This is a genomic window from Ruegeria atlantica (assembly GCF_013032505.1).
In the GTDB taxonomy this organism is placed as follows: Bacteria; Pseudomonadota; Alphaproteobacteria; order Rhodobacterales; family Rhodobacteraceae; genus Ruegeria; species Ruegeria atlantica_F.
Genome location: NZ_WQCG01000009.1, coordinates 56,059 through 111,081, shown reverse-complemented (window position 1 = coordinate 111,081; position 55,023 = coordinate 56,059). Strand labels below are relative to the sequence as shown.

At 57.3% G+C, this 55,023-nt stretch carries 63 protein-coding genes (2 of these 63 cut by a window edge); 34 read left to right on the top strand and 29 right to left on the bottom strand.

The genetic code is table 11. The annotated features are described in order from the left end of the window. The 6 genes from GOW92_RS22225 to GOW92_RS22200 all read right to left on the bottom strand — a co-directional run. Positions 1-501, bottom strand: the start of a protein-coding gene (locus tag GOW92_RS22225; protein ID WP_170565146.1) for a flagellar basal body P-ring protein FlgI. The gene continues 594 nt to the left of window position 1, outside the view; only the first 501 of its 1,095 coding nucleotides appear in the window; it begins with the start codon at positions 499-501; the stop codon falls past the left edge of the window. Beyond that, complete coding sequence (locus GOW92_RS22220; RefSeq protein ID WP_170565143.1) at positions 498-1,505, bottom strand: flagellin; 1,008 nt, start codon at positions 1,503-1,505, stop codon at positions 498-500. The genes GOW92_RS22225 and GOW92_RS22220 overlap by 4 nt, the downstream gene beginning before the upstream one ends. A gap of 2 nt (positions 1,506-1,507) precedes the next feature. Beyond that, positions 1,508-2,959 carry a flagellar hook-associated protein FlgK gene (gene flgK / locus GOW92_RS22215; protein ID WP_170565140.1) on the bottom strand — a complete coding sequence of 484 codons (1,452 nt, stop codon included), beginning with the start codon at positions 2,957-2,959 and terminating at the stop codon, positions 1,508-1,510. 34 nt (positions 2,960-2,993) lie between these two features. Continuing rightward, a complete protein-coding gene (locus tag GOW92_RS22210) occupies positions 2,994-4,289 on the bottom strand; it encodes a flagellar hook protein FlgE (protein ID WP_170565136.1) in 1,296 nt (431 codons plus the stop codon). A gap of 98 nt (positions 4,290-4,387) precedes the next feature. Beyond that, positions 4,388-5,224, bottom strand: a complete 837-nt coding sequence (locus tag GOW92_RS22205; RefSeq protein ID WP_170565133.1) for a flagellar motor protein MotB — start codon at positions 5,222-5,224, stop codon at positions 4,388-4,390. Between the two features lie 87 nt (positions 5,225-5,311). Continuing rightward, entirely contained in the window at positions 5,312-6,646 is a 1,335-nt protein-coding gene (locus GOW92_RS22200; RefSeq protein ID WP_170565130.1) for a FliI/YscN family ATPase, read from the bottom strand. An 86-nt stretch (positions 6,647-6,732) separates the two neighbouring features. Here GOW92_RS22200 and GOW92_RS22195 point away from each other — a divergent pair, with 86 nt between their 5' ends. From GOW92_RS22195 to GOW92_RS22155, 9 genes are read left to right on the top strand one after another with little or no spacing between them, the layout of a single operon-like run. Then, positions 6,733-7,119 carry a FlgB family protein gene (locus GOW92_RS22195; protein WP_170565127.1) on the top strand — a complete coding sequence of 129 codons (387 nt, stop codon included), beginning with the start codon at positions 6,733-6,735 and terminating at the stop codon, positions 7,117-7,119. 12 nt (positions 7,120-7,131) lie between these two features. Continuing rightward, positions 7,132-7,518: a flagellar basal body rod protein FlgC gene (gene flgC, locus GOW92_RS22190; RefSeq protein WP_170565124.1), complete on the top strand. Its 387-nt coding sequence runs from the start codon at positions 7,132-7,134 to the stop codon at positions 7,516-7,518. Between the two features lie 11 nt (positions 7,519-7,529). Continuing rightward, positions 7,530-7,820, top strand: coding sequence for a flagellar hook-basal body complex protein FliE (gene fliE, locus GOW92_RS22185; RefSeq protein WP_170565121.1), 291 nt, complete (start codon positions 7,530-7,532; stop codon positions 7,818-7,820). A 4-nt stretch (positions 7,821-7,824) separates the two neighbouring features. After that, entirely contained in the window at positions 7,825-8,097 is a 273-nt protein-coding gene (locus GOW92_RS22180) for a flagellar biosynthetic protein FliQ (RefSeq protein WP_170565118.1), read from the top strand. Beyond that, positions 8,097-8,807: a flagellar hook-basal body complex protein gene (locus GOW92_RS22175; RefSeq protein ID WP_170565115.1), complete on the top strand. Its 711-nt coding sequence runs from the start codon at positions 8,097-8,099 to the stop codon at positions 8,805-8,807. Before GOW92_RS22180 ends, GOW92_RS22175 begins: the two co-directional genes overlap by 1 nt. Positions 8,808-8,827: 20 nt before the next feature. After that, positions 8,828-9,613: a flagellar basal-body rod protein FlgG gene (gene flgG / locus GOW92_RS22170; RefSeq protein WP_170565113.1), complete on the top strand. Its 786-nt coding sequence runs from the start codon at positions 8,828-8,830 to the stop codon at positions 9,611-9,613. Beyond that, positions 9,613-10,029 (top strand): flagellar basal body P-ring formation chaperone FlgA, encoded by a 417-nt coding sequence (flgA, locus tag GOW92_RS22165; RefSeq protein WP_170565111.1) that lies wholly within the window; start codon positions 9,613-9,615, stop codon positions 10,027-10,029. The genes flgG and flgA overlap by 1 nt, the downstream gene beginning before the upstream one ends. Continuing rightward, positions 10,029-10,760 (top strand): flagellar basal body L-ring protein FlgH, encoded by a 732-nt coding sequence (flgH, locus tag GOW92_RS22160; RefSeq protein ID WP_170565110.1) that lies wholly within the window; start codon positions 10,029-10,031, stop codon positions 10,758-10,760. Before flgA ends, flgH begins: the two co-directional genes overlap by 1 nt. 12 nt (positions 10,761-10,772) lie before the next feature. After that, a complete protein-coding gene (locus GOW92_RS22155; protein WP_170565109.1) occupies positions 10,773-11,300 on the top strand; it encodes a flagellar basal body-associated FliL family protein in 528 nt (175 codons plus the stop codon). A 36-nt stretch (positions 11,301-11,336) separates the two neighbouring features. On the opposite strand, the gene GOW92_RS22150 is transcribed toward GOW92_RS22155, so the two are convergent. The 8 genes from GOW92_RS22150 to GOW92_RS22115 form a co-directional block, all read right to left on the bottom strand. Beyond that, positions 11,337-11,681: a hypothetical protein gene (locus GOW92_RS22150; RefSeq protein ID WP_170565107.1), complete on the bottom strand. Its 345-nt coding sequence runs from the start codon at positions 11,679-11,681 to the stop codon at positions 11,337-11,339. Continuing rightward, complete coding sequence (gene flhB / locus GOW92_RS22145) at positions 11,681-12,766, bottom strand: flagellar type III secretion system protein FlhB (RefSeq protein WP_170565105.1); 1,086 nt, start codon at positions 12,764-12,766, stop codon at positions 11,681-11,683. The genes GOW92_RS22150 and flhB overlap by 1 nt, the downstream gene beginning before the upstream one ends. After that, the gene (locus GOW92_RS22140; protein WP_170565102.1) at positions 12,763-13,536 is read right to left on the bottom strand and encodes a flagellar biosynthetic protein FliR; all 774 of its coding nucleotides are present in this window, start codon (positions 13,534-13,536) and stop codon (positions 12,763-12,765) included. Before GOW92_RS22140 ends, flhB begins: the two co-directional genes overlap by 4 nt. Next, on the bottom strand, positions 13,533-15,620 hold the full coding sequence (gene flhA, locus GOW92_RS22135) for a flagellar biosynthesis protein FlhA (protein ID WP_170565099.1): 2,088 nt from the start codon (positions 15,618-15,620) through the stop codon (positions 13,533-13,535). The genes GOW92_RS22140 and flhA overlap by 4 nt, the downstream gene beginning before the upstream one ends. A 9-nt stretch (positions 15,621-15,629) precedes the next feature. Then, positions 15,630-16,319, bottom strand: coding sequence for a transglycosylase SLT domain-containing protein (locus GOW92_RS22130; RefSeq protein ID WP_368040316.1), 690 nt, complete (start codon positions 16,317-16,319; stop codon positions 15,630-15,632). A gap of 73 nt (positions 16,320-16,392) precedes the next feature. After that, entirely contained in the window at positions 16,393-16,821 is a 429-nt protein-coding gene (locus tag GOW92_RS22125) for an Lrp/AsnC family transcriptional regulator (RefSeq protein ID WP_170565096.1), read from the bottom strand. A 34-nt stretch (positions 16,822-16,855) separates the two neighbouring features. After that, positions 16,856-18,088: an MFS transporter gene (locus tag GOW92_RS22120; protein ID WP_170565093.1), complete on the bottom strand. Its 1,233-nt coding sequence runs from the start codon at positions 18,086-18,088 to the stop codon at positions 16,856-16,858. Between the two features lie 3 nt (positions 18,089-18,091). Continuing rightward, positions 18,092-18,355 (bottom strand): metal-sensing transcriptional repressor, encoded by a 264-nt coding sequence (locus GOW92_RS22115; RefSeq protein WP_170565090.1) that lies wholly within the window; start codon positions 18,353-18,355, stop codon positions 18,092-18,094. Between the two features lie 134 nt (positions 18,356-18,489). Between GOW92_RS22115 and GOW92_RS22110 the strand changes: the two genes are divergently transcribed. The 7 genes from GOW92_RS22110 (at position 18,490) to GOW92_RS22080 (ending at position 23,273) form a co-directional block, all read left to right on the top strand. Then, complete coding sequence (locus GOW92_RS22110) at positions 18,490-19,104, top strand: ribonuclease D (RefSeq protein ID WP_170565087.1); 615 nt, start codon at positions 18,490-18,492, stop codon at positions 19,102-19,104. After that, complete coding sequence (locus GOW92_RS22105; protein ID WP_170565083.1) at positions 19,101-20,063, top strand: KpsF/GutQ family sugar-phosphate isomerase; 963 nt, start codon at positions 19,101-19,103, stop codon at positions 20,061-20,063. The genes GOW92_RS22110 and GOW92_RS22105 overlap by 4 nt, the downstream gene beginning before the upstream one ends. A gap of 15 nt (positions 20,064-20,078) precedes the next feature. Further along, the gene (gene lptC / locus GOW92_RS22100) at positions 20,079-20,678 is read left to right on the top strand and encodes an LPS export ABC transporter periplasmic protein LptC (RefSeq protein ID WP_170565080.1); all 600 of its coding nucleotides are present in this window, start codon (positions 20,079-20,081) and stop codon (positions 20,676-20,678) included. A gap of 3 nt (positions 20,679-20,681) precedes the next feature. After that, positions 20,682-21,173 carry an LptA/OstA family protein gene (locus GOW92_RS22095; RefSeq protein WP_170565077.1) on the top strand — a complete coding sequence of 164 codons (492 nt, stop codon included), beginning with the start codon at positions 20,682-20,684 and terminating at the stop codon, positions 21,171-21,173. Beyond that, positions 21,173-21,931, top strand: coding sequence for an LPS export ABC transporter ATP-binding protein (gene lptB, locus GOW92_RS22090; protein ID WP_170565074.1), 759 nt, complete (start codon positions 21,173-21,175; stop codon positions 21,929-21,931). The genes GOW92_RS22095 and lptB overlap by 1 nt, the downstream gene beginning before the upstream one ends. 253 nt (positions 21,932-22,184) lie before the next feature. Then, complete coding sequence (gene hpf / locus GOW92_RS22085; protein WP_058273067.1) at positions 22,185-22,748, top strand: ribosome hibernation-promoting factor, HPF/YfiA family; 564 nt, start codon at positions 22,185-22,187, stop codon at positions 22,746-22,748. Positions 22,749-22,808: 60 nt separating this feature from the next. After that, entirely contained in the window at positions 22,809-23,273 is a 465-nt protein-coding gene (locus GOW92_RS22080) for a PTS sugar transporter subunit IIA (protein ID WP_170565071.1), read from the top strand. A 66-nt stretch (positions 23,274-23,339) separates the two neighbouring features. Here the strand turns inward: GOW92_RS22080 and GOW92_RS22075 are convergent, their stop codons facing one another. Then, a complete protein-coding gene (locus GOW92_RS22075) occupies positions 23,340-23,855 on the bottom strand; it encodes a CAP domain-containing protein (RefSeq protein WP_170565068.1) in 516 nt (171 codons plus the stop codon). A 169-nt stretch (positions 23,856-24,024) separates the two neighbouring features. On the opposite strand from GOW92_RS22075, the gene GOW92_RS22070 reads away from it, so the two are divergent. Then, positions 24,025-24,624, top strand: a complete 600-nt coding sequence (locus GOW92_RS22070; protein WP_170565065.1) for a L,D-transpeptidase — start codon at positions 24,025-24,027, stop codon at positions 24,622-24,624. Positions 24,625-24,763: 139 nt separating this feature from the next. Then, the gene (locus GOW92_RS22065; protein WP_010442520.1) at positions 24,764-24,946 is read left to right on the top strand and encodes a hypothetical protein; all 183 of its coding nucleotides are present in this window, start codon (positions 24,764-24,766) and stop codon (positions 24,944-24,946) included. A gap of 76 nt (positions 24,947-25,022) precedes the next feature. Here the strand turns inward: GOW92_RS22065 and hemH are convergent, their stop codons facing one another. Together hemH and GOW92_RS22055 are read right to left on the bottom strand one after the other, a co-directional pair. After that, positions 25,023-26,072, bottom strand: coding sequence for a ferrochelatase (gene hemH, locus GOW92_RS22060; protein WP_170565062.1), 1,050 nt, complete (start codon positions 26,070-26,072; stop codon positions 25,023-25,025). 57 nt (positions 26,073-26,129) lie between these two features. Next, positions 26,130-26,960 (bottom strand): methyltransferase domain-containing protein, encoded by an 831-nt coding sequence (locus GOW92_RS22055; RefSeq protein ID WP_170565057.1) that lies wholly within the window; start codon positions 26,958-26,960, stop codon positions 26,130-26,132. Positions 26,961-26,976: 16 nt separating this feature from the next. Between GOW92_RS22055 and GOW92_RS22050 the strand changes: the two genes are divergently transcribed. From GOW92_RS22050 to GOW92_RS22035, 4 genes are read left to right on the top strand one after another with little or no spacing between them, the layout of a single operon-like run. Next, a complete protein-coding gene (locus GOW92_RS22050) occupies positions 26,977-27,705 on the top strand; it encodes a ComF family protein (RefSeq protein ID WP_170565289.1) in 729 nt (242 codons plus the stop codon). Positions 27,706-27,742: 37 nt separating this feature from the next. Further along, positions 27,743-28,000 carry a glutaredoxin 3 gene (gene grxC / locus GOW92_RS22045; protein ID WP_170565054.1) on the top strand — a complete coding sequence of 86 codons (258 nt, stop codon included), beginning with the start codon at positions 27,743-27,745 and terminating at the stop codon, positions 27,998-28,000. Then, positions 28,000-28,830: a carbon-nitrogen hydrolase family protein gene (locus GOW92_RS22040; RefSeq protein WP_170565051.1), complete on the top strand. Its 831-nt coding sequence runs from the start codon at positions 28,000-28,002 to the stop codon at positions 28,828-28,830. The genes grxC and GOW92_RS22040 overlap by 1 nt, the downstream gene beginning before the upstream one ends. A 14-nt stretch (positions 28,831-28,844) precedes the next feature. Continuing rightward, the gene (locus tag GOW92_RS22035) at positions 28,845-29,285 is read left to right on the top strand and encodes a MarR family winged helix-turn-helix transcriptional regulator (RefSeq protein ID WP_170418232.1); all 441 of its coding nucleotides are present in this window, start codon (positions 28,845-28,847) and stop codon (positions 29,283-29,285) included. Between the two features lie 100 nt (positions 29,286-29,385). On the opposite strand, the gene GOW92_RS22030 is transcribed toward GOW92_RS22035, so the two are convergent. Both GOW92_RS22030 and ubiG read right to left on the bottom strand, forming a co-directional pair. After that, positions 29,386-29,850, bottom strand: a complete 465-nt coding sequence (locus tag GOW92_RS22030; RefSeq protein ID WP_170565048.1) for a hypothetical protein — start codon at positions 29,848-29,850, stop codon at positions 29,386-29,388. A gap of 125 nt (positions 29,851-29,975) precedes the next feature. Continuing rightward, the gene (gene ubiG / locus GOW92_RS22025; RefSeq protein ID WP_170565045.1) at positions 29,976-30,722 is read right to left on the bottom strand and encodes a bifunctional 2-polyprenyl-6-hydroxyphenol methylase/3-demethylubiquinol 3-O-methyltransferase UbiG; all 747 of its coding nucleotides are present in this window, start codon (positions 30,720-30,722) and stop codon (positions 29,976-29,978) included. Between the two features lie 48 nt (positions 30,723-30,770). Between ubiG and pip the strand changes: the two genes are divergently transcribed. From pip to aspT (GOW92_RS21980), 9 genes are all read left to right on the top strand, one after another. Next, the gene (pip, locus tag GOW92_RS22020) at positions 30,771-31,748 is read left to right on the top strand and encodes a prolyl aminopeptidase (protein WP_170565041.1); all 978 of its coding nucleotides are present in this window, start codon (positions 30,771-30,773) and stop codon (positions 31,746-31,748) included. Beyond that, positions 31,745-32,566: an ABC transporter substrate-binding protein gene (locus GOW92_RS22015; protein ID WP_170565038.1), complete on the top strand. Its 822-nt coding sequence runs from the start codon at positions 31,745-31,747 to the stop codon at positions 32,564-32,566. Before pip ends, GOW92_RS22015 begins: the two co-directional genes overlap by 4 nt. 93 nt (positions 32,567-32,659) lie before the next feature. Beyond that, positions 32,660-33,487 (top strand): hypothetical protein, encoded by an 828-nt coding sequence (locus GOW92_RS22010; RefSeq protein WP_170565035.1) that lies wholly within the window; start codon positions 32,660-32,662, stop codon positions 33,485-33,487. Between the two features lie 18 nt (positions 33,488-33,505). After that, complete coding sequence (locus tag GOW92_RS22005; protein ID WP_170565032.1) at positions 33,506-33,676, top strand: hypothetical protein; 171 nt, start codon at positions 33,506-33,508, stop codon at positions 33,674-33,676. 164 nt (positions 33,677-33,840) lie between these two features. Then, the gene (gene rimP, locus GOW92_RS22000; RefSeq protein ID WP_170565030.1) at positions 33,841-34,431 is read left to right on the top strand and encodes a ribosome maturation factor RimP; all 591 of its coding nucleotides are present in this window, start codon (positions 33,841-33,843) and stop codon (positions 34,429-34,431) included. Next, positions 34,431-36,044 carry a transcription termination factor NusA gene (gene nusA / locus GOW92_RS21995; protein ID WP_170565028.1) on the top strand — a complete coding sequence of 538 codons (1,614 nt, stop codon included), beginning with the start codon at positions 34,431-34,433 and terminating at the stop codon, positions 36,042-36,044. The genes rimP and nusA overlap by 1 nt, the downstream gene beginning before the upstream one ends. Positions 36,045-36,066: 22 nt before the next feature. Beyond that, positions 36,067-36,690: an RNA-binding protein gene (locus tag GOW92_RS21990; protein ID WP_170565024.1), complete on the top strand. Its 624-nt coding sequence runs from the start codon at positions 36,067-36,069 to the stop codon at positions 36,688-36,690. 8 nt (positions 36,691-36,698) lie between these two features. Further along, entirely contained in the window at positions 36,699-39,176 is a 2,478-nt protein-coding gene (gene infB / locus GOW92_RS21985) for a translation initiation factor IF-2 (RefSeq protein ID WP_170565022.1), read from the top strand. Between the two features lie 486 nt (positions 39,177-39,662). Then, positions 39,663-41,363 (top strand): aspartate-alanine antiporter, encoded by a 1,701-nt coding sequence (aspT, locus tag GOW92_RS21980; RefSeq protein WP_170565019.1) that lies wholly within the window; start codon positions 39,663-39,665, stop codon positions 41,361-41,363. 3 nt (positions 41,364-41,366) lie between these two features. Here aspT (GOW92_RS21980) and aspT (GOW92_RS21975) read toward each other — a convergent pair whose 3' ends face one another. The 8 genes from aspT (GOW92_RS21975) to GOW92_RS21940 form a co-directional block, all read right to left on the bottom strand. Further along, positions 41,367-43,040: an aspartate-alanine antiporter gene (aspT, locus tag GOW92_RS21975; RefSeq protein ID WP_170565016.1), complete on the bottom strand. Its 1,674-nt coding sequence runs from the start codon at positions 43,038-43,040 to the stop codon at positions 41,367-41,369. Between the two features lie 29 nt (positions 43,041-43,069). Further along, a complete protein-coding gene (locus GOW92_RS21970) occupies positions 43,070-44,701 on the bottom strand; it encodes a bifunctional aspartate transaminase/aspartate 4-decarboxylase (protein ID WP_170565014.1) in 1,632 nt (543 codons plus the stop codon). A 309-nt stretch (positions 44,702-45,010) separates the two neighbouring features. Further along, positions 45,011-45,838 carry an alpha/beta hydrolase gene (locus tag GOW92_RS21965; RefSeq protein WP_170565011.1) on the bottom strand — a complete coding sequence of 276 codons (828 nt, stop codon included), beginning with the start codon at positions 45,836-45,838 and terminating at the stop codon, positions 45,011-45,013. A gap of 23 nt (positions 45,839-45,861) precedes the next feature. Next, positions 45,862-46,098 (bottom strand): tryptophan 2,3-dioxygenase family protein, encoded by a 237-nt coding sequence (locus GOW92_RS21960; protein ID WP_302477320.1) that lies wholly within the window; start codon positions 46,096-46,098, stop codon positions 45,862-45,864. A 63-nt stretch (positions 46,099-46,161) separates the two neighbouring features. Next, positions 46,162-47,190 (bottom strand): L-threonine 3-dehydrogenase, encoded by a 1,029-nt coding sequence (gene tdh / locus GOW92_RS21955; protein WP_170565286.1) that lies wholly within the window; start codon positions 47,188-47,190, stop codon positions 46,162-46,164. A gap of 19 nt (positions 47,191-47,209) precedes the next feature. Beyond that, positions 47,210-48,160 carry a PLP-dependent cysteine synthase family protein gene (locus tag GOW92_RS21950; RefSeq protein WP_170565005.1) on the bottom strand — a complete coding sequence of 317 codons (951 nt, stop codon included), beginning with the start codon at positions 48,158-48,160 and terminating at the stop codon, positions 47,210-47,212. Further along, positions 48,160-49,344, bottom strand: coding sequence for a glycine C-acetyltransferase (locus GOW92_RS21945; RefSeq protein WP_170565002.1), 1,185 nt, complete (start codon positions 49,342-49,344; stop codon positions 48,160-48,162). The genes GOW92_RS21950 and GOW92_RS21945 overlap by 1 nt, the downstream gene beginning before the upstream one ends. 110 nt (positions 49,345-49,454) lie before the next feature. Further along, positions 49,455-50,018, bottom strand: a complete 564-nt coding sequence (locus tag GOW92_RS21940) for a helix-turn-helix domain-containing protein (RefSeq protein WP_170564999.1) — start codon at positions 50,016-50,018, stop codon at positions 49,455-49,457. Between the two features lie 118 nt (positions 50,019-50,136). Here GOW92_RS21940 and GOW92_RS21935 point away from each other — a divergent pair, with 118 nt between their 5' ends. Beyond that, positions 50,137-51,312 (top strand): acetyl-CoA C-acyltransferase family protein, encoded by a 1,176-nt coding sequence (locus GOW92_RS21935; protein WP_170564996.1) that lies wholly within the window; start codon positions 50,137-50,139, stop codon positions 51,310-51,312. 96 nt (positions 51,313-51,408) lie between these two features. On the opposite strand, the gene ubiB is transcribed toward GOW92_RS21935, so the two are convergent. Beyond that, positions 51,409-52,938: a 2-polyprenylphenol 6-hydroxylase gene (ubiB, locus tag GOW92_RS21930; RefSeq protein WP_170564993.1), complete on the bottom strand. Its 1,530-nt coding sequence runs from the start codon at positions 52,936-52,938 to the stop codon at positions 51,409-51,411. Continuing rightward, on the bottom strand, positions 52,938-53,690 hold the full coding sequence (ubiE, locus tag GOW92_RS21925; protein WP_170565284.1) for a bifunctional demethylmenaquinone methyltransferase/2-methoxy-6-polyprenyl-1,4-benzoquinol methylase UbiE: 753 nt from the start codon (positions 53,688-53,690) through the stop codon (positions 52,938-52,940). The genes ubiB and ubiE overlap by 1 nt, the downstream gene beginning before the upstream one ends. Positions 53,691-53,855: 165 nt before the next feature. Between ubiE and GOW92_RS21920 the strand changes: the two genes are divergently transcribed. Beyond that, on the top strand, positions 53,856-54,536 hold the full coding sequence (locus tag GOW92_RS21920; protein WP_170564990.1) for a hypothetical protein: 681 nt from the start codon (positions 53,856-53,858) through the stop codon (positions 54,534-54,536). Next, positions 54,494-55,023, top strand: the 5' portion of a protein-coding gene (gene mutM, locus GOW92_RS21915; RefSeq protein WP_170564987.1) for a bifunctional DNA-formamidopyrimidine glycosylase/DNA-(apurinic or apyrimidinic site) lyase. Its footprint extends 322 nt past the window's final position; only the first 530 of its 852 coding nucleotides appear in the window; the start codon lies at positions 54,494-54,496; the stop codon falls past the right edge of the window. The genes GOW92_RS21920 and mutM overlap by 43 nt, the downstream gene beginning before the upstream one ends.

Below are 55,023 nucleotides of genomic sequence, written 5' to 3'. Positions count from 1 at the left end.
CCCGGACGGGATCACCCCAGATGTTGGAACGCCCTGCACAACCGAGGCGGCCTCGCCCTCAGCCGCGACGCCGCCTGCCAAAACGGTGCCCTGCGCCACCGCGTAAATCTGCCCGTCGGCGGCGTTCAATGGGGTCATTATCAACGTTCCGCCCAACAGGCTTTTGGAATCTCCAATGGCAGAGACCGTCACGTCGATTTGCCCGCCAACACGTGAGAAAGGCGGCAGGCTTGCTGTCACCAGAACGGCGGCCACGTTTTTGGGACGAAAGTCCTCACCGTTGACGTTGACGCCCAACCTTTCAAGAATGTTGGACATGATCTCTTCGGTGAAGGGTGAATTTCTGAGCCCGTCACCAGTTCCATTCAGCCCCACGACCAGGCCGTAACCAACCAGATCGTTGCCGCGGACCCCGTCGAAATCCACCAGATCTTTCAGGCGGATCGCGCCGGCGGAGGCCAGGCCAGGAAGCAGCATCAAAAGAAAAACAAGAACTCTCATCTCAGAAAATTCACCAGCGACAGGTTCGCGTTGCGAACGGTGACGGAATACAGGCTTTCCAACTGAAACTGCACGGTTTGCAATTGCGTGGCAGTTTCGTAAGGATCCGCTGAGATCAAGGTGCTTCGGCTGCTTTGCAAGCTTGTCCGTGCAGCGTTGTTTCGCGTTTGCGCCTGATCAATCCGAGCTTCGGTTGAGCCGACATCGGCGCGCAGCCGTACCAGCTGATCCTTGGTGTTGACCAGATCGACACCCAATTGTTTGAACAGGGCAGTTCTTTGTTGCGTCGGGACATTCAGACCGCTGTCCGCGACTACTGCCGCGACTGCGATATCGCGAAGTGCAGCTTTGATGGCCGGATCCGTCGCTGTCACGGGAATTGAAACGCTTTCATTCTCGGATATCTGCATAGGGGCCAGTTCTGAATCGGATCCTTGATAGATTACCGCATCAAATCCGGTAGGGTCGTTGAACCAGTCTTCCGCTCTCTGCCTGATGTCCGCAACAGTGGCTGCACCTGAAAGCTCTGCCGTAAGTGCGGTGATCAGCGTGTCCGCGGATAGCAGCGGAGAGACATCCGTTGCCGTACCCGAATAAAGGCTGCGCCCACCGGCGCGAGTGTTCAATGCAGAAACGATTGCATTCAGTTCGTTTTCGGCCTGAGTCGATGCGTTTTCGTGGGTCACTGCCTGATTTGACGTGCCGAAAGACAAAAGCGAGGCGGTAATCCCCTCAACAGCGCCGGCAACTGTGTTCAGGCTCAGTTGCATCGCATCAGTGAACAGTCCGGCTTCGGCTGTCGATACCTTAAACGCATCCAGTCTGGACAGGCTGCGATCCAGGTCCAACAGGTGGGAATAATCGCCGTCCAGATGTCCAGTCAAATCTTGAACCCGCCCGGAAGACAATTCGTAGGACAGTGTTTCGATCTGATTTTTGATTTCGGTGGACCGAGATCTCAGCGTCAACCCACGCGCCAGATCACCAATGGATGTCAAATTCATCGTCACAACCTCAGCAGAGTGTCCATCATCTCATCCACGGTCGAGATGAGCCGCGCATTCGCGGCGTATGTCTTTTCGATCTGCATCAGGTTTTGCAGTTCGGTGTCGGTATCCACGCCACTTTCAGCTTCGATCTTGGCCATTTCCAGTTGCGAGTTCTTGGCGAATGTCATGCGCCCTTCGGCGGCATGGGCATCTGCCCCGGCCTTTGACAAAAGCGCCTCGGCAATTTCCGCAGCACGCAGGTTCCCGCTGCCATAAAGCCCCCCGGCAACGGGACGAGCATCACTTAGGATCGCCCCAAATGCCCTAAGTTGCGTTGCATCTCCCGGGTCACCTGGGGTGGCGGCACCTAGGCCTGTTCGCAATTTCCAACTGTTTCCCCCAGCATCTGGATCTACGGCGGTATTCAAGCTGAGGCGCGATGCCAAACCGGCCAGTCCGGCCGCATTGAAACGATTGCCATCATCGGTGAACAGGCCAGGATCAGTTACTGCGACAGTCGGATCCAGACCGGCGGTTTCGAACCGTTCGATCAGGTCTTGCGCCGCAGTATCCAAATGGACCTGTGCCTCAAGCGAAAGCTCATCGCGAATCTCGAACTGAGCCGCCAGAGCTCCACCGCGAAGCTGCGCATTGTTGCCGCTGGTGCGCACAGGTTGCCCGTTCATTTCAAGCCCTGATAGCAAGCTGTTGGCAACTGTCATGTGCGGTTTGGTTTCGCCAGTTGTCGTAAAACTGAATTCGGCCGCTTGCCCTTCTAGAAGAATTAAACCGCCGTCCGAGTAGAGGGAAACGCGGTCGTTTTCCCGCGCCACAACGTTGACTGGGATCAGCTCGTTCACTTGGTCAATCAACACCTGACGCTGATCCAGCAGGGCGTTGATTTCGCCGCCAGAGGTCTTGATGCTGGGGATCTTGTTGTTCAGCTTTTCGATATCCTGCAACGATTGGTTCAGGCGATCGACCTGCTTGCCGATAGACCTGTCTGCGTCCGACCGCGCCTGACGCAGGCCTTCGGATGCCGCATTAAGGCTGTCCGCCAATTCCCGTGCAGCGCGGGCCGCCTGATCCAGCCGTACCTTTGAATCCGGCAGGCTTGCGGCCGTGGTCATGCTGTTTTCAAAATTGGTCAACCGGGAAGCGAAGGATTTGGGATCGTCAACTGAGCCCACGGCCTTTTCAAAACGCGTGTAGAACTCTGATATTGCGCTGGCACCGGCAAGATTAGCGTCCGAATCTCTCCGGTTAGCGATCAGGACCGGATCCTGATGGCGCGTCACTCCGACGGTACGCACGCCATTGCCAGAGATCGGACTTGTCGCCAACTCAAGCGAACGGCGTCCGTAGCCCGGCGTTAGGGCGTTGGCGATATTGCCCGACACAACCGCGGCCCCGCGGCTTGCGGCGGTCAGACCGCCCAACGCGTTGTTCAATGCTGTCGTCATGTTCATTGGACAAGTCCTTTCCCTAGTTCAATGCCCCGGATCAACGTTTGATATTCGTCGTTTCCTGCAGCATCTCGTCGACTGTCTGGATCACTTTGGCGCTTGAGGAAAATGCCCGCTGCGTCTGGATCATTGATGTCAGTTCAGTTGCAACATCTGTCGTCGATTCTTCGCGCGCGAAGGACACCAGATCGCCCGTTGGCCCATCGCCCGCGTTCCACAGGAAGAACGTTCCGCTATCGCGGGATGGGGCATAGGTTTGATTATCCAGCGCCGTTAGCCCATTTGGGTTGGGAACATCGACAAGTGGAATCTGGTACACACGCCGGCTGACACCGCTGTCGTATTGTGCGTAGACATACCCGTTTTCATCCACCTTCACGCCTGTCATTGTTGCAACGGGGGCACCGTCGCGCGTGATCGATACAGGGGCAAATGTATCCGACAGCTGGGTAATCCCATCCTTGTCGCCAATCTGACCGATATTAATCTCCATCGGCCCACCATCTACGTTTACCACAAAACTGCCATTTGCCGGATCGTAAGCACCACCCGATATGGTGGTCACGCTGGCCAGCGTGCCGCCTGCGGTTCGGCTGTCGGTAAAGGTCAGGCGATACTCTCCGATCACGGCGCCGCCCGACGCGGTATCGCGCAGTGTCATCGTCCATTCATTGCTGGAGCCCGTACCAGGCACGGTCGGGACCAGTTCAATATTCATAGATTCCGATTTTCCGAGGTTGTCAAAATACTCAACCGACAAAGGCTGTGCGTCTCCCGGTGCGCCGGCATCCGTCGCCGTGGCCGGAAGGTTCATGCGAAGGTTCATGCTAGTGGTCGGCGAACCGGTTAGTTGGTTTACGCTGAGTTTGACGGGTTCCAGTGCAGCTGGCGTATCCCTTGGCACATTAGGGATCGATCCGTCGGGGCCAGCGGGCCAACCCAACAAAACAAGCCCCGATTGCGTCACCAGATGACCCTGCTCATTGGTGCGGAACGAGCCAGTTGTGGTCAGCAGCATCTCATTCGAGTTTGACGCCACCTGAGAACTGGGCCGCACGGGCAGCAGGCCACGGCCGCGCACTGCGAGGTCGGTTGAATTGTTCGTTGTGACCAGCGATCCACGCTGGTCGATCATGCGCTGACTCGTGGTTCTGACGCCGCCCGCCGAATAGCTTCCGCCCTGACCGGAGGTGACCATCGAGTGAAAGTCGGTCTCGACCCGTTTGTAGCCAAAGGTGGACGAGTTGGCGATATTGTCAGAGATGGTCGCCAGCCGGTTCGCGTTGGCCTTCAAAGCGGCCACACCGGCATTCAGCGAAGAGGAAATTGTCATTGGCACGCCCTTCTGTTGCGTCAAAACGTGATGCAACAGCTAACGTGCTGGCCCTTAACAGCACGCTAACAGGTAAAATGCGTTCTATCCTTTTGGGTTTAGGGCGTGCGCAGAAAGATGATCTCGATCCGGTTGTTACGAACGGCCATCGGGTTCTTGGTCGTCAGTTCGCGGTCCGCGTGGCCCGTGACCCGATCCAGCCTTTCGGCGGCCAAACCCTTGCCCTGCAACATCTGGCGCACGGTTTGAGCGCGGGTCGTCGAAAGGTCCCAGACCGGGTTGTTTACCAGGACAACTGGGGAAGCGCGAACATGACCCTCGACGGCGACGGCATTCTGTACCAGATCCGAAGACCGCGCCACCAGCAGCGCCAGTGCGCGCATCATGGCGGTGGGCTTGTCGGTTTCCGATTCGAACAGCGGTTGATCCTCTGTATCGAACAGTTCGACAACCAAGCCTTCGTCGGTGACCCGCGTTACGATGTGTTTCAGGACCTTGTCCGAGGCCAGGCTCTCGCCGGTGCGCCCCAGAAGCTTGGCTTCAAGCGTCGAGAAATCCTCAAGGCTTTCCTTGACGCCGTCAGCGTTCACACCGACCGAACCGCGCGCCTGCCGGGCAACCGTCGGGCTTTTCTGGCTGGCGCCCGAACCATCCATCACCATGGTCTTTTCCGAGAACATATTGTTGCCGCCGAAGGCGCCGTCACCGCCGCCTGACACCGGATTCACCGGTATTGTTGGCGAAAAGTAATCTGCAAGTCCTTTGCGTTGTTTTTCCGTCGTTGCATTTAACAGCCACATCAACATGAAGAACGCCATCATGGCCGTGACAAAGTCGGCATAAGCGACTTTCCACGCGCCACCGTGGTGGCCATCGCCACCTGACACACGTTTCTTCTTGATGATGATTGGCGCCGCATTGGATTGCGCACCCATCTCCACCACCTTTTTATCACCCGCTTCTGGGGTAGCAGGGCAGGTCTTAAGGTGGGCTTAACGTTTAAAACTGTCGCGATATCGATGCTATGCCAAAGCGGTTCCTGACCGGCGAAGGATCAGTTGCAGGCGGTCAAAACTATTCTTGATTCCGTCCGTTTCGGATCGGGCAAAAAAGGCGTCCAACTCATCATGGACGCGCACGGCCTGGTCCAGCAAAGGGTCCGCGCCCTCGGAATAGAGCCCGGCCTTTATCATGACTTCGGATTGTTCATAGCTGCCGACCAGTCGGCGGGTTTGCGATATCAACAGGTTCTCCTCCTCAGTGGCCGCATTGGGCAGGCTGCGCGAGACTGAGCGGCTGAGGTCGATGGCCGGAAACCGGCCGCGTTCGGCGATCTCACGGCTCAGGACAATGTGGCCGTCCAGAACGCCGCGCAGGATATCGGCGATCGGCTCATCCATATCCGATCCGGCAACCAAAACGCTAAATACGGCGGTGATGTCGCCCTGTTCGCCCTTGCCCGGACCTGCGCGCTCGCAAAGGCCTGCAATCAATGGAGTCACCGAAGGTGGAAACCCGCGCAGCGATGGCTGTTCTCCCGTTGCCACTGCAATCTCACGATGCGCTTCGGCAAAACGGGTGACGGAATCGGCCAAAAACAGAATGTTCATTCCCTGATCGCGCAGATACTCTGCCACCGACATCGCGGACCAGGCACATCGGCGGCGCGCCAGGGCGGACTGATCAGACGTTGCGGCCACGACGACTGACCGCCTCATTCCCTCGGAACCCAGTGCATATTCGACAAACTCGTTGACCTCGCGCCCACGCTCGCCCACCAGCGCGACAACAACTGCATCCGCCTGCATCGACCGCGCCAAAGTCGCCAGCAAAGTGGACTTTCCCACGCCCGAACCTGCGAACAAACCAACACGCTGCCCCTGAACCAATGGCAGCATGGTGTTTAGCATCGCAAGCCCGGTTTCCATTCGGGCACCCAGAGGTTTGCGATCGACTGCCGCTGGTGGGGCTTGCATGATGTCCTGCGTTTGGACTCCCTGCAGCAGCGGTTTTCCGTCCAGCGGCTGACCGAACGGGTCAATCACTCGTCCCAACCAGTGCATACCGGGCGCAAAGGCGGGTGTTTGCTGCAGAATCACCCTGTCGCCAAGGCAGACCCCGTCTGGTGCCGTGGCGGGTAACATGTGGATCAGATCCGCTTCGACATGCAGAACTTCGCCGGCCAGAGCCGGTCCATTGCGTCGGCGTAAAGTTACATGATCCCCGATCCGCGCATGGGATTCTAGACCTGCTACCTCAATGACACCACGCGCGACGCAGGCTACGTGCCCCATATGGCGCGTAGCAGACAGGCGGTCGAATTCACATTTCAAAAGCATCGGGTCGAGATCGGACATCGTGGGTTCTCCAACGGTTTCTGAAAACGGTTTTTAAAGGAATCGGGGTTAAGCCTTGATTGAAATTGATCGAGGGAGAAGCCCCGATGTTCTATGACCTGAACGTCTTTAAATCTGCGTACGCAATGGCAACCCATGCCGGGCAACGGCAGGCAGTGATTGCGCGCAACATGGCCAATGCGGATACGCCGGGCTATCAGCCCCGCGATATCGAAGCTTTTCAAAAAGCGTTCGAAAACTCAGGCCGTGAGGTCGCCATGACCGCCACGCGGGCAGGACATCTCAACGGCTTCAGCAGCCCAAAGCCCTGGGCTGAGTTTGAGACGACCCCGTCAGGTGACCCAAACGGCAATGGCGTTTCGGTTGAGGAAGAGATGCTGAAAGGTGTTGAGGCCAAGCGACAGCATGATCGTGCTCTGGCGATCTACAAATCTTCAATGAACATTCTACGCAGCAGTCTGGGCCGGGCATAAGGGGGCAGCTGAATGAGCGATTTTTCCCATTCCCTGAGCGTCTCTGCCAGCGCTTTACGCGCGCAGGCGGCGCGTTTGCGCCATGTGTCAGAAAACATCTCGAACGCGGATACGCCGGGGTATCGGCGCAAAACGGTTCCGTTTGAAGCCGTAAACAAAGACGGCAAGGAAACGGTGCAGACGGGGCGGATCACGCTAGATCGTCGCGCGCTGTCGCGCATTTATGACCCAAGCCACCCGATGGCCGATGACACCGGTCACTATCGCGGCTCGAACGTCGATCTGATGATCGAGATAGCGGATGCCCGCGAGGCGCAGCGTAGCTACGAAGCCAACCTCAAAATGTTCGATCAGACGCGCCAAATGTCGTCGAGCCTGATGGATCTTCTCAGAAAATAAAGGACACCAGAATGGATATCCGAGCTCTTAACGCGGTCCAGAGTTACGCGGGCGCGCGCCCGGCGACGCAGGCTGATCCAGACCATGCGGGAATGGCCCAGAGGCTGCGATCCGGGTTTCAGGACTTTGCCGAGACCTTGAAACAGTCCGAACAAATGTCGCAAGCCGCGATGACCGGACAAGCGGATCCGCATGCTTTGGTGCAAGCATTGGCCCAGACCGAACTGGCCGTCGAAACCGCTGTAATCGTGCGCAATAAGGTGGTCGAGGCCTATCAGGAAATCCTGCGGATGCCGGTCTGACGACATGCTCAGCGAGGGTTTCTTTTATGACATCGTGCGTCAGGCGCTTTGGGTCGCGGTGATCACCTCCGTCCCGATCCTCGCCGTGGCGCTGGTTTCGGGCTTGATCGTTGGACTGTTCCAGGCGCTGACCTCGGTGCAAGAGATGACGCTGACCTTCGTACCCAAACTGATCGCCATCGTTATCGTGTTCTGGATTTCGATGGGCTTCATGACCCAAACGCTTGTCACGTTTTTCACAGGAACACTCATCCCTTTGATCGCAGGAGGTCGCTGATGGATACCGCCTATGTCACCCTGTCCCGGCAATCGGGACTGATGAACGAAATGCGGTTGGTGGCGAACAACATCGCCAACGCCAATACCACGGGCTATCGCGCGCAAGGCCTGGTATTTTCGGAATTCGTGCGTGATATGCCCGGTAACCCGTCCCTGTCGATGAGCCGCGCGGAAGTACGTAACACGTCATTGCAACAAGGCGTGCTTACGGAAACTGGAGGGCAGTTCGATTTTGCCATCGAAGGCGACGGATTCTTCATGGTCGAATCCCCCGCGGGCAACCGTCTGACCCGTGCTGGTGCGTTCTCATCCAACGCGGACGGAGATCTGGTGACAATGGACGGGCACCGTGTGCTGGATAGCAATGGCGCACCGGTTTTTATCCCCCCGGACGCGGTTGCCATTGATGTTGGCAGTGACGGCACGCTGAGCGTCAACGGGCAATTGCTGGGACAGATCGGTGTTTACCGCGTTGCCGATCCCAAAACGCTGGTGCGCGAAGGCAGCACGCAGTTTCGGGCCGAGGGCGATATTGAACCAGTTGAAGAGCCTGTGGTCGTTCACCGCTTTCTCGAAGGTTCGAATGTGAATGCAGTCGCCCAGGTCTCGCGAATGGTCGAGATTCAGCGCGCTTATGAATTGGGTCAAAGCTTTCTGGAGTCCGAAGACGAACGGGTGCGTGGCGCGCTCAAGGCGCTGATGCGCTGACTTGAATAAGGAGGATTTTAATGCGGGCATTGAAAATCGCAGCGACGGGTATGACGGCGCAACAGATGCGGGTCGAGACGATCTCGAACAACCTCGCGAACATGAACACCACGGGTTACAATGCGCGGCGGGCCGAGTTTGCCGATCTGCACTATCAGCAGGTGGCACGCGCAGGCGCGGTCAACGCCAATGATGGTACGGTTTTGCCAACAGGTATCCAGTTAGGTCTGGGTGTACGCCCGGCTGCGGTGACCGTGCAACTGTCGCAGGGCGCGTTGTCTGCCACCGGAAGCGATCTGGACATCGCCATCGAAGGGCGCGGTTATCTGGAAGTGACGCTGCCCAACGGCCAGTCCGGTTTTACCCGCGATGGCAGCCTGAAACGATCAGCTGAGGGGCTGATCGTAACATCGGACGGGTTTGCCGTAGCGCCCGAGATCACCATTCCAGACGATGCGCGGTCGATCTCGATTAACCCCGCGGGTGAAGTTTACGTCTATTTCGATGACGCGCCAGAAGGCCAATTGCTGGGAGAGTTCACTTTGGCCAGCTTCTCAAATGCCAAGGGACTCGAGGCGATTGGCAGCAACCTGTTCAAGGAAACCGAAGCTTCGGGCGCGCCGGTGGCAGGCGCACCCGGAGAGGACGGGATGGGTACGCTACGGCAGGGTTATCTCGAGGACAGCTCGGTTGATGCGGTGCGGGAAGTTACCGAACTGATCGAAGCTCAGCGGGGGTATGAAATGAATGCCAAGGTCATATCGGCCGTCGATCAGATGATGGGCGCAACGACGCAGGTGCGGTGATGCGGTTTCTGGGCTTTGTTCTGGCTTTGATGGTGCCGATTCCGGCGATGGCTGAAATCGTGGTGTCGAAACGCACCATTCGTGCCAAAGAAATCATTTCCGCTGCTGACCTGGAAACCAAGGATCAAATGGTTCCTAACGCTGTGAGCAATGCGGACTTTCTGATCGGACAAGAGGCGCGTGTCGCCTTGTACCCGGGGCGCCCCATCCGCGAGGGCGATGTTGGTCCGCCGGCAATTGTGGATCGTAACGATCTTGTCGTTCTCGTCTTTGACCGCCGACCTTTGTCCATCACTGCCGAAGGTCGCGCCCTGGGGCGTGGGGCAGTCGGGGATCGCATCCGGGTTATGAACCTGTCGTCACGTACAACCGTCACCGGACGTATCCGGTCGAACGGCCAGATCGAGGTAAAATAATGTCTGCACTATCAAAAACCGTTTTAGTTGTCGCGCTGGCCTTGACCGCGTGTGGTCGTGTGGATCATCTCGGCAAACCGCCAAGTTTTACGCCGAATGAGGAGTCGCCGGAACATGTGGCAATGCTCTGGCCGGGTTTGCCCTTGCACACGCAGCCGCAGCGCAATGTCGACAAATCGTCGCTTTGGAGCGGTGGCCAGCAGTCCCTACTGGGAGATCAGCGCGCGATCAAAAAGGGGGACATCCTTACGGTCGTGATCGAATTGGACGAAAAGGCCGAGATATCGAACGACACGAACCGTTCGCGCAGCGGATCAGAAAGCCTTGAGGTGCCGGGTTTGTTTGGCTTGCCGCAACGCGCGGCCGAGCACCTGCCAGACGGTGCCTCGCTGGACGAAGCCGTGTCGATCGACTCTGCCTCGACCAGCAAAGGTAAAGGATCGGTGAAGCGAAAGGAAAAGCTGACCCTGCGGGTGGCTGCGACCGTGATTGATGTATTGCCGAATGGAGTTCTGTCGATCTCGGGTTCGCAGGAGTTGCGCGTCAACTTTGAATTGCGCGAACTCTTGGTTGCCGGCTACGTGCGTCCTCAGGATATCTCGCGCCAGAATGAGATTACCTATGACAAGATCGCGTCGGCGCGTGTGTCATATGGTGGCCGCGGTCAGATCACCGACGTTCAACAGCCTCGCTACGGGCAGCAAATCCTGGATTCAATTCTGCCATTCTGAGGGACGAGAGTGATGAAAAAACTGATCCCCATCGTTTTTCTTATTGCGGGTTTGGGTAGCGGTATAGCAGCGGGCGTGTTTCTGGCCCCTTCGGAAAACAAGGCAGAAACTGCCAAGGATATGAGTGCAGACTCAAAGACAGAAAAGCCCAATAAGAAAGACACAAAAGCCACAGGCAAAAAACCGGGCGAGCGAAACAAAGCGGACGGCGAGGGCACCTATGAGTATTTGAAATTGACCAAGCAATTCGTTGTCCCGATCGTGGAATCGGATCGGATCGCGGCGCTTGTCACCATGTCTCTTAGCCTTGAGGTCACTCCCGGCATGGCCGAGCCTTTCTACGCCTCGGAACCCAAGCTGCGCGACCGCTTTTTGCAGGTGTTGTTCGACCATGCCAATACCGGTGGGTTTGACGGGAACTTCACCCATTCAGACAATCTGGACGTCTTACGCGAGGCACTGTTAGATGAGGCGCGAAAGGATTTGGGTGACGATGTCTCAAAGATCCTGATCATGAGTGTGAATCGTCAAGACACGTGACGGATCGGCTGGCATTGATTGGACTATGCTCAATCTTTACCGGCGTTTCTTGCGTAATTTGGAAACCGCCTGTTTGCGCCCGAACGCGACGCGCAGGTTCGCAAGGGCTGTCAACTTTTGCGCTCGTAACCGGGCAAGCTGTGTGTTGAGTTGCCTGCGTGTCGCCGATTCCCACCCGTTCCAAAGCACATCTGTGCCGGTAACACGGTAACCTTCTGAACACTCCAAATCATGCCGGGTTTGTTGAACTTGCGCATCAAGCCGAACCAATTGGTGTTGTACCCGTGCCTCGGCTTCGAGCACCGGGCGCAGGGATTGGTATTCTCGCTGAAACGCGGCTTCGGTAACTATTGCCAGATCCTGCAGCTGCTTGCGTTTCATCAGATCCGCTCCTTCGCCCGTTTGCGCATCGCCTCGGCGAACCGGATAGCGGCGGCAACAGGTCGGTAATGTTCCTCAGATATCTGCTGTCCGATCTCGACCGTGGCATACAGAGCACGCGCCGTCGGTGGATCCGGGCGGATTGGGACGCCGGCCTGTCCGGCGGCCCCGCGGATAGCAGCTGCGACGGAATCCACACCCTTGGCCACACATACTGGTGCCGATCCGGCGGTGCGAGACCATTTCAGCGCGACAGCGAAGTGGGTCGGGTTGACGATCACAACATCGGCTTTTGGCACCTCGGCCATCATTTGATTGGTTGCGATATCCTGGGCGCGCTGACGACGTTGCTGTTTTATATGCGGGTCGCCTTCGGCATCTTTGGTCTCATCCTGGATTTCCTTGCGCGACATCCGGTTTTTGCGCATGTGCTCGGCGTATTGCCAGATGTAGTCGACCACACCGATGGCCAGGGCGACCGTAATCACGATGAACATGAACCGGAACAGAAGGTTCGTCATCAGCATCACGGACGACCGCGCCGGAGCGGTACTTGCCGACAGAATCTCGTTGAGGTTGGCCCGCAGGAAAAGCGCCAAGCATGTGCAGTAGATCACCAATTTCGCAAAGCTTTTACCAAATTCGAACAACCCGCCGCGCCCAAATTTGTTTTTGGCATTGGACGGTATCGATATGCGCGACGGCTTGGGTTTCAGTTTGGTGGGCGCAAACACCAGCGCGCGCTGTGAAATTAGGCTGAGCAGAACAGCGGCAGCGGGAAGGCCAAAGAGGATCAAAACAGACAGTAAAGCCGTCTGCAGTATTCCCCCGACCGGGCCGGTGGCCGAGCCGGTGGTCAGCAATTGCCCAAAATCATCTGCCTGATCAATCAAAACGGCGAACAATGTACCCAATCTTTGCACCGCAAGTTGCCCTGCGGCCAGCATGGCAATCAGCAAACCAACATAGGAGGCCACGACGGACAGGTCGTTGGACTTGGCGACTTCACCTTTTTCCCGCGCTTTCTGCAGCTTTTGCGGCGTCGCCTCAAAGGACTTGTCACTGTCGTCGTCCTGACCATTCATCTTATGAACTCAAGCGGGTTGGTCATGAATGCGAACAGGGCGTCGGACCACACCGACAAGATCAAAGGGGCGCCTGCAAAAAGCAGAAACAAGCCCGCGAAAGTGATCGCGGGCGCGCCAACAAATGCCACCATCAACTGCGGCATCGCCCGGTTGATGACCCCAAGCGCAAGGTTATAAATCAGCGATGCGATGACAAAGGGCATGGCCAAGCTGAACGCCAGACTAAAACTGCGCGCAATTTGTTGCACGCCCCATTGCGACATATCCGGTGCCAGTGGGGCAATGCCAATCGGAAACAGCGCGTAGCTGTGTATCAGAAATTGCGCGACACGGATATGCAGGCCCAGTAGTACAGCCAGCGCCAGACCTGCAAGGGTCAACAAATACCCCATTGCCGGAACAGGATCGACAGCGGCCCCACCTAGAATTTGAGACAGCGATGTCGATTGCGCCGCAATGGATCCAGCTGTTTGCAAGGCCAGAACGAACAGACGTAATCCAATGCCCAGTGCCAGCCCGACAAGTGTTTCTGTGCCAATCAACTGCACCAGCGGCAACAATCCTTGCCCGTGGTCGGTCGCAGGAACGGCAGGCGTGACAATCAGCGTAAAAGCTGTGGCGATCCCCAGCTTGACGCGGGTTGGAATGCTGCGTTCCCCAAATGCGGGCAAGAGGGACACCAAGGCCGACACCCGCAGGAAGACGGCACAGAAGTGCCACAGACCATCGGCCAATTCCGGCAATAAAGCTGGTGGCAAGGTGATCATGCGGGGACTGTTCCGACCAAAGCGGGTCGCGCCTCAAGCCCGATTTCCTCGAAGGATAGAACTGGATTCGACACGCCCCGCGCTTGCATGATCGTACGCAGCAACCGCCGTCGGCGCGTCGAAGTCACGAGTGCCGGGAACACCCCGTGATCGGCGGATTGTGTGACAGTGTCGACGACACCATCTGCCAGTCTGTTGAACAGGTTCGGCGGCAAGGCCACATCCAATCCGGCGTTGGGCGCGTCGATCTGGTACGAGGCAAACGTGTCCTCCCACTCGGGCGCAAGCTGGATCAACGGAATGGATCCGTCGCCCCGTTTCATGTCGGCAACCAACTGGAACCCCAATCTTTGCCGGACCAGCTCGCAAATCCCCTCTGGCTGGGTTGTGGTCAGGCGCGCCTCGGCAACGCTTTCCAGAATCAGGGCCATGTTGCGGATCGAGACCTTCTCTTCCAGCAGCAGACGTAGAACCGAATGTAGCGTGTCGATTGGCACCTTGTCCGGGATCAGTTCGTCCAGCAGTTTGCGGTTGGCTTCAGCCCGAACCGGGTCGCTGAGCCGTGTCATCTCGGACAGCAGGCGGCGCAGGGATTTCAGGGTCAGCAGACGTGTGAAGTTTTGTTTGATGATTTCTAGCAGGTGTGTCGCCAATATTTCGGGCGGTGAGACGATGGTTGCGCCGCTCAGCGCTGCGGCCTCTTGATCCTTGGGCAGAATCCAGCGGGCAGGGGCACCGTAAACGGGTTCGGTTACATCATTGCCTTCGGGCAGCATATCATGGCCGTCTTGCACGAGCGCCAACACCAGATCGGGGTTGAGGACACCGCGGGCCTGCTCGACCCCCTGCACCTTGATCACATAGGTTCCCAGCGGCAGTTCCGCCTGGTCGGTCAGGCGGATGTCGGGCAGGATCAGCCCAAAGCTGGAGGCGACATAGGTGCGCATGTTGGCAATCCGGGCTTCCAACCCGGTGCCGGGGTTCAGAACCATACTGACAAGATCAGGGGCGAATTCCAGATGAACGTCGTCCAGATCCAGAATGTCCCCGATGGCCTGCGAGACCGGGGTTTCATCCTTTGGAGAGGGCGCATGGTCCGCGTCGGCCTCGGCCTTTTGTTTTCGGTTCACCGAATAGGCCGCATAGCCCAGAACGCCTGCGCCTAGGATGAAGGGCAAAAAGGGCAGGCCAGGTACCAATGCAAATAACACCATCAGCATCGCCACTGTGCCCAGCGCCGCAGGGTGACGACCCAGTTGAGAGAAGATCGCGCTGTCCGTCGCGCCTTGGGTCCCGCCTCGGGCCAGCAACAGAGCCGATGCGATTGAGATGATAACGGCAGGGATTTGCGACACCAACCCGTCGCCGACGGTCAGGATGGCATAGGTCTCGAAAGCGGATGAAATGGGCATGCCGTGCACGATCACACCCATGATCAGACCCATCACGAGGTTCAGCAGGGTGATCAACAGCCCCGCAACTGCGTCTCCCTTGACGAATTTCGAGGCCCCGTCGAGGGATCCGAAGAACGTCGTTTCCTGCTGTTCCCGCTCTCGCCGTTCTTTAGCCTGCTGATGGTCGATGGCGCCGGCGGACATATCGCTGTCGATGGCCAACTGTTTGCCGGGCATTCCGTCCAGCGCAAATCGTGCACCGACCTCGGCCATACGGGCCGCGCCTTTGGTTATGACCATGAAATTTACGATCAGCAGAACACCAAACACGACAAGGCCCAGAAAGATGCTGCCGCCCATGACGAAATTCGCAAACCCCTCGATCACATCTCCGGCCGCATTTGGGCCGGTATGTCCCTGGCCGATGATCAGTTTGGTCGAGGATACGTTCAGCGATAGCCGCAGCATTAGCGAGGCGAGAAGGATCGTCGGAAAGGATGAAAAATCCAGCGGGCGTCCTATGAACAGCGTCAGGGTAAAGATCAGGATCGCCAGTGCAAATGAGGCGGCCAGTCCGACGTCCAGAACCCAAGCGGGCATCGGCAGGATCATCATCACGATGACCGTCATCAACGCCAGCGCCAGCAGCACGGTCGGAGAAAATAGCGAACGGGCGTCGATCTTGGGCACGAGAGGCTCCTAGTTGAACTGGATAAAGGCTGTTGCTGCGCTGGTCACCGGCACCAAAGACCCCATCGCGCCAGTGTCGGCAGGCTCTGCCCGGGGCGGAAACAGCGGGCTTGCGGCCCCGGTAAAGGGATCGCGCGACGCAAATGCGGTCGGGGCTTGTTCATCCAACTGGGCCAGAATGGTTTGAAAACGCTCCGTGTAAGCGTTCGCCAAAGCCGGTGTGCGCGAGTGATAGGCGCCGGCGGCGGCGTTCCATGAACCCAGCTCGGCATACAACTCTTTCAGAAACTGCGCTGCATATGTTGCATTTTCATCGGGGTCGAACATGGCGTCTATCGACCTGAAAGCCTTGCCGTGCCAGCGGTAATTGATCTGGAAACACCCAACGTCAAAGCTGCGTTTGCCTGCTTTGAAGATACCGAAAACATATGATTTTGCTTCTAATTCTGAGGTGAACCAAATGCCCTTCCCTTCGACATTGATCGTCCAGGGCCAGGGTTGCAGCGCCCCGTCCACCGTGCGGCCCGTTTCAACCCGGGCAATGGCGTGCATGATATCCAGCGGTACGCCTTCGGCCCGGGCGGCGCGCTGGGCGGCGTGATCGCATACGCGGGCTGTTCGGGTGCTGGGCATGGCAAAACCGTGCGGCGCAGCCAACAGCGCCACAAAGGTCAGTGCTGAGATCGTTCGATTTGGCATTCTGCCGGTCCGGGATTCTGATCAGTCCCGGCCAAGCTAGCGGTTTCAGGGTTTACAGAGAGTTATCGACTACTCAGTTTCGGTCGATCCGCCGCCCAAATACGACACTGGTATTGGTCCGCAGGATGCCGGGTATCCTGGCCAGATCGTCGACCAAAATGTCCAGATCCTCGATCCTCGGGGCTTCTGCGGACAAGAGCAGGTCGAATTCTCCGTTGATCGACAGGCAGAGTTTGACCTCGGGATAGGTTTCAAGACGCTTGATGATCCGTGTGGTCTCTTTTTGTTGAACCTCAAGCAGGACAACGACCTGAACGCGCGGTGCGTCTTCCGGGGCGTTCAGACGCACCGAGTATCCGGCAATAACGCCGCGCTCTTCCATCCGTTGAATGCGTTCATGCACGGTGGTGCGGGCCACGCCAAGTTTCGCTGCGATCTTGGTCGTGGATTCGCGGGCGTTGTGCTGAAGGGCCGAAATGATGCGACGGTCAAGCTGATCCATAGGACCAAGGTTTAGTGCAAAGCCCGCGGAATACTCAAGGTTTGTCAATATCTTTGCCCGGCGCGGTTTCCGGGTTGGACCGCGGCCAGATCAGAGGCGCAACACTAAGCCCCAAAAGGGCTGCAATCGTCATCCAGATCAATGCGTGCTCGGTCCCTTTTGAGGTCATCAGCCATCCGGCCAGCGGATAAAGCGCCAGCCAGCAGGCATGGGACAGAGTGAACTGGGCCGCAAAAACTGCGGGGCGGTCTTCGGGTCTTGCCGTGCGCGTCAACAGTCGACCAGAAGGGGTCATGATGGCCGAATAGCCCAGGCCAGCACCCGCCCATAGCGCCGCAAGACCCCACAAGGTCATCGGAATTAATGCGAACAACCCGGCTGCAAATGCCATTGTGAACGTCCCGAGCGCCGCGCCGGTAAGCATGACGCTGCGGTCTTCGTATCTGTTTAGAAGTGAGGGCAATATGAAGGCAGCCAGCATCGAGCCGCCCCCATACCCAGCCAAGGCGACGGCCACGGCACTCTCGGACAGTCCAAGATCGGCGCGCACGATGACGACCGTGTTAACGATGACCATCGCGCTGAGCGCGGCGGCTGTCCACGTCAAAGCGAGTAATCCGCGCAACCGTGTCGCGCCAAGATAAATGCGAATGCCCCGCGTCGTCCGGTCGTAAATCCCCCGGCGTTCAGTTGGTTTGGGTGAGGGCAGGGTAACCGACACAACAAGGATCGCGGAGGCAACGAATCCAAGGCTTGTGCCCCAGAAAAGGCTATCAAAGCTCAAGATCAACAAAAGCGCTGCAGCCAAAGCCGGGCTGAGCAGGCTTTCAAGGTCATATGCCAGCCGGGACAGCGACAAAGCTTTGGTATAGTCCTGTTCATCCGTCAGAACATCCGGAATTGTTGCCTGGAAAGCTGGGGTAAACCCGGCAGAGGCTGATTGCAGAAGGAATATCAGCACATAGATCTGCCAAATCTCGGTCACAAACGGCAGGCACACCGCAACAGCGGCCCGCACAAGATCCAGAACCACCAGCATTTTGCGCCGGTCCAGCCGCTCCGCAAATGCAGCGGCGAGCGGGGCGATAACTACATAGGCCACCATCTTGATGGTTAGTGCGGTTCCCAGAACCATACCTGCTGCGTCACCGGCCAGATCAAAGGCAAGCAATCCCAAGGCAACGGTTGCCAGCCCGGTTCCCGCTAGAGCGACAACCTGAGCGGCCAGTAAATGGCGGTAAACGCGGTTTTTAAGGACGCTCAACATCGCTCACAGATACTTTGTGATGGCTTTGAAGTCGTCCACGTCCGGGTGTTTAGCATCGGTCGTCGGTGCCAGGCAGTGATCAATATGATCATGGATCAATGCCCGCTTGGCGTTAGTAATAGCCTTTTCTACTGCAAAAAGCTGTTGTGCGATGTCGGTGCAGGGCGCCTGATCTTCGAGCATGGATATTACTCTGGCCAGATGCCCGTGCGCCCGTTTCAGGCGCGCGTGGATTTGCGGGTGCGAAGTGTGTTTGTGCTGCGTCATTCAATAACCCTATCCTCCCCATGGGGATAAGATCAACACAACCTGCGGGTCCCTGCCGCAGAAGTGTGGATGGCGTTGAGTTTACGAGTCAAACCTCCTATCTCGGGGGCGATACCGGACAAAGGACAAGCCCCGTGGCAAACCATCTGTACAAAAACGACCTGCCGGACGGGTTGGATATGGGCCCTGTTGTGGCCATCGACTGCGAAACCATGGGTCTGAACCCGCATCGCGATCGTCTGTGCGTGATCCAGATGTCGGGCGGCGACGGAGACAGCCATATTGTTCAGGTCGAAATAGGCCAGACCAAGGCCCCGAACCTGTGTGCGATGCTGGAAAACCCTGACGTGCTAAAGCTTTTCCACTTTGGCCGTTTCGATATTGCCGCGATGTATCACGCATTTGGTGCGCTAGCGGCCCCGGTCTATTGTACCAAGATCGCCAGTCGGCTGGTTCGCACCTACACCGACCGGCACGGGCTGAAGAACCTGTGCCAAGAACTGATAGGCGTCGATATCTCAAAGCAGCAGCAGATGAGCGATTGGGGCGCCGAAACCCTGACGAACGCGCAGTTGGAATATGCGGCCTCGGACGTTCTTTACCTGCACCAGTTACGCGAGGCGCTGGATGGACGCTTGGCCCGCGAAGGCCGAACTGAGATGGCGCAGGCCTGTTTTGAATTCTTGCCGATGCGTGCGAAACTGGATCTCGCCGGTTGGCCCGAAACGGATATTTTTGCGCACTCATGACCGATACCGAAGCATTCCTGAGAACCGCCCGACAAGTCATCACCGACGAGGCCCGTGCCTTGGACGTGCTGGCCGAAAGCCTGGATGACCAATTTGCCGAAGCCGTGCAGATGATCCTGCAGGCTCCGGGCCGCATCATAATCAGTGGTATCGGAAAGTCGGGCCATATCGGCCACAAGATCGCCGCGACACTCGCCAGCACCGGCACACCCGCCTATTTTGTGCACCCGGCCGAGGCCAGCCATGGCGATCTGGGGATGGTGTCCAAGGGCGATGTGGTTTTGGCCATTTCGAACTCGGGTGAGGCGCCGGAGCTGGTCAATCTTCTGGCCTTTACCCGCCGTTTCAGCATTCCGCTGATTGGCCTGTCCAGCAAGCCGGAAAGCACGCTGATGAAACAGGCCGATGTGCATTTGCTGATCCCCTCATTGGGCGAAGCCTGCGGTTTCGGCATGGTGCCTTCGATTTCGACCACATTGACGCTGGCGATGGGCGATGCCTTGGCCATTGCTTTGATGAAGTACCGCGATTTCAAGCCCGAGGATTTCCGTGCCTTTCATCCCGGCGGCAAGCTGGGCGCGCAGCTGTCTACTGTGCGCGATCTGATGCATGTTGATCTTCCCGTGGTGTCCATTGGGACACCGATGAGCGAAGCATTGCTGGTCATGAGCCAGAAAAGCTTTGGCGTCGTGGGCGTGACCGACGAGGCCGGCCGCCTGATGGGTATTGTCACAGATGGCGACTTACGCCGGAACATGGACGGTCTGCTGAACAAGACCACTGAAGAGGTGATGACCCGCGATCCTCTGACCATTTCGCCCAATGCCATGGCGGAAGAAGCGGTTGCGATCATGAATGACCGCAAAATCACTTCGTTGTTCGTGGTTGATCCCGAAGCACATGGGCAGGCAGAAGGGCTGCTGCACATCCACGACTGTCTGCGCGTCGGGCTGGGCTAAGCGGAGGGTTGAGAGGTGGACGGACATTCACGCAGGGTTCAGTTCTTCAAGGTGGTGCTGCCGTTGGTGGCCATCGCGATGCTGTCGACTGTGTTCCTGCTGTCACGCAGTATCGAAACAAATGTGTCCGTGCCCTTCAGTCAGAAGGATATTGATGAACGTTTGGCTGATCAGGTGGTAACGCAGCCCAACTATCAGGGAACCACCCGCAAAGGCGAAGATATTCAGATCGAGGCTAGCCGGGCAACGCAAGGAACAGAAGGCGAAGCGCCCACGGCAGCCGAGTTTCGGGGGCGTATGGGCCTGTTGAGCGGTGGCGTGATTACTTTGGATTCCAACTCCGGCATGATCCGTCCGGACAAGAATACGGCTACCTTTATTGGCGATGTGGTTATAACAACTACGGACGGCATCGTCGTTAGGACCGATTTGTTGAACACTGCGCTGGATGAAATACAGGGCGATACGCCAGGTCAGGTCGACGGAACTGGTATTATCGGTGATTTTACTGCGGGCAGAATGACATTCGGGACTGAAAAAAAAGATGGACCGGTCCATATTATTTTTACAGATGGCGTGAAGTTGGTGTATGAGCCAGAAAAAGCAGAAAGATAACCTGTGTTCTATTTTCGTTTAGCCCTTGTAAGCTGTGCTCTGGTAACCGGTGCGATCTCTGCGTCCGCGCAGGAAACTCAGGTCGCGTTTGGCTCAGCGAATGCTGACCCCAGCCTGCCGGTTGAGGTGACCTCGGAAAAGCTGAACGTAAATCAGGAAGATGGCTCGGCCGAATTTCTGGGCAACGTGATCGTGATTCAGGGCGAAATGCGTCTGACCGCAGAACGCGTGCTTGTCATCTATAACGAAGAACGTTCGGGCATCGAGCGCATGGAAGCGACCGAGGATGTGGTTCTGGTCAGCCCGCCAGACGCGGCTGAAGGCGATTGGGCGGAATACACCATCGACTCAGGCGAGATCGTCATGAAGGGCAACGTTTTGTTGTTGCAAGGACCCAGCACGATCAGTGGCGACCAGATGAACGCCAATCTGACCACCGGTAAGGCGACAATGACCGGCAACGTAAAGACCATCCTGCAACAGGGGGCCAACTGATGGCCCAGCCAAACCTGACGGTGTCCGAAGGCGCCTCTGGACTGAAAATCGAGAAACTCCGTAAGTCTTACCGCAAAAAGACTGTAATCCGTGATGTCTCGATGACGTTGGGCCGGTCCGAGGTGGTGGCATTGCTGGGGCCGAACGGTTCGGGCAAGACCACAACATTCTACTCGGTTGCAGGTCTGGTGTTCCCCGAAGCGGGGACCGTTACGATTGACGGTCAGGTTGTTACGACGTTGCCCATGTATCGCCGCGCACGACTTGGAATCGGCTATCTACCGCAGGAAATGTCGATTTTCCGTGGTATGAGTGTTGAAGACAACATTGCCGCTGTTTTGGACATAACCGTCAAACATGCCCACCGTCGCAAGGAACGGTTGGAAGAATTGTTGTCTGATTTCTCAATCGAGCACCTGCGCCGCGCACCCGCATTGGCCCTGTCGGGCGGTGAACGCCGCCGGGTTGAGATTGCGCGTTGTTTGGCGGCGGATCCCAAATATCTGCTGTTGGATGAACCCTTTGCGGGCGTTGACCCGATCAGCGTCGGGGATATCCGCCATCTTGTGGCGGACCTGAAAAAACGTGGAATCGGCGTGTTGATCACTGATCACAACGTACGCGAAACGCTCGAAATTGTGGATCGTGCCTACATCCTGCATGACGGTCAGGTCTTGATGTCCGGGACGCCCGATGAAGTGGTGGAAAACGAAAACGTTCGTCGTGTATATCTTGGCGAAAATTTCCGGATTTCATGAGCTTGCGCAGATTTGCGCCGAGAGCATGGCGGAAATCACGTATATACACGCCTGTTTTGATTGACTCTTCCGCCGTCTCTTGCCTCAATTGGGGTATGGCATTTCTTCGGTTCCCGTCTGGATCACGACGCCCCTTCCTGGAAGGGGAGCCGGTGCGGTTACCGCAGGATTTGCCGATGTCCCCCACCCGATAAAAACAAGCGCGTCGCATTACGTGACGTCAGAAATGGGTGTGAATTGTGAAGGAGATCACATGCGTTACCAAATCAGCGGAAAACAGATCGACATCGGTGCGGCCCTGCAGACACACGTGCAGACCGAACTGGGCGAGGTCGTGGGCAAATATGCCCAGCGTCCGACAGATGCCAACGTCGTCTTTTCCCGTTCAGCGCATGAATATGTATGCGAAACAACAGTGCATCTTTCGACTGGCCTGACTGCCCAGGCGAAGGCACATGCAACCGAGATTTACGCGGCGTTTGAGGGATGCTGCGACAAGATGGAGACGCAATTGCGTCGCTACAAGCGCCGCCTGAAGGACCACCACAAGGATCGTTCTGAGCCTGTTGAACTCTTCGGAGCGTCGTCATATATCCTCGCCTCTGACGAATCGGAGACGGCTGACGAACCCGATACTCTGCAGCCCATGATCGTGGCTGAGATGGAAACCAAGATCCCATCGCTGAGTGTAGGAGAGGCGGTCATGCAGATGGAACTTGCCGGCGCACCGGTGCTGGTGTTCCGGAACGAAAACAAGGACGGATTGAATGTCGTGTACCGTCGCGAAGACGGGAATATCGGCTGGATTGATCCGTAACAGGCAAGACTAGCAAGGCACGCCCCTGCAAAGGCAGGGGCTTCGCCATGGAGCGTGATGATGGAGCTTTCGAGCATTTTAAAGCCCGAAGCAGTACGTGTGTTGTCCGCCGCTTCTAGCAAGAAGCGGTTGTTTCAGGAGATTGGCGATGTCGCCGCCGGGACTTTGCACCTGGATGCGCAGACAGTGGTCGATTGCTTGCTGGAGCGCGAAAGCCTAGGCCCAACCGGGGTTGGTCATGGTGTGGCATTGCCGCATGCCAGGCTGGGAGATTTAGAATCGGTTTCGGGTGTATTTGTCATGCTCGAAAAACCGATCGATTTTGGATCAGTCGACCGCCAGCCGGTTGATATTGCTTTTGCGCTTTTCGCGCCCGAAGAAGCGGGTGTGGACCACCTTAAGGCGCTAGCATTGGTGTCCCGGACACTGCGCGATACATCTGTGTGTACCAAGCTGCGGGCAAACCCTGATCCGGTCAAATTGTATGCGATTCTGACCGAAGCGCAGTCCATGCAGGCCGCTTGAACCAACCAGAATAAAAAAGAGCCCCCGAAAACCGGGGGCTCTTTTTTTGTTCGAAACGGCTTTTGGTTACCCGCCTGATCCCATTTCCAGCGTCCACCAAATTTTTCCGCCGCCTTCCTGATGCCAGGCAAAGCCCATTTGTGTGGCTTTGGGATCCAGGATCACCGCACGTGGGCCGGGTTCCTGCATCCAGGCGGCTAAGGTTTCGGTTTCGGTCTCATAGGTTTCCGAAATTGCCTCACCCAGGAACGTTCCATAATATCCAACGCGTTGCGCTCGATCTATGGGGGACGATCCGTCCGAACCAAAGTGCCAGGGGCGGTTTTGACGCGCCATGTCCTTGGAGTGAGTCGCGGCCGCAGCGTTCAGCTGCGAATTTAGCTGAACCGATTGTAGACCCTGCGCCTGGCGCAGTGCATTCACGGAATCCAGCATCCGGAACTGGAGTTTTTCCGGGTTTCCTCGGATCTTGTAAACCGTCGGCAGTGGGCGCCCATCGGCCCCATATGTCGGGGTGCTGCTTGGGGTACATGCAGCCAGCGCAACAAAGCAAAGAAACAGTAATGTGAGAATACGCGTCATGATCGACCTGATTATTGTGTCGCCCTACGGCATAGCGCGCCATGCAGCCTTGGGCAAACCTGCAATGGCTGATTCTTGCATGTTTCTGCCGGTTTGATTTGCGATTGACGCATTCTGGCAATAAAATACGTCGAAATTTCAGGACATCTTTCGCAAAGGACCGTTCGCTATGGTCAAGAAACCAATTCTTCAATCCAGTCGCCGTGGATTTCTGGCCGGTGCTTCGGCCCTGTTGTCCTCGCCCGCTATTGCCCAATATATCCCTGGGGATCCATTGCGCCCAGCACCGGAGCCAGAACCTCAGGTGCGCCGGAACGTTTCTGGGTTCCGCGCTCTGGATTGGCAGCCCTATTTCTCGAATACTAGAAATGGAGCTATTCTGGTCGATACGGTGTCTCGGGCGTTGCATTACTGGTCAGATGACCAAACTGTTTACAAACTCTATCCGTCTTCAGTTCCGTTGACCGAAGAATTGACCCGTCGGGGCCGCACCAGCGTTATCCGCAAAGTTGAAGGCCCCAGTTGGTCGCCGACACCATCGATGAAGAAACGTAATCCCGAATGGCCGGACCACATTCCGCCAGGCCCAGATAACCCATTGGGAACACACGCTTTGTACCTCAGCTGGAAATATTACCGGATTCACGGAACGCATGATACGCGCAAAATCGGTCGCCGGTCTTCGAACGGATGTATCGGTTTGTTCAACGAGGATATCGCCGAACTATTCTCGATGACCAAGGTCGGCACGCAAGTGTTGCTAATTTGACGACATTTTCGCGCGCGAACCCGCTTGTGGCTCAAGTTCCAATTGCATTCCAGCCGGATAGCTGATTAGAAAAAAACACGAGGTAAGTCTTGAGTGTGCGGCTTCGCTATATGGAGCCGTGCGAATTCTGGAGGTTAATATGAAGAAACTCGTTCTCGCCGCTGCACTGACTGCTGCTGCTTCGACCGCTTATGCTGGTAACCTGGAAGAGCCGGTTGTTGAAGCACCGGTTGTTGTAGAGGAAACTCAGGGTTCGTCGCAGGGTATCATCCTGCCGCTGATCCTGCTGGTCGTAGTTGCCGCAGCTGTTGCAGCAAGCTAATTTGACGAGCATTATCTAGAGAAAAGGCGGTGGATCGCTCCACCGCCTTTTTTCATGCCTGGATGATAGGGGCCGGTCAGTCGAGCCAACCCTTCAGATTATCTTCGATTACCTTACCCAATGCGGAAATGTGCGAATCATCGTCATTGAGGCAGGGGATATAGGTGAAGCTCTCGCCGCCCGCTTCTTCAAAGCTTTCCTTGATCTCTTCGTTGATCTCTTCCAGCGTCTCGATGCAATCGGCTGAAAACGCGGGTGCGATTACCGCGATGTTCTTCTTGCCCTGCCGCGCCAACTCGGCCACGTGCTCGACGGTATAGGGTTTCAGCCATTCCTCCGGACCGAATCGCGATTGGAAGGTCGAGACCAGCTGATCGTCTGACCAGCCCAGCCGTTCCTTCAACAACCGGCTCGTTTTCGCGCACTGGCAATGATAGGGGTCACCTTGCTGCAAATACCGCTCGGGCATGCCGTGGTAGGAGCAGACAAGTATGTCGGGCTTCGTCTCCATCTTGGCATAGGCCTTTTCAACCGATGCAGCCAAGGCATCAATGTAAGCAGGCTCGTCAAAATAAGCGGGAACGGTCCGTGAGGCGGGTTGCCAGGCTTCGTCCATCAACGCACGGAAGAACTGATCATTGGCTGTTGCTGTCGTCGCGCCTGCATATTGCGGGTAGAGCGGAAAGAACAGAATGCGATCACAGCCCGCGGCCACCATTTCACGTACTTTGGATTTGGTTGAGGGGTTGCCGTAGCGCATGCAGAAATCGACCATCACCTGATCGCCGTACCGTTCTTGCATCGCATCGCGCAACTTGTCGGTCTGTTCCTTGGTGATCGTCATCAGCGGGCTTTCGCCCTTGTCATGATTCCAGATCGACTTGTAGGCCTCGCCCGAGCTGAACGGACGTTTGGTCAGGATGATTCCCTGAAGTATCGGCTGCCATTTCCACTTTGGATAGTCGATCACGCGCTGATCCGACAGAAACTCGTTCAGATAACGGCGCATTGGCCAATAGCTGTAATCGTCAGGCGTGCCGAGGTTGGCCAGCAGAATGCCGACGCGGCCCATTCTGACCTTTGGGTGGTCTGTGGGGGCATGATCGGGGCGAGTGGCGTCAAACATCTGAAGCTTCCTGAGATTTCTCTGTACTGGCCTGAGATAACCGGAAAAGCCCGGCCGTCAATTGGACAGTTTGCCTTCTTTTGTGCCCAGCGCATCTGCAAGCCGCGTTTTGGCCGATCCGGGGCGCAATGGTTTCTGTTGACTGTCATCCGGCGACCAGCCGGTCAGACAGATCAATTCATATGTGGCGGTCAGTCGCCTCTCCAGCGTCTGGAAATTGTCAGCATAAAGCTGCTGCGCACGGGCAAAAACCTGCCGCTTGGTGGGTTGCTTTAAGCGCCCCGACAGGCTGTTGGCTTCACCCATGGCGCGCAGGTCGTGCATCAGGTGCAGTATGTCGCGATATTCCGCCGTTAGGCGCGCGGTGTCGGCGACCGGCAGCGCAAATCCCGCCCGTTGCAACAAACCGCCCAGATCGCGCAACTCAGCCATTGGGGCGATGCGGGGGCTGAGCCCTCCGGTCACTTCGATTTCGGCTTCTCCCAATGCTGCGCGTAGCTCGTGCAGGGTTTCTCCGCCCAGACACACGACCAGCAGCAACCCGTCAGGGCGTAAGGCGCGGCGGCATTGGATCAATTGCCCGACAGGGTCGTTGGCCCAATGCAGCGCCATCGCGTGAATCACCAAATCATGCGTGCCAGGTTGCAGAGCCAGTACCTCATCATCAGGTACGAATTCAGCCTCTGGGATCACCTCGCGCCAGATATGCGCAAACGGCGTCACGATCGCTGGGGCCGTAAAGGTTTTGTTAACCATAGAGAGCCGATCCTGAACCTCGTCCACTGTAGCGCGATGCAGGAACAGGGCTTCGTCCTGTGCACGGGCACGATGCAGGGCAACGGCCCGGCGATCAAACAAAGAGGGTGCGTTGGATTCAGGCAGTTTCATAGGGCGCAACTATCGCATGTGGCAGCGGATTCAAACCGCCGTCTCGCTGATCTACCCGCCGCGATGCCTGGGATGCGGTGATCTGACCGAGACGGATTTCGGCCTGTGCGGATCCTGCTGGCGAGAAACACCCTTTATCGGCGGTGTTGTTTGCGAAAGCTGCGGAGTACCGTTACCGGGGATGGCAGACGGGCATCGGATTGAATGCGATGATTGCATGGCTGCCCCCCGACCTTGGCGGGAAGGACGTTCGGCTTTGTTGTATGATGGCAAGGCGCGGTCGTTGATCCTGGCTTTGAAACACGGTGACAGGCCCGAACTGGCGCGCCCTGCGGCACGCTGGCTGGCACGGGCCGGGCAGGATCTGTTTCGGGACGGCATGCTGGTCGCGCCGGTGCCTCTGCACTGGTCCCGGTTGCTGAAACGCCGGTATAACCAATCCGCCCTGCTGGCGCAGCATCTTGGGAAAGAGGTTGGGCTTGAGGTTTGCCCAGACCTTTTGCTTCGGTGCCGGAAGACACCCGTTCTGGATGGCAAAACAGCCGTTGAGAGGGCTGAAACCCTGAAAAACGCAATCATTGCCCATCCCAGGCGGAAAACCCACCTGTATGGGCGCGATATCTTGCTGGTGGATGATGTGATGACGTCCGGTGCGACACTGGCGGCTTGCGCGCGTGTCTGCCTTGCATCCGGGGCAAGTCATATTTTCGTGTTGACCCTAGCGCGCGTTGCCAAGGATAGCTAATTCGCTCAAGATTATGCGAAACGCGAAGGTACGGAATATGAAACCGGTAGAAATCTACACCTCGCCGCTGTGCGGTTTTTGTCATGCGGCCAAGCGCCTGCTGAAGCAGAAGGGCGTCGAGTTCAAGGAAGTCGACGTGCTGATGCACCCCAAGCGCAAACCCGAGATGATTAAGCGCGCAGGTGGCAAGCGAACCGTTCCACAGATATTTATCGGTACGCAGCATGTCGGTGGCTGTGATGAGCTTTATGAACTGGAGCGCCAGGGCAAGCTAGATCGCCTGCTCGCGGCCTGATGAAAACCGCGCTTCTGCAGATCACCTCGTCGGATGATCCGGCCGAAAATTTGGACGTGGTGCGCGCCATGATGGTTGATGCAGCGGCGCAAGGCGCGCGGTTCATCCTGACACCCGAGGTGACGAATTGCGTCTCCACCAGCACCACGCGGCAGCGCGAAGTCCTGCAGCACGAAGAAGATGACCAGACGCTGGCGGGCCTGCGGGATCAGGCCGCCGCGCTGGGCGTCTGTTTGCTGATCGGGTCGCTGGCGATCAAAACGCATGATGTGGACGGTCGGTTTGCAAACCGCTCCTACATGATCGACCCGCAGGGGCAGATCGTGGCGCGGTACGACAAGATTCACATGTTCGACGTGCAGGTCACCGAGACCGAGACCTTCCGCGAATCGAAAAACTACCGCCCTGGTGATAAGGCGGTGATTGCCGACACCGCTTTCGGCAAGGTCGGCATGACCGTCTGTTATGACATCCGGTTTCCGGCGCTCTATGCGGCTTTGGCGCAGGCGGGTGCACGTATCCTGACAGTTCCGGCGGCGTTTTCACCGGTGACCGGGGCCGCGCACTGGGAATCGCTGCTACGCGCGCGGGCGATTGAAACTGGCTGTTGGGTTTTGGCACCCGCCCAGACCGGCGAGCATCCCAAAACACGCGGAAAGACGCGCCATACCTATGGCCACAGCATGGTCGTTGCCCCGTGGGGAGAGGTTGTCATCGACGCAGGGACCGATCCGGGCATTCACATTTTCGATTTGCATGATAGTTCTGTGTCTGAGGCGCGCCGTCGCGTGCCCTCTTTGACTCACGTCCGTCGCTTTGACGGGCCCTGATCCAGAACCGGACCATGACTGACGAACACAATGCCCTTGCGGTCACGCTGTTCAGCGAAATCCTGACCGCCGATCAACTATTGCGCAACCGGCTTAGCCGGGTGCTGCCCAAGGGTATGGAGATCTCGCACTTTTCAGTTCTGAACCATCTGGTTTTTGTCGGGGGCGAACGATCTCCCGCGCAACTGGCCAGCACCTTTCACGTCACCCGAGGGGCGATGACCAACACCTTGGCTAAGCTGGAATGGGCCGGATACATCCATATCCGCCCCGACTGGGACGACGCCCGCCGCAAGATGGTCGCAATCAGCCCTGCGGGTCGTCGTGCACGAGATCAGGCGATTTCCTCGATTGCCCCGCTGATAAACCGTGTCGTCGGAGAGTTGGGGCTTGAACGGGTGCGCAGCACGTTACCCGTGCTGCGGGATTTGCGGTTGCAGTTGGAGGGGGAGTAGGGATCAGCGAACCGTTGTCCCAAGGTGGATCCAGGACTGGTGTGGTCGGGCGCTGGCAGGCTTGATGCTCATGCAATGTGCCGCGGACTGAACGGCCACTTCATTCTAAGAGCATTCTATCCAGAAGCTGCCGTAAATCACGGGGATCCAAAGCTGGAAAATCACCCAACCAAATTCCGGCCGAAGCCGCCGCCGCGAAAAGAAGACAAGATTCAATTCCTTCTTTGCCCTCATATTGCCCACCATGAACAAGCCATACCAAATACTCTCCTTTTTCTTCTTCATTCGTGGAGAATATTCTCCCTACATTGCATCCTTCGTCAGAGAGTTCGTGTTTGGAAAATGGTTCTGTCATCTCCTCCGTCAGTTCTAATTCGACTGGTTTCACAAACTTGCCATCCGAAACTATCTCGGGGTCAATAAAGACGAAAAAATACAACGCCCTTACTAGATCATAGTTGTTCGAGTTCGAACCCAAGTAACGATCTGCTATTTCCTGAGTCGCCTCAGAAACCTTAGGATGGCTTACATAGCCATACAGCGGAACGCCTTCATGCTCGTACACGAACCCGCCTGCTACCTCTTGTGCTGTGGCTAGCGGGCTATTGAATATGGTAGCAGTGGAAATTGCGGCTCCATAAAATACTGCGCCACAGCGCGTAACTTAACGATCGAGCCAAAAAATCTTCCTTAACTCGGCTTCACACTCGCCGTCACATAATTCACGCTCAGGTCGCGGTCCGAGATCGACCAACTCCACAGGATCGGGTTGAACACGAAACCCTTGCGGTCCACCGGCCCCAGCCCGGCTTGGCGCAGTAGGTCAAACAGCTCATCGGGAGTGATGAACTTGTTCCACTCATGCGTGCCGCGGGGCAGCCAGCGCATGACGACCTCGGCCCCGAAAATGGCCATGGCATAAGATTTCGGATTGCGGTTGATGGTCGAACAGATCAGCAACCCGCCCGGTTTCAGTAATTGCTGCGAGGCTGTCAGAAATCCCAACGGGTCGGCAACATGCTCGACCACTTCCATGTTCAGCACCACGTCGAACTGTTCGCCTGCAGCGGCCATGTCCTCGGCAGTGGTGTGGCGGTAGTCGATCTCCAGCCCGGATTGTTCCGCGTGGATTCTCGCGACGGGCAGGTTGCCTTCGGCGGCATCTGCTCCGACTACTTCGGCTCCAAGGCGGGCCATTGGTTCGCTCAGCAGCCCGCCGCCGCAGCCGATATCCAGCAAACGCAGACCCTCGAACGGCTTTGCGGCCTTCAAATCGCGATCGAATTCGCCTGCAATCTGCTGTGTGATATAATCCAGCCGACAGGGGTTGAGCATGTGCAGTGGTTTGAATTTTCCATGCGGGTCCCACCATTCTGCGGCCATCGCTTCGAATTTTGCGATCTCAGAAGGGTCAACCGTGTTCGGATGCGCTTGCATTCCTGTCTCCGTATGCTCTTTTACGCTTAAGGACTATATAGGGCCATAATGGACAAGTACCCGGACCAAAAGCGCGCAGTTCAATATCTGTACCCGCCGATCGACCCATTCGATCAGCGGATGGTCGATGTGGGCGACGGGCACCGTATCTATATGGAACAATGCGGCAATCCCAATGGCCTTCCTGTGGTGATTCTGCATGGGGGGCCCGGTGGTGGCTGCAGCCCGGCCATGCGGCGTTATTTCGATCCGAACGTCTATCGGGTGATTCTTTTTGATCAGCGTGGGTGTGGTCGTTCGCGGCCTCATGCTTCGGTCACGGATAACACCACATGGCATTTGGTGGACGATATCGAACGACTACGCACGCTGCTGGATATAGACGAATGGATCGTTTTCGGCGGCAGCTGGGGGGCTACGCTTGCGCTGGTCTATGCGCAATCCCACCCAGATCGCGTTAGCAGACTGGTGCTGCGCGGTGTGTTCCTTGCAACGCAGGCTGAGCTGAACTGGTTTTATGGTGGCGGTGCGGGCAAGTTTTGGCCCGAACAATGGTCAAAATTCACTGCTCTGCTGTCGGAAAGTGAACTAAGCGACACGATCGGCGCATATAACAAACGCCTGTTCTCGGGTGATCGCGCGACCGAGATTCTGTATGCGCGCGCCTGGTCCAGTTGGGAAAACGCCCTGGCGTCGATCCATTCGCATGGCGCAACCGGGGAAAGCCCTGGGGAATACGCGCGCGCGTTTGCGCGTCTTGAGAATCATTATTTCATCAACAACGCGTTTCTTGAGCGCGACGGGCAGATTCTGGACCAGATGGACCGGATCTCTCATATCCCCGGCCACATCGTACAGGGGAGGTATGACATGATTTGTCCGCCTCAGGCGGCGTGGAACCTTGCCGAGCGTTGGCCCAATGCCGAGCTGAAGATGGTGCGTCAGGCAGGGCATGCGTTGTCCGAGCCCGGAATCAGTGCTGAATTGGTTCGCATCATGGACCGAGTGGCAGAGGGTGCATTATGACCCGGATTGACCGTCGCGCTCTGTTTGCCTCTGGTGCTGCTGCCGCATTGTTGGCGGCGACGGGGACTTCTTTGGCCGATACACCGAAAGTGGGCGGAACGCTGCGCCTGGCGGTGCCGCGCGACGACAGTTTGGAACAGGTCGCCCGTGGCGCTGTTTTCGGCACGCTGACCGAGATTGCACCCGACGGCACCTTGCGCGGAGAGCTTGCGACCGATTGGCAGACTGATTCCCAAGCCCGCAACTGGAGCTTTGATCTGCGCGAAACAGCCCGGTTTCACGATGGGACGGCACTTGACGTTAACGATGTGATGGTTGTTTTGGGCGATGTCGGGCGGGTCGAAGCCTTGTCGGATAACCGCGTGCGTTTGGAACTGACCCAGGCCAACCCGGGTCTGCCCTTCCTTCTGGCTGACAGCAGATTCGTTATCACGCGCACCGGACAAGGTGTAACGCCACTACGGGCTGCGAACGGCACCGGTTGCTACCGTGTTGAGCGGGCTGAAGATGATCGTCATTTCCTCGGGCGCCGGGTGGCGGGCCATTATAAGGACGGATCGGCCGGTTGGGCTGAAACCCTTGAGGTTATCGTCATCCCCGACGCACGAGTGCGCACTGAGGCGTTGCGGGATGGCTATGTGGATATCGCTGTGCAGCCTGAGGCCGAGGGGTTAGGCCCGCAACGTGGATTGCGCTTTTTCCCAAACGAATCCAACATGGCGCTGGCTGTTGCAGCGCATGTCGGTATGCCACGCCAAATCGGAACGGATCGCGTTTTGGATGATGGGCGAATTGCCGAGCGCTGGTGGTTGATTTAAACCGCGAAAACTCGCCTGCCTTCTAATTTGCCCCAAATTTTGCTATAATGCGCGCCGTATTGGTTTAATTGTTTCGCAAGTGGGAGAATTCCCATGAAGGTTGAAGCTCTAAAGAGTTTAACGATATTCATTTTGTCAGGTGTTATGGCGTTTGTCGCTGTATCTGCCCCGAAAGCAGGTAAGGACCTGACCGTTACAGTTAAAAAAAACGGGACGATAGGGTTGGACGCCCTCGACGGACAGTCGCTGACGCAGTTGCTGGATAATGGTTTTGAGGCGGTACAGCCGGCACCGGAAGATGGCGCAGAGACGACGGCTCGAAAACTGTCCGATATGCGGACTCTGACCCGCACTTTGGAGTCGCTTGGTTACTATGCGTTGAACGATCCGGAACTGGTTCACGAGATTAAAGGGCTGGAAAACTACAAACCCGTGTCGGTCAGGCTGCGCGGCGTTCTGCTTGAGGGTATAAAGGCCGAACCGCATGACGACAGTCAGTTGTTTGCGACGCTCTACACCAACTTCATTCAGCGAGAGGCCGTGTTCAGCCCCCTCAAGCATGAGGTGACTGCCGAGGGCGTTTTGTTGTATGACCCAAATGGGAATGAAAAACCGATAGTTTACACCTGCCCCGACAGATTTTTGAAACCGGGTATCACCATCCCGATCAAGCCAAAGGGCGGTTCATCCAATATCATGCCTCAGTTCACAGCGCGGCAAGATCCTGTTTTTCATGTGTGCGCCGCGCGGGCAACGTTCGAGTTTCTGTCCGGCTCGGAAATGAAGCTGGGGCTGAACCGGGTGGCTTTTGACCAGCTTTTCCCGTCGCGGATGGCGGATGCCGAGCAGTTTCAGGGCAGGGGCACTTTGTCGGTGATGAAATTCCCGCGCAACACGCAGCCTGCACTTTTTACAACTTAGGCGGAATAGGAGGCTTCAATGAAAAAATGTACTGTTCTGGCCGCCACAGTCGCGCTTTTAGCCGTCGCTTTGTCAGGCAGCGCAGACGCCCAGGGACGGGAATGCCTGTTTGATGGCGAGGTTTATGAAGATGGGGACCGCGTTGGTCCTTATGTCTGTGAAAATGGTGAATGGATCCTCCCAAACTGATATTGTGATTGACCATCCCGGTGCTTGGGCTTGCAATCTTGCGGTTGCTTGGCTATATCGCCGTTAACAGCGGCGTGTCGGGCTTCGGTCCGGGGCTCCACCGGAAAAGATCGACGGGCCGCGCGCCCGTTTTTTTGTGCCCGACTGACAGGGTAGAGTACCAGATGACAAATGACCTGATAGCCAAAGCGGCCATTGATCGGCGACTGGCCGAGATCATCACCCCCGTGATCGAGGATCTGGGGTATGAGCTTGTGCGTATTCGTCTAATGAGCGGCAAGACGACCACGATGCAGATCATGGCCGATAAGCCCGATGGCGGTATCGAAGTGGACGATTGCGCCGAAATCTCGAACGCGATCAGCGCCACATTGGATGTCGAGGACCCGATTCTTGATGCCTATACGCTTGAGGTTTCAAGCCCCGGCATCGACCGCCCTCTGACCCGCCTCAAGGATTTTGAGATGTTCGAGGGGTATGAGGCCAAAATCGAAACCTCCGAACTGATCGACGGCCGCCGCCGCTTCAAAGGCGAGCTGGCCGGGGTCGAAGGGGATGAGGTTCTGATTAATATCCCCGAGGGGGATGAGACCATTACCATCGGCCTGCAATTCGACTGGTTGAGCGATGCAAAGCTGGTCCTGACCGATGACCTGATCAAAGAAATGCTGCGCCAGCGCAAGGACGCCGGTGCCCTGAACGAAAACGCTTTCGACGAGATTGAGACCGAAGGGTCCGAAGAGGAGACGAACTGATGGCAATCACCTCAGCCAACCAGCTGGAGCTGCTACAGACCGCCGAGGCCGTGGCCCGCGAAAAGATGATCGACCCCGGTCTGGTCGTCGAAGCGATGGAAGAATCGCTCGCCCGCGCCGCCAAGAGCCGTTACGGCGCCGAGATGGACATTCGCGTGTCGATTGACCGCAAGACCGGCAAGGCGACCTTTACCCGCGTCCGCACCGTGGTCGAGGATGAAGAGCTTGAGAACTATCAGGCCGAAATGACGGTTGAGCAGGCGAAACAGTACATGGAATCGCCCGAAGTTGGTGACGTCTTTGTCGAAGAAGTTCCGCCGGTTGAAATGGGCCGTATCGCTGCGCAGTCCGCCAAGCAGGTCATTCTGCAAAAGGTTCGCGAAGCCGAGCGTGACCGTCAGTACGAAGAATTCAAAGATCGCGCGGGCACCATCATCAACGGTGCCGTCAAGCGCGAAGAGTTTGGCAATGTCATCGTCGATTTGGGCGGTGCCGAAGCCGTTCTGCGCCGCAATGACAAGATCGGCCGCGAAAGCTATCGCCCGAATGACCGCGTGCGCGCGTACATCAAAGAAGTGCGTCGCGAGGTTCGCGGCCACCAGATCTTCCTGTCGCGCACCGCACCGGAATTCATGGCCGAACTGTTCAAGATGGAAGTGCCGGAAATCTATGACGGCATCATCGAGGTTAAGGCCGTGGCTCGTGACCCAGGTTCGCGTGCCAAGATCGCTGTGATCTCGTATGACGGCTCAATCGACCCGGTTGGTGCCTGCGTAGGTATGCGAGGAAGCCGTGTTCAGGCCGTTGTGAACGAGCTGCAGGGTGAAAAGATCGACATCATCCCGTGGAACGAAGATCAGCCGACCTTCCTGGTGAACGCGCTGCAGCCCGCCGAGGTTTCCAAGGTGGTTCTGGACGAAGAAGCCGGCAAAATCGAAGTTGTGGTTCCCGAGGAACAGCTGTCGCTGGCTATCGGTCGTCGCGGTCAGAACGTGCGTCTGGCCAGCCAGCTGACCAATCTGGACATCGACATCATGACCGAAGCCGAGGAGTCGGCACGTCGTCAGAAAGAATTCGAAGCCCGGACAAGCCTGTTCATGGAAACCCTCGATCTGGACGAGTTCTTCGCTCAGCTGCTGGTCTCCGAAGGCTTTACCAACCTCGAAGAGGTGGCTTACGTCGAGATCGACGAACTGCTGGTCATCGACGGCGTTGATGAAGGTACTGCGCAAGAGTTGCAGACCCGCGCCCGGGAATACCTGGAAGCACAGGCCAAGGCGGCGCTGGAAAGTGCCCGCGCGTTGGGTGCCGAGGACAGCCTTATTGAATTTGAAGGCCTGACACCCCAGATGGTTGAGGCGCTGGCCAAAGACGATGTCAAAAATCTGGAAGACTTCGCCACCTGTGCTGACTGGGAACTGGCCGGTGGCTGGACCACGGTCGACGGCCAGCGAATCAAAGATGACGGTGTTCTGGAGCCTTTCGGTGTGACGCTGGAAGAGGCGCAGGATCTGGTCATGACCGCTCGGATCATGCTGGGTTGGGTTGATCCGGCTGAGCTGGAACAGGCCGAAGAAGATGTTGAAGTTGCTGAAGAGGAGGCCGAGGCCTGATCTCAGGCTTCGGGTGGCGCGTATGGGTCGCGGTGGCGTCCATAAAGATCGGTCCGATGGACCTGAACGCAAGTGCATCGCCACGGGCGAGATTCAACCTAAATTTGGGTTGATCCGCTTTGTGACGGGGCCGGATGGTCAGGTCTTTCCGGATGTTGCGGCGAAACTGCCAGGGCGTGGCGTCTATGTCGCGGCCGAACGCAGTGCGTTGGACAAAGCCGTGGGGAAAAAGCTGTTTGCGCGCGGATTCAAGGCGCAAGTAAGCGTGCCGAGCGATCTGACGGACGAAGTGGAACGCCAGGTTGCACGCCGTGTGATCGAGTTGGTGAGCCTTGCGCGCAAGTCCGGCGATGCGGTCGCCGGTTATGAAAAGGTCAAGACGTGGCTGGACCGGGAAGAGGCCCAGGTACTGATACAAGCCTCTGATGGATCGGGGCGCGGCAAGTCGAAACTCAGCACGCCGCACTTCGGAAAATACATCGGTTGGCTGACGGCGGACGAGCTGGGACAGGCATTTGGGCGCCAAACCGTGATTCATGCGGCGCTGGCCTCTGGCGGTCTTGCCAAACGTGTTGTAGAGGAAGCGCAGCGCCTGCGTGGCTTGCGCGAAACGGATGACGGCGGCAGGGGCCGCGCGGAAGGGTAAGAAGCTTTATGAGCGATAATGACGGCAAAAAGACATTGGGTCTTCGTGGCGGGGCACGCCCCGGAAATGTGAAACAGAGTTTCAGCCACGGACGCACCAAGAATGTCGTGGTGGAAACCAAACGCAAACGCGTGGTGGTTCCCAAGCCGGGCGCCGGCAAACCGGGTGGCGGAGCAACGCCCTCGGGTGATCCGTCGCGCCGCCCTGCCGGGATTTCCGATGCGGAAATGGCCCGCCGGATGAAGGCTCTGCAGGCCGCCAAGGCCCGCGAGGTCGAAGAGGCCGCTGCGCGCGAAGCCGCAGAAAAGGCGCGTGAAGAAGAACGCGCCCGTCGTCGTGCGGAACAAGAGGCCAAAGAACGCGAACAGCGTGAGGCCGAAGAAAAGGCACGCGCCAAGGCCGAAGAAGAAGAACGCAAGCGCAAAGAGGCGGAAGATGCCGCCAAACGCGCAGCTGCTGCCCCGGCGGCCGTCGAAGAACCCAAAGCGGCACGCAGCCCGGCCAGCAAACCTGCCCCAGCGGCGGCTCCGCGTAAGCAGGATCGCGAACGCGAACAGCGTGGTCGTGGCAAAGGGCGCGACGACAACCGCCGCTCTGGTAAGCTGACACTGGGTCAGGCAACCGGTGGTGAAGGCAACCGTCAACGCTCGATGGCGTCGATGAAGCGCAAGCAAGAGCGTGCGCGTCAGAAAGCCATGGGCGGCCCGGTCGAGCGGGAAAAGGTCATCCGCGACGTTCAGTTGCCCGAGGCGATCGTGGTCTCGGAACTGGCCAACCGTATGGCCGAGCGTGTGGCTGACGTTGTCAAATCGCTCATGAACATGGGCATGATGGTTACTCAGAACCAGACCATCGACGCCGATACTGCTGAACTGATCATCGAAGAATTTGGCCACAAGGTTACACGTGTCTCAGATTCGGATGTTGAAGACGTCATCAAAGAAGTCGAAGACAGCGATGACGACTTGCAGCCGCGTCCGCCGGTCATCACCATCATGGGTCACGTCGACCACGGTAAGACATCGTTGCTGGATGCGATCCGCGACGCGCGCGTTGTGGCGGGTGAGGCCGGGGGCATCACCCAGCATATCGGCGCCTATCAGGTGAAAACTGACGGCGGCACCACGCTGACCTTCCTGGACACACCGGGTCACGCGGCCTTTACCTCGATGCGCTCGCGCGGTGCTCAGGTCACGGATATCGTGGTTCTGGTTGTGGCTGCCGACGACGCGGTGATGCCGCAGACGATCGAGGCGATCAATCACGCGAAAGCGGCTGAAGTCCCGATGATCGTGGCGATCAACAAAGTCGACAAACCGGATGCAAACCCGGACAAGGTGCGCACCGATCTGCTGCAGCATGAAGTCATCGTCGAGAAAATGTCGGGTGATGTTCAGGACGTCGAAGTATCCGCCATCACTGGTCAGGGTCTGGACGAGCTGCTGGAAGCTATTGCGCTGCAATCCGAAATTCTGGAACTGAAGGCCAACCCGAATCGTGCCGCTCAAGGTGCCGTGATCGAAGCGCAGCTGGATGTGGGCCGCGGTCCCGTGGCGACTGTTCTGGTTCAGAACGGCACGCTGCATCAGGGCGATATCTTCGTTGTGGGTGAGCAGTACGGTAAAGTCCGTGCGCTGATCAATGACAAGGGTGAGCGCGTCAAAGAAGCGGGTCCCTCTGTTCCTGTCGAAGTTCTGGGTCTGAACGGCACACCCGAAGCGGGTGACGTTCTGAACGTGACCGAGACCGAAGCGCAGGCCCGTGAGATCGCGGAATACCGTGAACAAGCCGCCAAGGACAAACGCGCCGCCGCCGGTGCCGCGACCACCCTTGAGCAGCTGATGCAGAAGGCCAAGGAAGACGAAAACGTCACCGAGTTGCCGATTCTGATGAAAGCGGACGTGCAAGGCTCTGCCGAAGCCATCGTTCAGGCGATGGAGAAGATCGGCAACGAAGAAGTCCGCGTACGCGTTCTGCATTCGGGTGTTGGTGCGATCACAGAGACGGATGTCGGCCTGGCCGAAGCCTCTGGTGCGCCAATCTTCGGGTTCAACGTTCGTGCAAACGCATCGGCGCGGAACACCGCGAACCAGAAGGGTGTCGAGATCCGCTATTACTCGGTGATCTATGACCTCGTGGACGACGTGAAAGCCGCCGCATCCGGCCTGCTGAGCGCCGAGATCCGCGAGAAGTTCATTGGGTACGCCGAGATCCGCGAAGTCTTCAAGGTTACCGGTGTTGGCAAGGTTGCTGGCTGTCTGGTCACCGAAGGCGTTGCCCGTCGTTCCGCGGGCGTCCGCCTGCTGCGCGACAACGTGGTGATCCACGAAGGCACGCTGAAGACGCTGAAGCGTTTCAAGGACGAAGTAGCCGAGGTTCAGTCGGGTCAGGAATGCGGTATGGCGTTCGAGAACTACGACGATATCCGCGCCGGCGACGTGATCGAGATCTTCGAGCGCGAAGAAGTGACCCGCACGCTGGATTGATCCGGTTCTCAAGAGAAACAGAAAACAGCGGCTCTTCGGAGCCGCTTTTTTTATGGGTTGCCGAAAGTCATTGACAGAAAGCGTGCAGTTTTTAGAGCAAAATCATTTCGTGGGAACATGCAATCCTTGCTTAAACTCTGGGTAAATCTGACCTCAGCGTCGGCTTTGTGGGCAAAGATCCCATCGCTTAAACAAAAAAGAAGGCAAGCGCGGAAAGGTTGGCCGCAACACGAACAAAGAGAGCACGAATGTCTTTCGGTTAGAAAAAAGATCATTTCTCAACAAAACAAAGAGAAGGATGCGTGCCCCAAAATTCCAAAATCAGAATTTTCGGTCACCAAACGCATTTGCCTTTTCGTGAATTCTTTCCAGATGCCTTCCTGGTGTTCGCTCAACTCCGGCCATCTAAAATTTACTGTTTCCAAGATAGTTAGGCGCTGTATCTTGTGCAGAACGGATCAGTGTTTAGACGCAGAGGGTTTCATTATGGAATTAATCACTGAACAGCTCCGCACCTATCCTATTATGGCTCTCTTTCTGTGTCTGGGTCTGGGATACGGTGTCGGAAAATTCCGGGTCGGCAAGTTCGAACTTGGGGGAATTGCCGGCACATTGCTGGTGGCGGTTTTCGTAGGTCAGATCGGCGGGATCAACCTCAGCACCGATGTGCAAAATATCTTCTTTTCTCTGTTCATTTTCATGGTCGGATATAACGGAGGACCGCAGTTCTTCGCAGCCCTGAACCGGACTGCCCTGACCAAACTACTCGCCGCATTCATGATGACCCTGTGGGGTTTGTTCTTCGTGATTGTCGTTGCCAGGTGGGCGGGGCTGGACAAAGGACTGGCCGCGGGTCTGGCTGCCGGAGGGTTAACCCAGTCCGCAATTATCGGCACGGCCGGAAATGCTATCGACCTTTTGGGGTTGGCGTCGGATGAGGCTGAAAAGCTAAAGACCAATATCGCGGTTGGCTATTCGGTCACCTACATCTTTGGATCAATCGGTCCGATTCTGGCCGTCAGCGTACTTCCTATCATCATGCGGTGGAACCTGCGGGAAGAGGCGATCAAGCTGGCTCAAAAGCTCAGTGGCGGTGGTCGCTCGCTCGAAGAGGGTGAATTCCTGCCCATGAACCGATTCGATGCGCGGGCGTATCGGGTTCGCGATGGTGCGTCAGTTGTCGGCAGTTCGGTAACAGAAATAGAAGCTGGGTCTAACGAAGATATCTTGGTCGAACGGTTGCTACGCGATGGCGTTGCCACGGATCCAACGCCTGACATGGTGATCAACGCAGGCGACGTAGTAGTTGTGTCCGGGCTAGTTTCTGGTCTGGCAAAGTTCGAAAGTTCGGCCGGAAGCGAGGTCGGAGAATTCCCGCCCGAACTGGTCGTCGTCGAAGAACGGCGCAATGTCGTAATCACCAACCCCAAACTAGCAGGCAAAACCCTTTTGGAGTTGCGTGACGCAATATCTGCCGATCAACGCCGGGGCGTCTACATCTCCAAGATTACCCGCATGGGCCATGATATTCCGGTTCTGCATGACACCGAGATTCACGCTGGCGACGAAGTCAGCATTGTTGGCCACAAGGATGACCTGACCCGTGCGACCAAATTTGCGGGCTATGTGCCCCCATCCGCTTCGGTCACCAACTTCATCGCATTGGGGATCGGTGTCGCGGTCGGATATCTGATCGGTGAGATCAGCTTTACCATCGCCGGAACCAAAGTAGCGCTGGGGTCGGGCCTTGGCTGCCTCGTGACCGGACTGATTATCGGATACTTGCGTATCCGCCGTCCTAAGATCGGCGGCATCAATCGTGGTGCTGCGAACTTCCTGCAAAGCTTCGGTTTAGCGGTTTTTGTTGGTGTTGTCGGCCTGAATGCCGGTCAACCTGCGCTGCAGGCAATTCAGGAGTATGGGATTACATTGCTGTTGCTTGGGTTCGTTGTGACGCTGATGCCGATGATCGTTCAATTTCCAATCAACTACATCGCCCTGCGTATTCGGAACCCGATCGAAGCTTGTGCAGTTGTCACCGGATCTCGATCGGGTAACCCGGGTTTTGCAACTCTGCTTGAAAAGGCAGGAAACTCGACCCCGACCCCGGCTTTCACCATGACCTATGCAGTTGCGAACATCTTCCTGACACTTTGGGGGCCGTTGGTCGTGGCTTTTGTGCCGTAGGGGTCAGAGCAGCAAAAGGATGATGACCGAGCCCCATAGCGCCAACAGCACGTTGCCCACGGCGTAACCCAACCCATAACCAAGCGTGGGCACCTGACTTTGCGCCGCTTCCTGCACGGCGGCCAGTGCTGGGGCCGATGTTCCAGCTCCGCAACAAGTTCCGGCCAGTACGCCTTCGTTGATCTTGAACACTTTGTGGCCGACAAAAATGGCCGAGCCGTGGGCGAGGAGGACTATGGCTAGCGATCCGATAATCAGCGATGGACCGCTTTCCAGAACGCCTGCCACGAAACTGGTGCCGGACGTGATGCCAACGCAGGCCACAAAAACGCATAACCCGACGGAATCGAAAATCCAAAGCGTTGCTTCGGGGACAAAGCCGAATGTTCTGCGAACCGAGCGCAACCAACCTGCAACCAGCCCGCCCAGAAGGACGCCGACGGACGTGCCAAGGCCCAGTTCCACCGCTCCGTATTTCAACGCCGGAATACCGATCAGGCCCCCGATCAAAATGAAGAACGCCACAAAGACCATGTCGGTTTTGCTTGTTTCCCGATCCAGGTAACCCAGCTTGGCGGCTGCGTCCGTGATATGGCTACGTGTTCCGGACACCGTCAGCACGTCGCCTTTGTGCAGTGTTACGCCTCGAAAAATCGGCAGCCGTTCACCGCTGCGCATGATGCCGCGCAAAAACACCGTACGGGCTTCGGGATAGGTCGACAACTCGCCGAGGGTCCGGTTGACCAGCTCGCTATTGGTCACCACGATGTCGTCTGTTTCGACCGGCAGGTCCAGCAATTCGGGATCTTCAACTTCCTCCCCAATCTCATTGGCATGGTCGATCAGGAATGAGCGCATGCCTGCAATTGCCGCGATATCATTGTCCTGCAGAACCATGTCGCGCGACGTGGGCAGGATTTTGTCTCCGCGCCGCACCCGGTCGATATAGGCGCGGACATGATCCGGGACGCGGGCTTCCACCTCTGCTACGGTGTGGCCCGCGAATTTTGGTGCGATGCGATAGGCACGGGCTTCGAAATCGCGGTGTTGAGGAACGATCGGAGTGGAATCGTCATCCAGCTTTGCCTCGTATTCGGCACACGCCTCTTTCAGCGACCGCCCATAAAACCGGGGGGCCAGTTGAGTGTGGAAGAAGATCGTGGCGATGACGCCGACGAAGTATGCCACCGCAAAGCCGGTTGCGATTTCGGCGTCAAATATCTGTTGGGCCGCCTCGTCGGCACCGGTCTTGGCAAAGGCATCGATGGCGACGCCCAATGTTGCACTTTCCGTAGCGCCGCCCGCCAAAAGCCCGGCCGCTATACCAACCGATAGCCCCATCAAAGGCGCCAGCAGAGCGGCTGCTACCAACGCTACGACGCAGAGCAAAACTGTGATCGCGATCTGGGGCAAGGCGCTGGCGTTCAAAGATCGGAAGAACTGTGGACCGGTCCTGTAGCCAATGGAAAACAGAAACAGCATGAAGAACGCCTGCTTCAGGTCGTCCGAAATTTCGACTCCGGTCTGGCCGACAAGAACGCCAGCCAGAAGACAGCCCGCTACCGATCCAACGGTAAACGAGCCGATAGTGATCTTTCCAATCGCATAGCCAAGGGCAAGGCTGCAAAACAAGGCCAATTCGGGGTGAGCGCCGAAGATCTCTCCGATCAGTTCCATGCAGTCCTACCTATTACTACCGAACGACCTCAACCATGGAGCGGTAATCCTTTCGAAGCACGGTAGGCCTGCACATATCCGGTAGCCACGGCCCGCACCGCCCGCCCGATCTGACGATAGGCGCTGTCGTCGAGATTGGCGAAGGACACGCGCGCCGACCAATTCGGTGCGTCAAAGCCCGAGCCGTTCAGCAACACGATCCCGTGGTCCTGCGCCAGTTTGAAGGAGATATCCAGAGGATGAACGTTTTCCTTGATCCACTCGACCACTTCTTCGCCCACGTATTTGCGCAGCCAGAACTCGAAATCGATGATCCCGTAATATTTGTCGAACAACGGGTTGTCTGGAACTTCGATGCCCAACCCTTCGACCAGTTCATCAAAGCGATGCTTCAGAATGCCCCAACAGAACTTCTGATAGGCTTTGTCCTCGTCCATCAATTCAACCAGCGAGAACAATGTCATCATCACTTGTTGAGGCAGCGACAGCCCGGCGGTGTGGTTGAGCGCTACATCCCGACTGTCGGCCACGATCCGATCGATGAACTTGAAAGAGTCGGGATCCGGGGTCAGTGCCTCGTAACGTGCGTTGACAACGGATTTTACGTCATCCGGTGCGTTGGCAATCATCTTGTCGAAGATGTTGTTTTCAGCCACGAGGATCGCGCCGAGGCGCCAGCCCGTACAGCCGAAATACTTGGAGTACGAGTAGACCCCGATGGTATTTTCCGGCAGGTGGCCCATCACCGACTGAAAGTTTGGAACAAAGGTTCCGTAGACATCATCGGTCAGGATGATCAGGTCAGGACGCCGGGTTTTGACAAATTCGACCAGACGAGCCATGATCTCGGGGCTGATCGCGACCGAGGACGGGTTGCCCGGGTTGACCAGAAACAGCGCTTTGACCTTGGGATCGGCCAGTTGCTCGAGATCGTCATCGGTCAGCTGGAAATGATCTTCTTCTTCCGAGGACACATCCACCACGTTCAACCCATAGTCTTCAAGCACGGGCATTTCGAGGTAGGGGGTAAAGATTGGCGTCCCCAGCGCGATGGTGTCACCCGCATTAAGCAGCCTTTGGTTCTTCAGCGCCTTAAAGATGTAGCACATCGCAGCGGTTCCACCTTCGACGGCGTAAATGTCGAACTTGGCATCAGGCCGATGGCCTGAACACATCGCCCACATCACGTATTCATGGACAATCGCCTCGTTGTGTTTCATGCACCGGTCCGGCATCGGATAGTGATCCCCGACAATGCCATCGGTCAACTCCAGAACGAAATCGTCCGGGGTGAAGCCGAATTTTTGAATTGCAAAATCCACCATGGCGACAAGCGTATCCGCGCCCGGAGGGCCGTTCTTGCCTTCGGACGTCTTGCAATAGGCCTTGAGCCTTTCGTAGCACCCGGGCCCCTGCGGCATCCCAGCCAATCCTACCTGCGGTTCATTGCGATGGCGCTGCGCCTCGGTCATCGCGAACTGGCCCAGCAGGAAGAACGCCTCGCGGGCCTTGGTGGCAATCCAGTTCGGATTACCTCGCCCGGCATTCAGATACGGCAATGCCATCTGGCGCGACTCTTTCTGAGCCAGCTTGATGAGCTCGTCTTTAATTTGGAAAGGGCTTAGATTTTCAAACTTATGCAGGTCGAGAGATTCTGGCATGACATCAAATCCTTGCGCTAAAACACGTCGAGTAATTTACCGGACCGTATACGAGGCAATGTGTCAACGAAAACAATAGTATTGGAACGGAACGCCGAATAACCGAAGAATATGAAGCTTCAAAACTGGCCTTAGCTCTGACCATTGTTTCAAAGTAAGCAGAGTAGTGGAAATTGCGATACTCGGGCTACCGGTCAAAGTCTGCTTTGAGCTTGAAACAGACGACGATGGGTTTGCCACAAACCTGCTGTGCGCCGGGGCTGGTATCCGATGCAAAGGCCACGCCTGTCTGAGGTTTGATACGTGTGACTAGCGCGCCGACGGCAGAAACGTGCCGGGATGCATGATGATGTCGAAATGCTGCATCCCCTTTTTCAATTCGAAACTAACGGAATGCCCGGCTTTGCGCAGCAATTCAGCATAAGCCCGACTCTGGCGGATGAACTCGGGCGTGTCGCGCTCGGCCACTGTCACGTGGTACCGCGGGCCCGGCGCGGGCGGGTGCAGCATGGGGGACAGATCATGTACTTCGACCGGGGTCAATTTCAGCGGGTCGTTCACCGAGGTCTGGCTGATCGGTTCCAGATCATAGATACCACTGATCAGGATCACATCCCGCACGCGCAGCCCTGCACGGGCCAATGCATCAGCCGAGGTCGACAAGACCATCGCCACAAGATGCGCGCCTGCACTGTGTCCTGACAGGGTGATCCGTGACGGATCGAATCCCAGCGCACCGGCCTGGGCGGCCAGCCACAACAGCGCATCGCGGCACTCGTCGATCATCTGATTCAGTCGCGCGTCGGGGGCCAGCGTATAGTTCAACGTTGCAAAGGAATGCTCTGCTTCGATCAGGGCGGGCGCCATCATCGCGGATTCGCGCTGGCTGAGCGCTTGCCAATAGCCGCCGTGGACAAAAACATGCAGCGGCGCACCTGTTCCCTTTGCCGGAAAGAAATCCAGCACCTGCGCCGGAGCATCGCCGTAAGCGAGGTTCTCCCTCACCTCCATCCTGGCCCGGTGTTGCGCGCTCAGCGCGGTGTAGCTGTCCAGGTAAGGCGTCAAATCACCACCGATCATGGAACTGGGAGAGTATTCCCGCTCCAGCTCATCCTGAGTGAACCCTCGGTACAGCATTGCCTACTCCTGCTCCGCAAACATCAATTCGGGCGTACATCGAAAAGATCATGGAAGCATCGCAAATCCAAGGCCCTACGCAGAAAGGACACGCCGCTGGAACTGCCGGTGCCAGGTTGGTCACCGATCACGCAATCCACTGCTTGGACATCGTCAAAGCGCCAGCGCTGGAACAGGGATTCGACACCCATCCGCTTTTTGGCCAAGGCGCAAAGGTAACAATACCGGCCCTTATCGCGGAATATTTGTCCCCATACCATTTGCTCCTCCAAACGCATGAGTTCACCCCTGTTTAGGGTCTTAACTTGCGCAACTCCAGAGCGTTAAGTCCAGTCCAGAACAACCTTGCCGGATTGACCAGATTTCATCGCAGCAAAACCTTTGGCAAAATCGTCGACCTTCATTTGGTGTGTGATCACTCGGCTGACATCCAGACCGTTCTGCAGCATGGCGATCATCTTGTACCACGTCTCGAACATCTCACGCCCATAAACGCCCTTTATAGTGATGGCCTTGAACACGATCCGGGACCAATCCACAGGGGATTTCCCGGGTGGAATACCCAACAGTGCGATCTTGCCGCCCATCACCAGCGCCTCGACCATCTGGTCCAGCGCAACTTGGGAGCCGGACATTTCCAGGCCGACGTCAAATCCCTGCTGCATGCCGAGTTCTGTTATGACGTCCTGCAGATCTTCTTTGCTGACGTCCACAGGCCGCACGGTGGGCACGACATGTTCGGCCAGTTTCAGACGATCCGGGTTGATATCGGTGATCACGACATGCCGAGCCCCTGCATGGCGTGCGACGGCGGCGGCCATGATTCCAATCGGGCCAGCGCCGGTAATCAGAACATCTTCGCCAAGCAAGTCAAAGCTGAGCGCTGTGTGAACGGCGTTGCCCAGCGGGTCGAGGATGGCACCAATCTCGTCCGGAACATCCTTGGGCAATGGCACCACATTGAAAGCAGGAAGCTTCAGGTATTGGGCAAAGGCCCCCTGTTCGTTTACTCCGATCCCGCGTGTGCCGGGATCCAGATGGAACTTTCCTGCGCGACTTTGGCGGCTGTCGGTAGTGATCAGGTGGCCTTCGCCGGAACAACGCTGGCCAATCTCAAGACCGGTTACATTGCGGCCCATCTCGACGATCTCACCTGCGAATTCGTGGCCGGTGATCATCGGAATCGGCACGGTGGCGGCAGCCCAGGCATCCCAGTTCCAGATGTGGATATCCGTCCCGCAAATCCCGGTCTTGTTGATGCGGATCAGAACCTCTTCCGGGCCGATCTCTGGTACGGGGGCCTGCACCATCCACAGACCTTCTTCGGGCTTGGATTTCTCAAGCGCTTTCATGGTGTTGGGTCGCATTTGGTCACTCCCACAAATCGGTCGACAGGTACTTCAGCCCACTGTCACACATCACAATCGCTACGCAGCCGCCCTTTTCCGGACCGCGCAACAGTTCAATCGCCCCAGCAAGGTTTGCGCCTGCCGAGTAGCCTGCGAAAATGCCTTCGGTTCGGGCCAGCATCCGCGCCCCGTCCCGCGCCGCCTCGCTCGACACCGACAGATGCCCGGCCACAGATGTGCCGTTCAGATGAACCAGATCGTCCATCGCATAGCCGCCGCCCTGAATCGGGTGATCGGGATTGATGATGGCTTCGCCAGCGATAGCCCGCGCGCCTTCGGGTTCCACGGCATAACAGCGCACTCCGTGCGGGGTGAGAAAGGTAGCGACCCCGGCTAGAGTGCCGCCGGAACCTGCAAAATCGCAAAAGGCCGTAACGGTGCCGCCGGATTGCTCCCAGATTTCCGGCCCCGTACCCGTGGCATGCGATTTGGGGTTACCGGAATGACCGAATTGATCGGCCCGAAAGGCGTTTCGGTCGGCTGTAACGCGTTGTGCGACCTCGTCCACCAAAGCCAGGTCCGCGCCAGAAACCTCGCCGGGTTTACTGCCTTCGGCCTGTGGGACAATGACGACTTCGGCCCCAAGGGCACGCATCATTCGCGCTCGCTCAACCGAGTTTCCGGCGCTCATGACCGCGACAAAAGGATGCCCCAGAATGCCGCAGACAATCGCCAGCCCAGTGCCCATATTTCCCGAGGTCAGTTCAACAACCGTCTGCCCCGGTGACAGGGTGCCTTCTGCGCGCGCCAGTTCGACAATTGACCTTGCTGCGCGGTCCTTCTTCGAGAAGCCCGGCAGCAGGTAATCCAGCTTGGCCAGAATGCGGCCATCCAGATCCAGTCGCTGGCAAATGCGCGACAGGTCGACTAAAGGTGTGTTCCCAATCGCGGGGATCACAGAGGGAAGGATCATTAAATCACTCCCAACTCTTTGCCGACTTTGCCAAAGGCGGCCAGCGCGCGGTCCAGTTCATCCTTTGTCAGAGCTGCGTTCATCTGCGTCCTGATCCGCGCCTGACCGCGTGGAACGACTGGAAAGAAGAAGCCCGAGACATAGACGCCTTCGTCGAACAGTCTTGATGCCATGTCTTGCGCCAGCTGCGCCTCGCCCAACATGACCGGGACAATCGGATGCTCACCAGGCAGAAGATCAAAGCCCAGCTTCTCAAGCCCTGCGCGCCAGTATTTTGCGTTGCCGAACAGTTGCGCGCGCAGCATGTCGCCTTCTTCGACCAGTCGAATTGCCTCGAGACCAGCAGCGACAATAGACGGTGGCAGCGAGTTTGAGAACAGATAGGGCCGCGCCCGCTGCCGTAGCAGATCGATCACTGGCTGCGGCCCGGCGATGTAACCGCCGATTGCCCCCCCAAGTGCCTTGCCCAAGGTTCCCGTCAGAATGTCCACATCGACGCCGAAGTGATCCGGTGTGCCCGCGCCGTTCGGCCCCATAAAGCCTGTCGCGTGGCAGTCATCCACCATGACGATGGCGTCGTATTTGTCGGCCAGCTCTCGGATTTTCGGCAGGTTGGCCAAATAGCCATCCATCGAGAACACACCATCGGTCGCGATCATGATATGTCGAGCCCCATCCTCGCGTGCCTGTTTAAGCCAAGCCTCAAGATCGTTCATGTCATTGTTCAGGTAGCGATAGCGCTTGGCCTTGCACAACCGAACGCCGTCGATGATCGAGGCGTGGTTCAGACCGTCCGAGATGATGGCGTCTTCAGGCCCTAACAAAGGCTCAAACAGTCCTCCGTTCGCATCGAAACAGGCGGCAAACAAAATGGAGTCGTCCTTGTTCAGGAAGTTTGCCAGCCGTTGTTCCAATTCACGGTGAATGTCCTGCGTGCCGCAGATGAACCGGACCGAGGCCATGCCGAATCCCTTGGGTTCCATAGCATCTTTGGCGGCGTCGATCAGAGCGGGGTGATCGGCCAGACCCAGATAGTTGTTGGCGCACAAGTTGATGACTTGTTTGTCGCCCACCGTAATCTCACCGCCCTGAGGCGAGGTGATCATTCGTTCGCGTTTGTACAGACCCTCAGATTCGATCTGCGCGAGGGTGTCCGTGATGTGGGACAGGAATGCATCAGCCATGGCGGTCTCCGTTTGTCTGAGTCGCATATCTAACATAACGGATGTAATTCCTGAATGGGGGAATTACAATATACGAGAAAAAAATCCGTGAAGGCGGATTTTTTCCGGGGTCAGGCGTTTTTGACGATCAGGAAGACCCGCGCAGGTCCATTGGCGATGATCGAATGCGCCACATCCGCCGCATAGCGTGCGGTGTCACCCTGCTGCAGGTCACTGACAGCAGTGCCGGATGTCACGCGTACGGCGCCCTCCAGCACGGTCAGTTGCTCTCGTGCGCCTCGGGCATGGGGCTGACTGTTCAGTGCGCCGTCTTTGTCGAATTCAATGTCGTAGACCTCGTGCCCACCTGCCTCTTCGGGCGGTGACAGAATGCGAATCCGGCATTTTTGACCCATGTTGTCGATGCTGGGCACTTCGGACTTCCTGAGTACTTCGATCTGGTCCGCGCTGTTCGCTTCTTCCAGCAACCCGGCAAAATCCACCTGCAAGGCACGGGTCAGATTCCACAGGGTCGAGATCGTCGGGCTGCTTTCACCCCGTTCGATCTGGCTGACCATGGATCTGGATACGCCGCTCAGGTTCGCCACGGCTTCAAGCGACAGGCCTTTGGCCCTGCGCGCCTCTTTCAGGCGAGCGGGCAGTCGCGTCAGGATATCGTCTGGGTTTTCCGTCATGACGGAATCTCATGCGCGTTTGCCCGCCTTATGTCAATTCTGCTTGTGACGGTACGTTCCATGGGACAGCCTGATGCCGCAGATGCATAGTTCCGCCAAATCCCAGAGGAGAAGAGACATGAAAGACATCGTGATTCTTGATGGTGCCCGCACCGCGATCGGCACATTTGGCGGGGCGCTGGCCTCAACCGCACCGATTGATCTTGCAACCGTGGTGACGGAAGCGGCTATGGAGCGTTCGGGGGTCGAGCCGACCCAGATTGGCAGCGTGGTTTTTGGTCATGTCATTAACACTGAGCCACGCGACATGTACCTGTCGCGCGCCGCTGCAAAACAAGCGGGAATACCAAACGAAACACCTGCGATGAACGTGAACCGCCTGTGCGGTTCGGGCGCGCAGGCGATTGTATCCGCAGTGCAATCGCTGATGCTGGGCGATGCGGAGTTTGCTGTGGCCGGAGGGGCCGAAAGCATGTCGCGCAGCCCGTATATTGTCCCTCAGGCGCGTTGGGGCGCGAAGATGGGGGACGTCAAGTCTCTGGACATGATGCTCGGCGCGCTGAATTGCCCCTTTCGCACCGGACATATGGGTGTGACGGCCGAAAATGTTGCAGATGAACATCAGGTCACCCGCGAGCAGATGGATGAGTTTGCCCTGACAAGCCAGACTCGCGCAGCAGCGGCCATCGAGTCGGGCTATTTCGAAAGTCAGATCGCTCCGGTTCAGGTCAAAGTGAAGCGGGACATGGTCGATTTCATGGTCGACGAGCACCCGAAAAAGACCTCGGCTGAGGCTCTGGCTGGTCTGCGTCCGGCATTCAAGAAAGACGGTCGCGTGACCGCTGGAAACGCATCGGGCATCAATGATGGGGCGGCCGCAATGGTTCTTGCCACAGCGGAAGCTGCGGAAAAAGCGGGTCTGAAACCCAAAGCGCGCATTCTGGGATATGGCCACGCTGGTGTTCGCCCGGAGGTCATGGGAATCGGACCGGTTCCCGCAGTTCAGAACCTGATGGCGCGCACGGGTCTGTCGGTCGAGGATTTTGATGTGATCGAAAGCAACGAAGCCTTCGCGTCACAGGCATTGGCCGTTAACAAGGAACTGGGTCTGGACGCCGCTAAGGTAAACCCGAACGGAGGCGCGATTGCTTTGGGGCACCCAGTGGGCGCCACGGGTGCAATCATCACCTTGAAGGCGCTGTATGAACTGGAACGCATTGGCGGGTCCAAAGGCCTGGTCACCATGTGTATTGGTGGCGGACAGGGCATCGCCATCGCCTTTGAGCGGCTCTGATCTGAACCAGGGCCGGGGGGCACCGCCCCCCATCGCGCCCATTGGCGCAATTCCCAACGAGGATACTCTCGGCCAGATGAAGCTGGCGGGTCGGTTCTATGTGAAGGCTGTGATGATCAGGACAAATACGGCGCCTGCAGCGGCACCGATCGTTGCGGGCAGGATGGCTGCTGGTAACCCTTTGTTCTGGGTGTCGTCCTTTTGCGTCTGCGCGATCAGTGCATTTTCCACCAAGGCGGGCAGGCGTGGGCCAAAACGGGCCAGCACCATGGCGGTTTTGCCAAAGTCCCGCAGGGCCGCGCGGGGGCCGATGGATTGCTTGATGTAGTCCTCGACAACCGGGCGGGCGACCTCCCAGATATTGATATGCGGGTCCAGGGAACGTGCGACGCCTTCGACTACGACCATCGTTCGTTGTAGCAGGATCAATTCGGTGCGGGTTTCCATTCCGAAGCGCTCGGTCACTTCGAACAGGTAGTTCAGCAGACGACCCATCGAAATGTGGGTGGCGTCCATGCCAAAGATCGGTTCACCGACTGCGCGCAGAGCGCGGGCAAATTCGTCGACATCCTGATTTGCGGGTACGTATCCGGCCTCGAAATGAACCTCGGCCACACGTTTGTAGTCGCGGCGGATGAAGCCGAATAGAATCTCGGCATAGACCCGGCGGGTATATTCGTCGATATGCCCCATGATGCCGTAGTCATAGGCGATGATATCCCCGTTGGCCGCAACCTTCAGGTTGCCCTGATGCATGTCGGCGTGAAAAAAGCCGTCGCGCAGTGCGTGCAGCAGGAACAGACGCAGCACGCGTTCCGCCAGATCGCGGCGATTGTGCCCAACAGCGTCCAACGCAGCATTGTCACCCAGCGGAATACCGTCAGCCCAACTGAGCGTCATTACTCGGCGGGCTGACAGAGACCAGACGACGGGCGGCAACCAAAACCCGGCGTCGTCCTTGGTATTGGCTGCGTATTCCGACGCGGCGGCGCTTTCCAGGCGCAGGTCCAGTTCACCGCGTACCACGCCGTCGAAATGTTCGATCACCTCCATTGGGCGCAGTCGACGCGCGCCGGGGGCGAACAGTTGAACGATGCGGGCGGCGAAATAAAAGGCGTCCACATCCTTGCGAAAGGCGCGTTCGATGCCTGGGCGCAGAACTTTGACGGCTACGTCTTCGCCGGTGCTGACCAGCTTGGCCTTGTGGACCTGAGCAATGGATGCTGCAGCGATGGGTTCGCTGAATTCGCTGAAGATTTCAGAAACGGGCTGACCCAGTTCCTTTTCCACTTCGGCCATAGCTTCGGAGCGGGAAAACGGGGGAAGCTTGTCCTGCAGCACGCGCAGCTGTTCGGCCAACTCATCGCCGACCACGTCGGGACGAGTCGACAGAACCTGACCAAACTTGATGTACGCCGGCCCGAGCGCTGTCAGCGCCCGTGTGGCAGGCGGCATGTCAGGATCGCCTTTGTAACCAAGCCATTGAAAGGGTTTGCCCAAAGCATGAGCGACAATGCGCAGGGCACGCGGGGCTTCGAATGCGTCCAGTACCACGTTCATCGCGCCTGTGCGCTCGAGTGTGGCGCCTGTGCGGATCAGGCGGATAATGTTGTGAGGGCCGCGCATCAGATCTTCCAGCCGGAATGCAGTGCGGCGATGCCCATACTCAGGTTGCGGTACTTGGCGTTCTCGAAACCGGCCGCGCGGACCATGCCCAGGAAAGTCTCTTGATCCGGAAAGTTACGGATCGATTCGACCAGGTACTGATAGCTGTCGTAGTCATTGGCGATGAGTTTACCCATGCGCGGGATGACGTTGAAGCTGTAGAGATCGTATAGCTTTTGCAGCCCGTCATTGGGCAACTGGCTGAACTCCAACACCATCAAGCGGCCGCCTGGTTTCAGCACGCGGAAGGCTTCGTTCAGCGCCTCTTGCGGGCGTGTCACGTTACGGATGCCAAATGAGATTGTGTAAACGTCAAAGGTGTTGTCGTCGAAGGGCAGCGACATAGCATCGCCAACTACCCAGTTCAGGCTGTCAGCCATTTGGTCGGCCTCGGCCCGCTGGCGACCTTCGACCAACATCGGCTCGGTCAGGTCCAGCACGGTGGCATGGCCGTGGCCCGCGCGTTTGAGGAACCGGAATGAGATATCTCCGGTGCCACCAGCCACATCCAACAAACGCTGACCGGGGCGCGGGGCAAGCCAGTCCATCATCGCGTCTTTCCAGACCCGGTGAATGCCCATCGACATGACATCGTTCATCACGTCGTATTTCGAGGCGACCGAGTTGAACACGCCCTGCACGCGCCCGGCTTTTTCAGCCTCACGCACGGTTTCAAACCCAAAATGAGTGGTCTTGTCGCTGTTGTCGGACATTGAACGGACGCCTTTGCCTGTGTTGCTCATCCTTATAGGCCTCCGCGCCGGGAAGACAATCGCGCGAAATGGTAGCAGGGGCGACGATTTGAAGGGCGCGTCACAGATTTTCCTTAGTCAAGGACTATGACGGAATCAGATGTCCAAACCTTCGGAGATGTCTTGTTGGCAAGCATTCTCGCAGCTTTGCTGTCCATATTTTTGGTATTTTTTTACTTTGGCTGGCGGATCAGGGCTGTCTTGCACACAATCCGGCGGGTGTGGCGTGCTGAAGGGCTGGGGGACAAGCTGGACGCGGCGGCCCGGCACTTTCCGAACGATCCGGTAGAAGAAGCGGTGCGCCAGGCAGGCAGCGCATTCCCCGCCCAACGCACCCTGACGCGACGGACGTTCCGAACTGCCCCGGGTACGCTTGTGCTGATTGTTTTTGCGATCGCTATGCTGGTTGGCATCAGTTTTGTCCGGCCCGATCTGGCACCAAATAGCGAAGTGTTTCCGGGTGTCGGTACCGAAACTGTGGTTTGGATCAAGCTGGGACTTGTCGGATTCGCGGTCTATTCGCTGATCTATCATCTGAATACCACCGTCACGATTGATGGCGACGAGCTGGTTACGAGGGGCCCACTGTTTCAGCGCCATTATTTTGATCTTACAAAGCTGACCAAGATCAGCCTCCGACACCACGGGGCCTACGTTCTGCGTTTTTCCGATGGGAAGACGGCACGGATTCTGAAATATGTAACCGGACATGATGAAATGGTGCGGGCGTTTGAAAGCGCGCTGGCAGCAAATCAGGAGAGAACATGCCGGAGCTTCCCGAAGTCGAAACGGTCCGCCGAGGGCTGACGCCTGCGATGGAAGGCGTGGTGATCGAACGGGCGGATGTGAATCGCCCCGATCTGCGCTGGCCTTTCCCTGATCGAATGGCCGAGCGATTGACCGGGCAGACAATTCAACAATTGCGTCGGCGGTCGAAGTACATACTGGCCGATCTCAGCAGTGGGGAAACACTGCTGATTCACCTCGGCATGTCGGGGCGAATGACCGTGTCGGGCGACCCGTTGGGCCAATTCGTGCACGACCACCCAATGCCAGAGAAACATGACCATGTCGTCTTTCATATGGCCAATGGTGCACGGGTGACTTTCAACGACCCTCGCCGGTTTGGTGCGATGGACCTATTGCCGACGGCGACAGCCGAGGATCACAAATTGCTGTCGGTTCTGGGGCCGGAGCCATTGGGCAATGATTTTCACGACCAGCATCTGATCAGCGCGTTTCGTGGCAAGAACACTCCGGTCAAATCGGCGCTGCTGGATCAGGGAATCGTTGC

Coding starts and splice junctions, on each gene's coding strand:
- GOW92_RS22220 (WP_170565143.1), bottom strand. CDS start 1,505: ATGAATTTGACATCCATTGGTGATCTGGCGCGTGGGTTGACGCTGAGA.
- flgK (WP_170565140.1), bottom strand. CDS start 2,959: ATGAACATGACGACAGCATTGAACAACGCGTTGGGCGGTCTGACCGCC.
- GOW92_RS22210 (WP_170565136.1), bottom strand. CDS start 4,289: ATGACAATTTCCTCTTCGCTGAATGCCGGTGTGGCCGCTTTGAAGGCC.
- GOW92_RS22205 (WP_170565133.1), bottom strand. CDS start 5,224: ATGGGTGCGCAATCCAATGCGGCGCCAATCATCATCAAGAAGAAACGT.
- GOW92_RS22200 (WP_170565130.1), bottom strand. CDS start 6,646: ATGTCCGATCTCGACCCGATGCTTTTGAAATGTGAATTCGACCGCCTG.
- GOW92_RS22195 (WP_170565127.1), top strand. CDS start 6,733: ATGTTCTATGACCTGAACGTCTTTAAATCTGCGTACGCAATGGCAACC.
- flgC (WP_170565124.1), top strand. CDS start 7,132: ATGAGCGATTTTTCCCATTCCCTGAGCGTCTCTGCCAGCGCTTTACGC.
- fliE (WP_170565121.1), top strand. CDS start 7,530: ATGGATATCCGAGCTCTTAACGCGGTCCAGAGTTACGCGGGCGCGCGC.
- GOW92_RS22180 (WP_170565118.1), top strand. CDS start 7,825: ATGCTCAGCGAGGGTTTCTTTTATGACATCGTGCGTCAGGCGCTTTGG.
- GOW92_RS22175 (WP_170565115.1), top strand. CDS start 8,097: ATGGATACCGCCTATGTCACCCTGTCCCGGCAATCGGGACTGATGAAC.
- flgG (WP_170565113.1), top strand. CDS start 8,828: ATGCGGGCATTGAAAATCGCAGCGACGGGTATGACGGCGCAACAGATG.
- flgA (WP_170565111.1), top strand. CDS start 9,613: ATGCGGTTTCTGGGCTTTGTTCTGGCTTTGATGGTGCCGATTCCGGCG.
- flgH (WP_170565110.1), top strand. CDS start 10,029: ATGTCTGCACTATCAAAAACCGTTTTAGTTGTCGCGCTGGCCTTGACC.
- GOW92_RS22155 (WP_170565109.1), top strand. CDS start 10,773: ATGAAAAAACTGATCCCCATCGTTTTTCTTATTGCGGGTTTGGGTAGC.
- GOW92_RS22150 (WP_170565107.1), bottom strand. CDS start 11,681: ATGAAACGCAAGCAGCTGCAGGATCTGGCAATAGTTACCGAAGCCGCG.
- flhB (WP_170565105.1), bottom strand. CDS start 12,766: ATGAATGGTCAGGACGACGACAGTGACAAGTCCTTTGAGGCGACGCCG.
- GOW92_RS22140 (WP_170565102.1), bottom strand. CDS start 13,536: ATGATCACCTTGCCACCAGCTTTATTGCCGGAATTGGCCGATGGTCTG.
- GOW92_RS22130 (WP_368040316.1), bottom strand. CDS start 16,319: ATGCCAAATCGAACGATCTCAGCACTGACCTTTGTGGCGCTGTTGGCT.
- GOW92_RS22125 (WP_170565096.1), bottom strand. CDS start 16,821: ATGGATCAGCTTGACCGTCGCATCATTTCGGCCCTTCAGCACAACGCC.
- GOW92_RS22120 (WP_170565093.1), bottom strand. CDS start 18,088: ATGTTGAGCGTCCTTAAAAACCGCGTTTACCGCCATTTACTGGCCGCT.
- GOW92_RS22115 (WP_170565090.1), bottom strand. CDS start 18,355: ATGACGCAGCACAAACACACTTCGCACCCGCAAATCCACGCGCGCCTG.
- GOW92_RS22105 (WP_170565083.1), top strand. CDS start 19,101: ATGACCGATACCGAAGCATTCCTGAGAACCGCCCGACAAGTCATCACC.
- lptB (WP_170565074.1), top strand. CDS start 21,173: ATGGCCCAGCCAAACCTGACGGTGTCCGAAGGCGCCTCTGGACTGAAA.
- hpf (WP_058273067.1), top strand. CDS start 22,185: ATGCGTTACCAAATCAGCGGAAAACAGATCGACATCGGTGCGGCCCTG.
- GOW92_RS22080 (WP_170565071.1), top strand. CDS start 22,809: ATGGAGCTTTCGAGCATTTTAAAGCCCGAAGCAGTACGTGTGTTGTCC.
- GOW92_RS22075 (WP_170565068.1), bottom strand. CDS start 23,855: ATGACGCGTATTCTCACATTACTGTTTCTTTGCTTTGTTGCGCTGGCT.
- GOW92_RS22070 (WP_170565065.1), top strand. CDS start 24,025: ATGGTCAAGAAACCAATTCTTCAATCCAGTCGCCGTGGATTTCTGGCC.
- GOW92_RS22065 (WP_010442520.1), top strand. CDS start 24,764: ATGAAGAAACTCGTTCTCGCCGCTGCACTGACTGCTGCTGCTTCGACC.
- hemH (WP_170565062.1), bottom strand. CDS start 26,072: ATGTTTGACGCCACTCGCCCCGATCATGCCCCCACAGACCACCCAAAG.
- GOW92_RS22055 (WP_170565057.1), bottom strand. CDS start 26,960: ATGAAACTGCCTGAATCCAACGCACCCTCTTTGTTTGATCGCCGGGCC.
- GOW92_RS22050 (WP_170565289.1), top strand. CDS start 26,977: ATGTGGCAGCGGATTCAAACCGCCGTCTCGCTGATCTACCCGCCGCGA.
- grxC (WP_170565054.1), top strand. CDS start 27,743: ATGAAACCGGTAGAAATCTACACCTCGCCGCTGTGCGGTTTTTGTCAT.
- GOW92_RS22040 (WP_170565051.1), top strand. CDS start 28,000: ATGAAAACCGCGCTTCTGCAGATCACCTCGTCGGATGATCCGGCCGAA.
- GOW92_RS22035 (WP_170418232.1), top strand. CDS start 28,845: ATGACTGACGAACACAATGCCCTTGCGGTCACGCTGTTCAGCGAAATC.
- ubiG (WP_170565045.1), bottom strand. CDS start 30,722: ATGCAAGCGCATCCGAACACGGTTGACCCTTCTGAGATCGCAAAATTC.
- pip (WP_170565041.1), top strand. CDS start 30,771: ATGGACAAGTACCCGGACCAAAAGCGCGCAGTTCAATATCTGTACCCG.
- GOW92_RS22015 (WP_170565038.1), top strand. CDS start 31,745: ATGACCCGGATTGACCGTCGCGCTCTGTTTGCCTCTGGTGCTGCTGCC.
- GOW92_RS22010 (WP_170565035.1), top strand. CDS start 32,660: ATGAAGGTTGAAGCTCTAAAGAGTTTAACGATATTCATTTTGTCAGGT.
- GOW92_RS22005 (WP_170565032.1), top strand. CDS start 33,506: ATGAAAAAATGTACTGTTCTGGCCGCCACAGTCGCGCTTTTAGCCGTC.
- rimP (WP_170565030.1), top strand. CDS start 33,841: ATGACAAATGACCTGATAGCCAAAGCGGCCATTGATCGGCGACTGGCC.
- nusA (WP_170565028.1), top strand. CDS start 34,431: ATGGCAATCACCTCAGCCAACCAGCTGGAGCTGCTACAGACCGCCGAG.
- GOW92_RS21990 (WP_170565024.1), top strand. CDS start 36,067: ATGGGTCGCGGTGGCGTCCATAAAGATCGGTCCGATGGACCTGAACGC.
- infB (WP_170565022.1), top strand. CDS start 36,699: ATGAGCGATAATGACGGCAAAAAGACATTGGGTCTTCGTGGCGGGGCA.
- aspT (WP_170565019.1), top strand. CDS start 39,663: ATGGAATTAATCACTGAACAGCTCCGCACCTATCCTATTATGGCTCTC.
- aspT (WP_170565016.1), bottom strand. CDS start 43,040: ATGGAACTGATCGGAGAGATCTTCGGCGCTCACCCCGAATTGGCCTTG.
- GOW92_RS21970 (WP_170565014.1), bottom strand. CDS start 44,701: ATGCCAGAATCTCTCGACCTGCATAAGTTTGAAAATCTAAGCCCTTTC.
- GOW92_RS21965 (WP_170565011.1), bottom strand. CDS start 45,838: ATGCTGTACCGAGGGTTCACTCAGGATGAGCTGGAGCGGGAATACTCT.
- GOW92_RS21960 (WP_302477320.1), bottom strand. CDS start 46,098: ATGGTATGGGGACAAATATTCCGCGATAAGGGCCGGTATTGTTACCTT.
- tdh (WP_170565286.1), bottom strand. CDS start 47,190: ATGAAAGCGCTTGAGAAATCCAAGCCCGAAGAAGGTCTGTGGATGGTG.
- GOW92_RS21950 (WP_170565005.1), bottom strand. CDS start 48,160: ATGATCCTTCCCTCTGTGATCCCCGCGATTGGGAACACACCTTTAGTC.
- GOW92_RS21945 (WP_170565002.1), bottom strand. CDS start 49,344: ATGGCTGATGCATTCCTGTCCCACATCACGGACACCCTCGCGCAGATC.
- GOW92_RS21940 (WP_170564999.1), bottom strand. CDS start 50,018: ATGACGGAAAACCCAGACGATATCCTGACGCGACTGCCCGCTCGCCTG.
- GOW92_RS21935 (WP_170564996.1), top strand. CDS start 50,137: ATGAAAGACATCGTGATTCTTGATGGTGCCCGCACCGCGATCGGCACA.
- ubiB (WP_170564993.1), bottom strand. CDS start 52,938: ATGCGCGGCCCTCACAACATTATCCGCCTGATCCGCACAGGCGCCACA.
- ubiE (WP_170565284.1), bottom strand. CDS start 53,690: ATGTCCGACAACAGCGACAAGACCACTCATTTTGGGTTTGAAACCGTG.